The sequence below is a fragment of the Methylobacterium sp. D54C genome, from assembly GCF_053345595.1.
In genome coordinates, this window is sequence record NZ_JBKFAK010000015.1 from 1 (window position 1) to 54,481 (window position 54,481).

52 protein-coding genes, 1 tRNA gene and 4 pseudogenes (1 of these 57 cut by a window edge) are annotated in these 54,481 nt (G+C 70.7%); 25 read left to right on the forward strand and 32 right to left on the reverse strand.

Features of this window, described 5'->3' with window-relative positions; translation table 11 throughout:
- Positions 1-128, forward strand: a pseudogene (locus ACLBYB_RS22765) (IS481 family transposase); the annotation flags it as partial.
- Here ACLBYB_RS22765 and ACLBYB_RS22770 read toward each other — a convergent pair.
- The 3 genes from ACLBYB_RS22770 to ACLBYB_RS22780 all read right to left on the reverse strand — a co-directional run bounded on the left by ACLBYB_RS22770 (position 125) and on the right by ACLBYB_RS22780 (position 1,708).
- Positions 125-688, reverse strand: coding sequence for a hypothetical protein (locus ACLBYB_RS22770; RefSeq protein WP_447700140.1), 564 nt, complete (start codon positions 686-688; stop codon positions 125-127). The pseudogene ACLBYB_RS22765 and the gene ACLBYB_RS22770 overlap by 4 nt on opposite strands.
- A gap of 286 nt (positions 689-974) precedes the next feature.
- Positions 975-1,367: a hypothetical protein gene (locus ACLBYB_RS22775; protein WP_447700141.1), complete on the reverse strand. Its 393-nt coding sequence runs from the start codon at positions 1,365-1,367 to the stop codon at positions 975-977.
- Positions 1,364-1,708 carry a KilA-N domain-containing protein gene (locus ACLBYB_RS22780; RefSeq protein WP_447700142.1) on the reverse strand — a complete coding sequence of 115 codons (345 nt, stop codon included), beginning with the start codon at positions 1,706-1,708 and terminating at the stop codon, positions 1,364-1,366. Before ACLBYB_RS22780 ends, ACLBYB_RS22775 begins: the two co-directional genes overlap by 4 nt.
- A 66-nt stretch (positions 1,709-1,774) precedes the next feature.
- On the opposite strand from ACLBYB_RS22780, the pseudogene ACLBYB_RS22785 reads away from it, so the two are divergent.
- A pseudogene (locus ACLBYB_RS22785) lies at positions 1,775-2,042 on the forward strand (DUF4113 domain-containing protein); the annotation flags it as partial.
- A 10-nt stretch (positions 2,043-2,052) separates the two neighbouring features.
- Here the strand turns inward: ACLBYB_RS22785 and ACLBYB_RS22790 are convergent.
- Positions 2,053-2,295 carry a hypothetical protein gene (locus ACLBYB_RS22790; RefSeq protein WP_447700143.1) on the reverse strand — a complete coding sequence of 81 codons (243 nt, stop codon included), beginning with the start codon at positions 2,293-2,295 and terminating at the stop codon, positions 2,053-2,055.
- A gap of 60 nt (positions 2,296-2,355) precedes the next feature.
- The gene (locus tag ACLBYB_RS22795) at positions 2,356-2,505 is read right to left on the reverse strand and encodes a hypothetical protein (protein ID WP_447700144.1); all 150 of its coding nucleotides are present in this window, start codon (positions 2,503-2,505) and stop codon (positions 2,356-2,358) included.
- Positions 2,506-2,563: 58 nt separating this feature from the next.
- Between ACLBYB_RS22795 and ACLBYB_RS22800 the strand changes: the two genes are divergently transcribed.
- Positions 2,564-3,217: an ABC transporter ATP-binding protein gene (locus ACLBYB_RS22800; protein ID WP_447700145.1), complete on the forward strand. Its 654-nt coding sequence runs from the start codon at positions 2,564-2,566 to the stop codon at positions 3,215-3,217.
- A 44-nt stretch (positions 3,218-3,261) separates the two neighbouring features.
- Here the strand turns inward: ACLBYB_RS22800 and ACLBYB_RS22805 are convergent, their stop codons facing one another.
- On the reverse strand, positions 3,262-3,810 hold the full coding sequence (locus tag ACLBYB_RS22805) for a metal-dependent phosphohydrolase (RefSeq protein ID WP_447700205.1): 549 nt from the start codon (positions 3,808-3,810) through the stop codon (positions 3,262-3,264).
- A 29-nt stretch (positions 3,811-3,839) separates the two neighbouring features.
- Here ACLBYB_RS22805 and ACLBYB_RS22810 point away from each other — a divergent pair.
- A pseudogene (locus ACLBYB_RS22810) lies at positions 3,840-4,067 on the forward strand (IS66 family transposase); the annotation flags it as partial.
- Between the two features lie 247 nt (positions 4,068-4,314).
- Here the strand turns inward: ACLBYB_RS22810 and ACLBYB_RS22815 are convergent.
- The 8 genes from ACLBYB_RS22815 to pdxY form a co-directional block, all read right to left on the reverse strand.
- Positions 4,315-5,706 (reverse strand): discoidin domain-containing protein, encoded by a 1,392-nt coding sequence (locus ACLBYB_RS22815; protein ID WP_447700146.1) that lies wholly within the window; start codon positions 5,704-5,706, stop codon positions 4,315-4,317.
- Positions 5,707-5,811: 105 nt separating this feature from the next.
- Complete coding sequence (locus ACLBYB_RS22820; protein ID WP_447700147.1) at positions 5,812-6,072, reverse strand: hypothetical protein; 261 nt, start codon at positions 6,070-6,072, stop codon at positions 5,812-5,814.
- A 63-nt stretch (positions 6,073-6,135) separates the two neighbouring features.
- Positions 6,136-6,225, reverse strand: a tRNA-Ser gene (locus tag ACLBYB_RS22825).
- 154 nt (positions 6,226-6,379) lie between these two features.
- Entirely contained in the window at positions 6,380-8,650 is a 2,271-nt protein-coding gene (glgX, locus tag ACLBYB_RS22830; RefSeq protein ID WP_447700148.1) for a glycogen debranching protein GlgX, read from the reverse strand.
- 124 nt (positions 8,651-8,774) lie between these two features.
- Positions 8,775-9,758: an ABC transporter substrate-binding protein gene (locus tag ACLBYB_RS22835; protein WP_447700149.1), complete on the reverse strand. Its 984-nt coding sequence runs from the start codon at positions 9,756-9,758 to the stop codon at positions 8,775-8,777.
- Between the two features lie 180 nt (positions 9,759-9,938).
- On the reverse strand, positions 9,939-10,673 hold the full coding sequence (locus tag ACLBYB_RS22840) for an NUDIX hydrolase (RefSeq protein ID WP_447700150.1): 735 nt from the start codon (positions 10,671-10,673) through the stop codon (positions 9,939-9,941).
- A complete protein-coding gene (locus tag ACLBYB_RS22845) occupies positions 10,666-11,550 on the reverse strand; it encodes a PhzF family phenazine biosynthesis protein (RefSeq protein WP_447700151.1) in 885 nt (294 codons plus the stop codon). The genes ACLBYB_RS22840 and ACLBYB_RS22845 overlap by 8 nt, the downstream gene beginning before the upstream one ends.
- A 57-nt stretch (positions 11,551-11,607) precedes the next feature.
- Entirely contained in the window at positions 11,608-12,456 is an 849-nt protein-coding gene (gene pdxY, locus ACLBYB_RS22850; protein ID WP_012318146.1) for a pyridoxal kinase PdxY, read from the reverse strand.
- Between the two features lie 136 nt (positions 12,457-12,592).
- Here pdxY and ACLBYB_RS22855 point away from each other — a divergent pair, with 136 nt between their 5' ends.
- The 4 genes from ACLBYB_RS22855 to ACLBYB_RS22870 all read left to right on the forward strand — a co-directional run bounded on the left by ACLBYB_RS22855 (position 12,593) and on the right by ACLBYB_RS22870 (position 16,258).
- Complete coding sequence (locus ACLBYB_RS22855) at positions 12,593-13,114, forward strand: DedA family protein (RefSeq protein ID WP_447700152.1); 522 nt, start codon at positions 12,593-12,595, stop codon at positions 13,112-13,114.
- Between the two features lie 16 nt (positions 13,115-13,130).
- The gene (locus ACLBYB_RS22860; protein ID WP_234080966.1) at positions 13,131-13,907 is read left to right on the forward strand and encodes a cobalamin-binding protein; all 777 of its coding nucleotides are present in this window, start codon (positions 13,131-13,133) and stop codon (positions 13,905-13,907) included.
- Between the two features lie 115 nt (positions 13,908-14,022).
- Positions 14,023-14,535 (forward strand): MmcB family DNA repair protein, encoded by a 513-nt coding sequence (locus tag ACLBYB_RS22865; protein WP_056523543.1) that lies wholly within the window; start codon positions 14,023-14,025, stop codon positions 14,533-14,535.
- A gap of 118 nt (positions 14,536-14,653) precedes the next feature.
- Positions 14,654-16,258 (forward strand): Na+/H+ antiporter, encoded by a 1,605-nt coding sequence (locus tag ACLBYB_RS22870; protein WP_447700153.1) that lies wholly within the window; start codon positions 14,654-14,656, stop codon positions 16,256-16,258.
- A gap of 15 nt (positions 16,259-16,273) precedes the next feature.
- Here ACLBYB_RS22870 and ACLBYB_RS22875 read toward each other — a convergent pair whose 3' ends face one another.
- Both ACLBYB_RS22875 and ACLBYB_RS22880 read right to left on the reverse strand, forming a co-directional pair.
- Positions 16,274-16,552, reverse strand: a complete 279-nt coding sequence (locus tag ACLBYB_RS22875) for a hypothetical protein (protein WP_447700154.1) — start codon at positions 16,550-16,552, stop codon at positions 16,274-16,276.
- Between the two features lie 149 nt (positions 16,553-16,701).
- Entirely contained in the window at positions 16,702-17,151 is a 450-nt protein-coding gene (locus tag ACLBYB_RS22880) for a GNAT family N-acetyltransferase (protein ID WP_091979781.1), read from the reverse strand.
- A gap of 176 nt (positions 17,152-17,327) precedes the next feature.
- Between ACLBYB_RS22880 and ACLBYB_RS22885 the strand changes: the two genes are divergently transcribed.
- The 3 genes from ACLBYB_RS22885 (at position 17,328) to glyS (ending at position 21,085) form a co-directional block, all read left to right on the forward strand.
- Positions 17,328-18,236 (forward strand): glycine--tRNA ligase subunit alpha, encoded by a 909-nt coding sequence (locus ACLBYB_RS22885; RefSeq protein WP_042671539.1) that lies wholly within the window; start codon positions 17,328-17,330, stop codon positions 18,234-18,236.
- A 253-nt stretch (positions 18,237-18,489) separates the two neighbouring features.
- A complete protein-coding gene (locus ACLBYB_RS22890; protein ID WP_042671538.1) occupies positions 18,490-18,933 on the forward strand; it encodes a DUF3828 domain-containing protein in 444 nt (147 codons plus the stop codon).
- 52 nt (positions 18,934-18,985) lie between these two features.
- Complete coding sequence (glyS, locus tag ACLBYB_RS22895) at positions 18,986-21,085, forward strand: glycine--tRNA ligase subunit beta (RefSeq protein WP_447700155.1); 2,100 nt, start codon at positions 18,986-18,988, stop codon at positions 21,083-21,085.
- 178 nt (positions 21,086-21,263) lie between these two features.
- Here the strand turns inward: glyS and otnC are convergent, their stop codons facing one another.
- Together otnC and ACLBYB_RS22905 are read right to left on the reverse strand one after the other, a co-directional pair.
- The gene (gene otnC / locus ACLBYB_RS22900) at positions 21,264-21,944 is read right to left on the reverse strand and encodes a 3-oxo-tetronate 4-phosphate decarboxylase (protein WP_091927287.1); all 681 of its coding nucleotides are present in this window, start codon (positions 21,942-21,944) and stop codon (positions 21,264-21,266) included.
- Positions 21,941-22,948, reverse strand: coding sequence for a LacI family DNA-binding transcriptional regulator (locus tag ACLBYB_RS22905; protein ID WP_447700156.1), 1,008 nt, complete (start codon positions 22,946-22,948; stop codon positions 21,941-21,943). Before ACLBYB_RS22905 ends, otnC begins: the two co-directional genes overlap by 4 nt.
- Positions 22,949-23,255: 307 nt before the next feature.
- On the opposite strand from ACLBYB_RS22905, the gene ACLBYB_RS22910 reads away from it, so the two are divergent.
- The 5 genes from ACLBYB_RS22910 to denD all read left to right on the forward strand — a co-directional run bounded on the left by ACLBYB_RS22910 (position 23,256) and on the right by denD (position 28,663).
- The gene (locus ACLBYB_RS22910) at positions 23,256-24,578 is read left to right on the forward strand and encodes an MFS transporter (protein WP_082557765.1); all 1,323 of its coding nucleotides are present in this window, start codon (positions 23,256-23,258) and stop codon (positions 24,576-24,578) included.
- 106 nt (positions 24,579-24,684) lie between these two features.
- The gene (ltnD, locus tag ACLBYB_RS22915; protein ID WP_020092463.1) at positions 24,685-25,593 is read left to right on the forward strand and encodes an L-threonate dehydrogenase; all 909 of its coding nucleotides are present in this window, start codon (positions 24,685-24,687) and stop codon (positions 25,591-25,593) included.
- Between the two features lie 12 nt (positions 25,594-25,605).
- Complete coding sequence (gene otnI, locus ACLBYB_RS22920; RefSeq protein ID WP_447700157.1) at positions 25,606-26,388, forward strand: 2-oxo-tetronate isomerase; 783 nt, start codon at positions 25,606-25,608, stop codon at positions 26,386-26,388.
- Entirely contained in the window at positions 26,385-27,659 is a 1,275-nt protein-coding gene (gene otnK, locus ACLBYB_RS22925) for a 3-oxo-tetronate kinase (protein WP_447700158.1), read from the forward strand. The genes otnI and otnK overlap by 4 nt, the downstream gene beginning before the upstream one ends.
- A gap of 26 nt (positions 27,660-27,685) precedes the next feature.
- On the forward strand, positions 27,686-28,663 hold the full coding sequence (gene denD, locus ACLBYB_RS22930; protein WP_331297904.1) for a D-erythronate dehydrogenase: 978 nt from the start codon (positions 27,686-27,688) through the stop codon (positions 28,661-28,663).
- Positions 28,664-28,667: 4 nt separating this feature from the next.
- Here the strand turns inward: denD and ACLBYB_RS22935 are convergent, their stop codons facing one another.
- On the reverse strand, positions 28,668-29,069 hold the full coding sequence (locus ACLBYB_RS22935) for a type II toxin-antitoxin system VapC family toxin (protein WP_331297906.1): 402 nt from the start codon (positions 29,067-29,069) through the stop codon (positions 28,668-28,670).
- Entirely contained in the window at positions 29,069-29,308 is a 240-nt protein-coding gene (locus tag ACLBYB_RS22940) for a type II toxin-antitoxin system VapB family antitoxin (protein WP_331297908.1), read from the reverse strand. Before ACLBYB_RS22940 ends, ACLBYB_RS22935 begins: the two co-directional genes overlap by 1 nt.
- Positions 29,309-29,391: 83 nt before the next feature.
- On the opposite strand from ACLBYB_RS22940, the gene recQ reads away from it, so the two are divergent.
- The 5 genes from recQ (at position 29,392) to grxD (ending at position 34,772) form a co-directional block, all read left to right on the forward strand.
- Complete coding sequence (gene recQ / locus ACLBYB_RS22945; protein WP_447700159.1) at positions 29,392-31,233, forward strand: DNA helicase RecQ; 1,842 nt, start codon at positions 29,392-29,394, stop codon at positions 31,231-31,233.
- A 154-nt stretch (positions 31,234-31,387) separates the two neighbouring features.
- The gene (gene purL / locus ACLBYB_RS22950) at positions 31,388-33,613 is read left to right on the forward strand and encodes a phosphoribosylformylglycinamidine synthase subunit PurL (RefSeq protein WP_447700160.1); all 2,226 of its coding nucleotides are present in this window, start codon (positions 31,388-31,390) and stop codon (positions 33,611-33,613) included.
- 26 nt (positions 33,614-33,639) lie between these two features.
- Complete coding sequence (locus ACLBYB_RS22955) at positions 33,640-33,876, forward strand: BolA family protein (RefSeq protein WP_007568343.1); 237 nt, start codon at positions 33,640-33,642, stop codon at positions 33,874-33,876.
- Positions 33,877-33,899: 23 nt separating this feature from the next.
- Complete coding sequence (locus tag ACLBYB_RS22960; RefSeq protein WP_447700161.1) at positions 33,900-34,394, forward strand: DUF29 domain-containing protein; 495 nt, start codon at positions 33,900-33,902, stop codon at positions 34,392-34,394.
- Between the two features lie 39 nt (positions 34,395-34,433).
- Complete coding sequence (gene grxD, locus ACLBYB_RS22965; protein ID WP_012318124.1) at positions 34,434-34,772, forward strand: Grx4 family monothiol glutaredoxin; 339 nt, start codon at positions 34,434-34,436, stop codon at positions 34,770-34,772.
- Positions 34,773-34,930: 158 nt separating this feature from the next.
- Here the strand turns inward: grxD and ACLBYB_RS22970 are convergent, their stop codons facing one another.
- Positions 34,931-35,587 carry a class I SAM-dependent methyltransferase gene (locus tag ACLBYB_RS22970; RefSeq protein ID WP_447700162.1) on the reverse strand — a complete coding sequence of 219 codons (657 nt, stop codon included), beginning with the start codon at positions 35,585-35,587 and terminating at the stop codon, positions 34,931-34,933.
- A 98-nt stretch (positions 35,588-35,685) separates the two neighbouring features.
- Between ACLBYB_RS22970 and rlmN the strand changes: the two genes are divergently transcribed.
- Positions 35,686-36,960 carry a 23S rRNA (adenine(2503)-C(2))-methyltransferase RlmN gene (rlmN, locus tag ACLBYB_RS22975; protein WP_447700163.1) on the forward strand — a complete coding sequence of 425 codons (1,275 nt, stop codon included), beginning with the start codon at positions 35,686-35,688 and terminating at the stop codon, positions 36,958-36,960.
- Positions 36,961-37,063: 103 nt separating this feature from the next.
- On the opposite strand, the gene ACLBYB_RS22980 is transcribed toward rlmN, so the two are convergent.
- The 4 genes and pseudogenes from ACLBYB_RS22980 to ACLBYB_RS22995 all read right to left on the reverse strand — a co-directional run bounded on the left by ACLBYB_RS22980 (position 37,064) and on the right by ACLBYB_RS22995 (position 44,651).
- Positions 37,064-38,188: a mechanosensitive ion channel family protein gene (locus tag ACLBYB_RS22980; RefSeq protein WP_091979809.1), complete on the reverse strand. Its 1,125-nt coding sequence runs from the start codon at positions 38,186-38,188 to the stop codon at positions 37,064-37,066.
- 293 nt (positions 38,189-38,481) lie between these two features.
- Positions 38,482-43,788, reverse strand: a complete 5,307-nt coding sequence (locus ACLBYB_RS22985; protein WP_447700164.1) for an alpha-2-macroglobulin family protein — start codon at positions 43,786-43,788, stop codon at positions 38,482-38,484.
- Positions 43,789-43,914: 126 nt separating this feature from the next.
- Complete coding sequence (locus ACLBYB_RS22990) at positions 43,915-44,214, reverse strand: antibiotic biosynthesis monooxygenase family protein (RefSeq protein WP_010685588.1); 300 nt, start codon at positions 44,212-44,214, stop codon at positions 43,915-43,917.
- Between the two features lie 16 nt (positions 44,215-44,230).
- A pseudogene (locus tag ACLBYB_RS22995) lies at positions 44,231-44,651 on the reverse strand (Kdo hydroxylase family protein).
- A gap of 206 nt (positions 44,652-44,857) precedes the next feature.
- On the opposite strand from ACLBYB_RS22995, the gene ACLBYB_RS23000 reads away from it, so the two are divergent.
- A complete protein-coding gene (locus ACLBYB_RS23000) occupies positions 44,858-45,307 on the forward strand; it encodes a DNA-directed RNA polymerase sigma-70 factor (protein WP_026604809.1) in 450 nt (149 codons plus the stop codon).
- A 134-nt stretch (positions 45,308-45,441) separates the two neighbouring features.
- On the opposite strand, the gene ACLBYB_RS23005 is transcribed toward ACLBYB_RS23000, so the two are convergent.
- A complete protein-coding gene (locus ACLBYB_RS23005; protein WP_091682363.1) occupies positions 45,442-46,440 on the reverse strand; it encodes a GNAT family N-acetyltransferase in 999 nt (332 codons plus the stop codon).
- 172 nt (positions 46,441-46,612) lie between these two features.
- On the reverse strand, positions 46,613-47,095 hold the full coding sequence (locus ACLBYB_RS23010; RefSeq protein WP_042673074.1) for an Hsp20 family protein: 483 nt from the start codon (positions 47,093-47,095) through the stop codon (positions 46,613-46,615).
- A gap of 217 nt (positions 47,096-47,312) precedes the next feature.
- Between ACLBYB_RS23010 and ACLBYB_RS23015 the strand changes: the two genes are divergently transcribed.
- Positions 47,313-48,347: an alpha/beta fold hydrolase gene (locus ACLBYB_RS23015; protein WP_056523499.1), complete on the forward strand. Its 1,035-nt coding sequence runs from the start codon at positions 47,313-47,315 to the stop codon at positions 48,345-48,347.
- 4 nt (positions 48,348-48,351) lie between these two features.
- Here ACLBYB_RS23015 and ACLBYB_RS23020 read toward each other — a convergent pair whose 3' ends face one another.
- Entirely contained in the window at positions 48,352-48,876 is a 525-nt protein-coding gene (locus ACLBYB_RS23020) for a SixA phosphatase family protein (protein ID WP_447700165.1), read from the reverse strand.
- A gap of 212 nt (positions 48,877-49,088) precedes the next feature.
- Here ACLBYB_RS23020 and ACLBYB_RS23025 point away from each other — a divergent pair, with 212 nt between their 5' ends.
- Positions 49,089-50,012, forward strand: coding sequence for a class I fructose-bisphosphate aldolase (locus ACLBYB_RS23025; protein ID WP_020092444.1), 924 nt, complete (start codon positions 49,089-49,091; stop codon positions 50,010-50,012).
- Between the two features lie 13 nt (positions 50,013-50,025).
- On the opposite strand, the gene ACLBYB_RS23030 is transcribed toward ACLBYB_RS23025, so the two are convergent.
- From ACLBYB_RS23030 to ACLBYB_RS23045, 4 genes are all read right to left on the reverse strand, one after another.
- Positions 50,026-50,961, reverse strand: a complete 936-nt coding sequence (locus ACLBYB_RS23030) for an NAD-dependent epimerase/dehydratase family protein (protein ID WP_042674731.1) — start codon at positions 50,959-50,961, stop codon at positions 50,026-50,028.
- A gap of 16 nt (positions 50,962-50,977) precedes the next feature.
- A complete protein-coding gene (locus ACLBYB_RS23035) occupies positions 50,978-52,084 on the reverse strand; it encodes an MraY family glycosyltransferase (protein ID WP_447700166.1) in 1,107 nt (368 codons plus the stop codon).
- Positions 52,085-52,125: 41 nt separating this feature from the next.
- Entirely contained in the window at positions 52,126-53,811 is a 1,686-nt protein-coding gene (locus ACLBYB_RS23040; RefSeq protein ID WP_447700167.1) for a methyl-accepting chemotaxis protein, read from the reverse strand.
- Between the two features lie 110 nt (positions 53,812-53,921).
- A protein-coding gene (locus ACLBYB_RS23045; RefSeq protein WP_020092440.1) for a protein meaA crosses the window boundary here: on the reverse strand, positions 53,922-54,481 show its final stretch. 1,483 nt of this gene lie beyond the right edge of the window; the window shows 560 of its 2,043 coding nt (coding positions 1,484-2,043); its start codon lies beyond the right edge, outside the window; the stop codon is at positions 53,922-53,924.

Below are 54,481 nucleotides of genomic sequence, written 5' to 3' on the forward strand. Positions count from 1 at the left end.
ACTTCGCCCGCCGCCTCAAGACGCTACGCGGCCTCACGCCCTACGAAGCTATCTGCAAAGCCTGGGTGGACGAGCCCTCTAGATTCACTCAGAACCCGCACCACCAAATCCTGGGACCAAACATCTAAAGCACACCAGGGGGGACGGGCCGCAATCTTGGGCTGGTCGTAGGTATAAAATTTGCGCGAGCGGTGAGATCCGGGTGCATTCTTTTCATCATTTCTTCGACCTCCCATCCGATCTGATGAAGAGTGGCGTAGGCCGGTGCGTGCGGCTCTGCCATAACAGGAGGGGCGCCATTAAGCATCATATAAACATCGACATGCTCACCCTGCATAAGGCGGGCGAGCTTATCATCCGCGGTGCCCCGGCGATACTTACCAGCTACATGCGCGCCTGTCTCTTCATTGCGAATATATTTTAGAACTTCGCCGCGGAAAATCGACTCGCGGCCGGGAGCTTTCGCAATAATTCTCGACAGAACTTCGCCACACCACCACTCATCAAAAGATACATATTTTGGAGCAAATCGCCTACCGAGCCTGGCCTTATATTCAGGCCCACTAAACGTTATGTGCGCTTTGGTTGGCCTATAATCGTCACTCATCAATGTGGCATTTGGAGGCAGCCCCTCCATGGCAGAGGGAGACGCCAACTCAACGAAATCTTTCAATTGTTTGAGGCTCATATGCTCCAATAAAGAGATCGAGCTTGAGCCGTGATTTTGCTCTAACAACTCTTTAATAGGGCTCTATATAATATCTCTCGATCTGTTCCTTCGGCTTGTCTTCCCAATGATAGGCCACAGAGATCCCTACAATCTGCGAAAGGCTATGAATTAGCAAAAATCGGCGCAGACTCCGCCGCGCCGATCTTGATCAAGCTGTCTCAGCGCACCTGCCACGCCGTCGCGGATGGCGTACTTGTCGATCCCTGCCGTCAGGCATGTGCACGCCGGCGGAGATGTCGTGGTCTTACGCCTGGCGCATCTTCTTCGGGATCGGCCGCGGCGGCAGGCGCTTCGCGGGGGCGTGCAGCCCGGCGGCCGCGGCTTTCGCGAGCAGCCGAGGCAGGTACTCCAAAGCCTTGCTGTCGCGACCGGCGAAGTAGGCCTCGGACTTCAGCGGGAGCCACGCCGTCCAGAAGTGCCGACGAAACTCCGCGAGCATGTCGTCCGGGTACGCCTTGGGCCACACGACACGGCCGTCCTCGAAGTCATGCCGGTACTTGCGCAGCGCGTCCGTGTCGATGCCCCACTCCTCGCGGAGCCACTTGCAGAACATCTGACCCTGCGAGATGTCCGGCAGCAGGCGCTCGGGCAGCGTGTAGCCCATGTCCTCCATCGGGGCGATCAGCAGGATCGTCATCTCGGCCAGAATCGAGAAGTGGCTGCCGGGACGTTCGGGTGGTTCGCGAGGTGCCGGCGGAGGTGGTAGGGCAGCGTCGGCCGGACCGCGGAGTGACCGCGCATCCAGTCGTGGACCCACTTGCTCACCTGCACCGCGAAGATCGGCGAGCACCAAGTGGCCAAGTTGATGGCGACCTGCGGGTGCACCCAAGTGCCCTGCAACTCGGGCGTGCCGCCGCTAAGTGACTGAACTAACACCGAGGCCGGAATTCCGGTGTCGGCCGCGAGCGCCGCCATGAAGGCCTTCGTGCCCTCATTAGACGCATAGTGGTTCCGCCGCTTCCCGGTCGCCTGGCACATCGCCGTGGCGTTGCTGTAGCCGTCGCTCGGGAGCTGGCAGACGAGGCCGCCGGCCGTCTGGTGGGACGGCCGTGGCGGTACAGCAAGGCCGGGATCGTCACGAACGATCTCGTGCCGCTGTCGCACAGCCCGCGGGCGCTGATCGGCGCATTGGACCGCGAGCGGTCGGGTCCGCTGATGGCGGCGATGGACGCCTGCAACGCGCTGGGGCCGCGGCGCGGTGGTGCCGGCGCGGGCTGGGCTGGTGAGCCGGCGCGACTGGAACACGAAGTTCGAGATGCGCACGCCGCGGTACACGACGCAGGTCAGCGAGCTGCCGGTCGCCTACACCTAACTGGCATCTGTCACGGCTCGACGCTCTCGCGGATACCGAGCGCGATCAGCAGTTCGCGTCCGCCCGGGGTCAGGTGCCAAACGCGCCGGCCGGTGCTGCCGCGGGTCGTGCGCTCCTCGACATACCCGAGCTCTTCCAAGATCGGCATGACAGCCGGGTAGGCCTCATGCCGCAGGCCGCCGGGGTTCTCGGCGACGGCGCGCAGGGCCTCGAGGTGGCGGCCGCGAATCGGGCCTTTCGGTTCGGAAGGCATGGCGGCGCCGGCCTATCGCGAGTCGCCGCCCTCGACGAGTCCGCGGCTCGCGGCCAAACGCTACACGTCGGCATCCGAGCAGATCAGGTCGCTGATCTGCCAGCGTTCGAGCTCGTCGCAGGACGGCTCGACGGAGGCGCCGGCACTCCAATAGGCGACATGCTGCGGATGAAGCAGCTCCAGCCTTGCCGTTCCCAGTTTGGCCAACATCCAGTGCTGTACGTGCTAGCAGAACGCCAGCAGGCGATCATGCCAACAGAGCGGTCCCGTGATCCGTTTCGAGAACGTCACCAAAATCTACCGGACGAACGGTGCTTCACGCGTCGTCTTAGAACGAGCTTCATTCACTCTCAGGCCGGGTATCTGTTATGGCATCCTCGGCATCAACGGCGCTGGCAAATCGACCACAATGCGGATCCTTGCAGGGACCGAGGAACCGACCAAAGGTAGGGTCTATCGAGGCCGCCGTGTTTCGTGGCCGCTCGGCTTTGCCGGCGGCTTCCATCCGAAAATGACTGGACGCGACAACGTTATGTTCGTGGCGCGCATCTACGGGGAGGATCCGCGAAAGGTGCTGGATTTCGTGGAAGATTTCTCTGAACTCGGCAGCTATTTGGAGCAACCGATCTATACCTACTCGTCTGGCATGGGAGCGCGCCTCGCTTTTGGCATGAGTATGGCAATACCCTTTGAGACTTACTTGATCGATGAGCTCACTTCGGTTGGCGATGCTCGGTTTTCTAAGCGATGTGATGAGGTTTTCGCTGCGCGTCGCAAAAATGCAGACATCATTATGATTTCGCATTCGATGGAGCAGCTGCGCGAATGGTGCACTCAAGGGATCGTCTTGCTCAACGGGCGGGCGATCGTATATGAAGATATCAATGACGCCATCGAAGTTTACAGGCGCCTCAACGCTTAGATATTAGACTAAAGTAAGCCAATGCGAAGTCGTCACTTCCTGCATCAATGCATACGGGAAAGCACTTCACAATCGCCCTCCCAGCCCTTACGGCGGACCGCTTCGATCAGCCTGTTTGTCAATCGTTCTAGATCGATCACGGGGGCGTCATCGCTGCTGCTAGATCTCGCTGCAACCTGCGTCAGACTACGTTTGTCAATGACGTCTGCAAGTTTTACCAGAAGGGCCATTAGACCTGCGCGCTCCGCCGAATCGTCAATCCATTCGCTTAGACTTGACTCTTTCGGTGCCGATAAGACTTCTACTTCTTCTGCTACAATTCTCGAAAATCCTTCGCGCATCAGCATGCGTACTGTAATTTCTCCTCCCTCAATCGCGTGATGAAGCCAAGCCACCTGCACCGCGTCATCGCGATGCTCGCTGTTCCAAAAAGGACAACCTTCACCAAGGCGCGTAACAATGGCTGCAACACGTGCCAGATGAGCCATCAACGGCGTTTCAATTTGACCTTTCTGGCCTCTCTCGTGAAGGGCGGCGGCGAACAGGGCAGCATCTGCGGCTGTTCTGCGAAGAGGGGGTAGAACTAGCTGCATCTGCCACGCTCCTTAGCTCATTCCTTCACCGGGTGCGCCAGCAAGTGGTGTTCCTCGCCTATCCCGGACAGGTCGAGCCGACCAACAACGGCTCCGAGCGGCTGCTGCGTCCGGCTGTCGTGCAGCGGAAGGTCACTAACGTTTATCGCACGATGTGGGCGGCCAAGTGCGAGGCCGCCATCCGCACCGTTGTCGATACCGCGCGCATCACAGGCAGCACTCCCTTTGGCACCATCCTCGAAACCATCGGCGCTTGAACCCTGCCATCATAGGCCTGGGTAATTACGTCTGAGAGTTTGCCGCCAAAGCTCGCTGGAGGGTCCACCTCATCCTCGACCGCGTGCTGCTTCTTCGTGCCAATTAACAGGTTGGAGTAGCCGACGGCCCTCGTAGCTATCCCAAGCTTCGTGCCCAAGTTTCGTGCTGAGCAAATTTCTGGCTGATCTGCCAATAGTGCCACGAACGCAGTTCGGATAGAGCCCAACTGGTACCCCCGCTGCACAACTAAATCGGTCGCCCGTACACTTCGACTTCGTCAAGATGAAGTGCGGTGAACGCCGACAGCCGGAGGCGGATGAATCTCGCAGTGATGCCAGACATATCAAGTAGCAGTGGCGGTTCGCCATCGTAGGGCACGATACCGCCGAAGGTTGGTCGCCCACTATGCAAGTACCTCAAGGTCCAATCATTCCCATCTAATGATGTCAATACTTGCAACGTATCTGCGCGCGTCGACGCTCCATCCATGCGATTGAAAATAAGACAGCCGTCTATTTGATGGGGCTTACCCAGATCCACCATCCACCAAGGATCTTGTTCCTCGTCAGTATGGAAGCCGAACCGTCCACTTCGCGTGCCACTCACCCCACCGGCGGCCCCCTGCTCGGTAGAGTAAATTGATAAAGAGCTCTGCGTTGCTTGCTTTCCAAGAGCGACATTCGGACGGAGCAGGACATTGTTTATCAGAAAGGAGTTGGATTTTACTAGATTAGTAACGCGGGCTGTCAGCCATGTGACTGACTGTTCGAGGGCATTCAATCTTGATCGTACCTCGTCAGCCTCGGCCAGCCAAAGCCCACCTAGGTGAATAGGAGGATACCTGCCAACATTCAGTCGATCGAGGCTATGTGGAAGCACTAATGCATCTGGGTCAGTATGGACACGATCCTTGCGGAGGAATGTGGCCTCAACTGCGCAAGGCACCGTTTGCCCAGCATACAATTCCGCATAGCCGCAGCAATTGTTTGCATGCACATGAACGCTTATGTGACTGCGAGCAATTTTTTGCATCGCCGGGAGAAAAACGTTACAGAGAAAGTCGCGATTTTCGAGGTGTTGCAGGTTGTGGATTTCGACTATGATAATTCGAAATCGCTCTAAAGTCGCAGAAAGAGAGCCAATGAAATTCCTGTATTCTGCGCCTTCAATGTCCATCTGCAGCAACAGATCTCCTGTCCGCTGCGAGTTTTCTTGAACCCAGTCATCGAGACTCAGCGAGTTATCGGCTCCATCTACATCGAGCCATTTTTTCTGAAAAAACTGCATGCCATTGATCAACGGCGTTGCGAACTGCTCTTTATTGCTAGAATAGTCACACATAAAGGAAGTAATACCGTATTCAATCGCAAGTTGATCCTCAAATCTTTTGAAATTATTTGTACCTGGAGAAAAGCAGGCGCTAATTTCTGCGAGGTCATTTGGCAGAAGATAGCCGCCATCCAAGTCCCCACCCAATCGGATCAGTTTTGTTCCAGACCGTCTCGGCACGAGCAATTGAAGAGCATCTCGAATTTCTCGCTCAGAAGAGCGCTCTCCTTTGCTTGTCGCATCAGCATCGATGCCATTTGATTCTAAAAGTTCTTTTGTAACACCGTAGTGCTTCATAAAATCGATCATGTCATGTCACCTTTCGATTACTACATCTGCAGCTTTGCCGTGCGCCTACGACAGAGTCAGGACCGGCTCGCCAATCGCCCCCGGACGGAGGAGCGTGCTTGTTTTTCAGCTGTGCACCGGATGCGCCAGCAGGATCGCGGTCCTGACCATGTTGCGCTTCCAGGCCGGCTTGTCGGTGGTGAGCGCCTCGGCCGCGCGGGTGTTCGTGCGGAGCGTCTCGACGAGGTCGAGGATGCAGCCCTTCGCGAGCGGGTAGGCCTCGGTCGTCAGATCCGCGAGCACTGCGTCGACCGCGACATCGATCTCCTGATCGGTGACCTTGGCGGCCTTCCGGAGCTCGGAGAAGGTCGCGGGGTCCTTGGCCATCACACTCCGGCTGGTGGGGTAGAGGCGCCGGCCTCAAAAACTTTCAGAAAAATTAATGCTAGTTGGCGGAGGGAGCGGGATTCGAACCCGCGATACCGTTTCCGGTATACACACTTTCCAGGCGTGCGCCTTCAACCACTCGGCCACCCCTCCGTCCGCGAACCGGGCACCCGGGCGCGCACGCGGCGCGCCGGGCGTGGCCAGGGCCGCGCGGTGCCGTGCTGTTAGCCGGGTGCGCCGTCCGGCGCAAGGCGCAGACGGCCGGGCGATGCGAAAACCGCCCGGCCGCGTTTCTCACCCCCTCGCCTTACCCCTCCGCCTCGTCGAGGTGGAAGCGGACATGCTCCACGTTCGCCCGCTCGAAGGCCTGCATCACGTGCTGGTAGGAGCGCTCCATGGCGTTGTCCTCGACGCCCGGGCTATCCTCGGGCTTCAGCACGAACATCAGGAGCGAGCGCCCGGTCACGTCGTAGCCGGAGCCGAACTTGAAGCTCTCCACGTCCTGGCTGTCGGGCAGGTTGGTGTCGAGGAGCCGCGTCCAGGCCACGCCGCCGACCGATTCCGGCAGCGTGAACGTCACGAGGTCGTGGTAGGCGTTGAACATGATCAGCAGCGTCGCGTCGCCGCCGCGGCGGTGCAGGCCGGTGGCCTGGGCGCGCCCGTCGAGCTGGACCGCGAAGGCCCGGGCCTCGCCGTCCGACCAGTTCTCGCCGGCCATCTCGCTGCCGTCCGGCCGCAGCCACGTCACGTCCTTGACGCCGAACTCCTCGTCGTACTGACCGGTGAGGAACCGCCCGCGGCTCAGGATCGGCAGGGCGTTGCGCAGGATGATCAGGCGCTGGGTGAACTCGGCGAGATCCCGCTCCTCGTCGCCGATCGCCCCCCAGTCGAGCCACGAGACCTCGTTATCCTGGCAGTAGGCGTTGTTGTTGCCCTTCTGGGTCCGGGCGAACTCGTCGCCCGCGAGCAGCATCGGCGTGCCGCGGGACAGGAACAGGGTCGCAAGCATGTTGCGCATCTGGCGCAGGCGCACCGCCCGGATCTCGGGATCGTCCGTCGGGCCCTCTACTCCGTAATTGTACGAGAGGTTGTGCGAGTGGCCGTCGCGGTTGCCCTCGCCGTTCGCCTCGTTGTGCTTGTCGTTGTACGAGACCGTATCGTGCAGGGTGAAGCCGTCGTGGGCGGTGAGGAAGTTCACCGAGGCCCAGGGCTTGCGCCCGCGCTTGTTGAACTTGTCGGCCGAGCCCGAGACCCGCGCCGCCAGGTCCGGCAGCAGCCCACCGTCACCCTTCCAGTAGGCGCGGACATCGTCGCGGAACCGGTCGTTCCACTCGGCCCAGCCCGGCGGGAAGCCGCCGACCTGGTAGCCGCCCGGGCCGCAATCCCACGGCTCGGCGATCAGCTTGACGTTGTTGAGCACTGGGTCCTGCCGGCAGGTGTCAAGGAAGCCGCCACCCTCGTCGAAGCCGTAGGGCTCGCGGCCGAGGATCGTCGCGAGGTCGAAGCGGAACCCGTCGACTTGCATCTCCTGCGCCCAGTAGCGCAGCGAATCGGTCACGAGCTGCAGCACCCGCGGGTGCGACAGATTGAAGGTGTTCCCGGTGCCGGTGTCGTTGATGTAGTAGCGCGGCTCGTTCGGCAGCAGCCGGTAGTAGGAGGCGTTGTCGACGCCCTTGAATGACAGGGTCGGGCCCTTCTCGTTGCCCTCGGCGGTGTGGTTGTAGACCACGTCGAGGATCACCTCGAGGCCGGCGCCGTGGAAGCGCGAGACCATCTCCTTGAACTCGGAGAAGGCGAAATCCGGCACCGCGGCGTAGCGCCGTGCGGGGGTGAAGAACGAGATCGTATTGTAGCCCCAGTAATTCACCAGGTCCTTCTGCTGCAGGTAGTCGTCCTGCACGAAGGCGTGGACCGGCAGCAGCTCAACCGAGGTGACGCCGAGGCTCTTGATGTAGTCGAGCACGTCCCTTGTGCCGAGGCCGGCATAGGTGCCGCGCAGCTTCTCCGGCACCCGCGGGTCGAGCTTGGTCATGCCCTTCACGTGGGCCTCGTACACGATGGTCTTCTCCCAGGGGATCAGCGGCTTGCGGTGCCGTCCCCAGGTGAAGGCCGGGTCGATGACGCGGGAGCGGCGCGTGTAGGGGGCGCTGTCGCGCTCGTCGAAGGTCAGGTCGTCACCCGTCTCCATCTGGTAGCCGAACAGGGCCGGGTTCCAGGTGATCGAGCCGACGAGCCCCTTGGCGTAGGGGTCGATCAGCAGCTTGTTGGGGTTGAACCGGTGGCCGGCCTTCGGCTCGTAGGGGCCGTGGACGCGGTAGCCGTAGATCGTGCCGGGGCGCGCGTCGGGCAGGTAGCCGTGCCAGATCTCGTCCGTGTACTCGGGCAGCTCGATGCGCTCGATCTCTTGCTCGCCCTGGTCGTCGAACAGGCAGAGCTCGACCTTGGTGGCGTGGGCCGAGAACAGCGCGAAATTGACCCCGAGCCCGTCCCAGGTGGCGCCGAGGGGATAGGGTTGGCCTTCCTGGATGCGCGAGCGGGTCGCGCGGGCCTGCGATGCGGGACGACGGGAATCGGACATGGACACTCCGGAACGCGACCCGCCCGGCCACGTGCCGCTGCGGGGAGCCCCTGGTGAACGTGCCGGAAACAGCGAAGCTCCCGCAGTGCCGCAAAAATCGCGGGGCGTGACGACCGTGCACCGCTCAGTTCGAGGCCGCTTCCGTGAAGCTCCGGTCCAAGGCCCGGCCGACGTCGAGCGTCTTCGACAGGATGCCGTACCGCGTCGCCCGGTCCGAGGCGTCTTGCATCTCCTTCACGACGCCCTCGTCGAGCGCGATCGGGCGCGTCCGCTGCGCCGTGTAGGCCGCGCGCAGGACGTCCTCCGGTATCTTGGTCAGCGCGGCCGTGTTCCGGGCGTAGGCCTCCAGATGGTCCAGCGACCAGAGCCGCGCCCGGTTCAGGCGGCTCAGGAAGTCCTGCAGCACCGCCCGCTTGGTGGCGATGGCGCTGTCTGAGGCGACGATGAAGGTGATGGTCGGCGTGAGGCCCGCGCCGTCCGCGATCGGCCGTGCCTTGTCCTTGAGCGTCGCGAACGCGACGTAGGGCTCCCAGACCGCCCAGGCATCCACCGAGCCGGCCATCAGCGCGACCTTGGCGTCGACCGGGTTGAGCGGCGCGAAGGTGGCCTCGGACGGCGCGATCCCGGCCTTCTCCAGCGTCGCGCTGATCAGGAACTGGCCCCAGCCGCCGCGGGTGCCGGCGAGCCGCTTTCCCCTCAGATCCGCGGCCGAGCGGATCGGCGAATCCGCGCGGACCAGGATCGCCTGCGTCCGGGGATCGGACTTGGTGCCGCCGATCGCCTTGATCGGTGCCCCGGCCGCGACGACGGTGAGGAAGGAGAGGTCGCCGGTGTAGCCGACATCGAGGGCGCCGGCGTTGAGCGCCTCCAGGATCGGCGCGGCGGCGGGAAATTCCGACCACGCGATCCGGTAGGGCAGATCCTTCGCGTAGCCGGCGATCTCCAGGAGCGACCGGTTCCCACCCTTCTGGTCGCCGACCCGCAGGACGACCTCTTCCGCACGGGCGGCCACTGCGGCCAGCGTGACGGTGGCCAGCGTCAGTGCGGTCGCGAGCCGCGCCCCGGCGAGCCGGCGGCCACCGGGCCGCAAGTGAGATCGGATGAACATGGGGCCTGCCGGGATACGCTGCCCGCTTTGTGCGGGGCTGTTCGGTGGGAATTCGAGTTTATGCTTGCCGCAAGGGCGGTCAATGAAACGGAAATCTGTATTGCTCGCGGTCGGCAAACGATACGACATCCGGCCGACCTCCGCGGGGAGACGAATGTCTTTCCCCGCGCGCCGCGCCGGTCAGCGGGCGGGCGGGAACGCGTCCGCCAGGTAGGCCCGCACGAAGCCCGGCATCCGCGCGGGATCGATGTCCTCGCGGCCCCGCACCACGTGCATCCGGGCGAGTTCCGGCTCCGCCTCGGCGCCGAGATGGTCGGCGATGCGCGCCACGAGCTGCGCGGCCGGCTCGGGGAAGCGCACCGGCCGGAGGAAGGCGAGCTGGCCCTCTCCCTCCAGCAGCACCCATTCCGTTTCGGCCTCGTCCGGCAGCGCGAGGCCGGTCTCCTCGGCGAGTTCCCGGGCGGCGCTGCCGGTGAGATCGACCCGCGCGCCGCGCACGTCGTCCGGATCCGGGGTGCCGCAGGGGAAGTAGAGCTGGCCGGCATTGGCCGTGTGGGCGCCCATCTCGCCGAGCAGGACGGCACCGTCCGCCGTCCAGGGCACGATCGCCGCGAAGGCGTTGGCGATGCGGGCCTCTGCGTGAGGCCTGTCCCGGTAGTAGGTGAAGGTCGCGTAGCGCGTCGTGAACAGGTCGAGGCGGGCGACCCCGTCGGCGACGGTGTGGTCGCAGCACAGCAGGACGGTCCCGTCGAACATGCCGGGGCTGCGCTGCAGCCGGGCCTGCCAATGGGCCGCGATGGCGGCCGCGTGGGCCCGGGGGAAGGCCCAATCGTGCTCCACGAACCGCGCCGCCACGTCCGCGACGCGGGTGATCCGGAAACCGTCGGAGACGCCGTCAGAGTAACCGTCAGACATGCAGGGTGCCGTCCGACAGGATCACCGCGGCGCCGCCGATCTCGACGCCCTGCAGGGCGCCGGCCGAGACGGTGAGCTGGAGCGCGATGTCGCTCGGCCGACCCATCGCCTCGCCCTGGCGGATCGCCACGTCGTGGGTGCCGTCGCCCAGCGCCTCGAACTGCATCAGCACCCCCGAGAAGGCGGAGGCCGCCGAGCCGGTGGCGGGATCCTCCGGGACGCCGACATTCGGCGCGAACATGCGGACGCGCCAGCGCTGGCCGGTGCCCTCGGGATCTGGGGTGTAGAGGTAGAGCCCGTCGGCCGGATCGGGTGCCTGGGCCGTCCGGGCGGCGTCGAGGGCGGCCACCGACGCGACCGGCACGCAGGTGAAGGTCGGCCCCACGCCGTGGCGGCTCGGGGCGTGCCGGCCGGTGCCGATGTCCCCGGGCTCGAGGCCCAGCAGCGGTGCCAGCACCGCGGGCTCCGGCCCGGGACCGAGGTAGTCCGGCAGGACCGGGAGCCGGAACCGGGCCCGGCCGCCGGTCCCGTCCGCGAGGGTCTCGACCACGCAGGGGACGATGCCGATCCCCTCCTCCAGGCCGAAGGCGCGGGCGTTGCCCCGGGTCGGGTCCTGCAACGCCAGGAGCACGGCGGTGCCCACGGTCGGGTGGCCGGCGAAGGGAAGCTCCCGGGCGGGGGTGAAGATGCGCAGCGACGCCCGGTGCCGGGCCTCCGTCGGTGGGAGGACGAAGACCGTCTCCGACAGGTTGAACTCCCGCGCGATGGCCTGCATGGCGGCGGTGTCGAGCCCCTCCGCGTCGAGCACCACGGCCAGGGGATTGCCGGCGAGCCTGCGCTCGGTGAACACGTCCAGGGTGACGAAGCGGCGCGCCATCGTGTCGATCCTTGCTGCTCTATGCGGACTTGGACGGAGCGGTTTGCCAGGGGCGCCTCAGACCGCCTCGACCGGAAACCGCGCGCTCGGGTTCACGTACTCCTCCTGCGCGGCGACCGTCAGGATCTCCCGCGATCCCGCCTCGGCGGTGCGCTTGAGCAGCCCGTAGATCGAGGCCGCCGCCGCGCCCAGCGCCGCCTCGGCCGAGCCGGTCCGGGCGTAATGCACCAGGAACAGCGCCGCGATGCAGTCGCCGGCCCCGTTCACCGCGATGGCGAGCCGCGGCGTCCGGACCCGGAACACCCGCCCCTCCGCGCCCGCGAGCAGGTCGATGCTGTCGGCGGGCGTGTCGGCGCAGAGCGCCGAGGTGACCAGGACCACCCGCGGCCCGCGCGCCCGGAGCGCCGCGATCGCGGCCCCGGCCTCCGCCAGGGTGCCGCTCGGCAGGCCGGTGAGCAGGCCGAGCTCGAACTGGTTGGGGGTAAGGATGTCGGCGGCCGGGACAGCGCGCTCGCGCAGGAACGCCTCGATGCCGGGCCGCACGTAGACGCCCTCCTCGACGTCGCCGATCACCGGGTCGCAGCAGTAGAGCGCCCGCGGGTTCGCCGCGCGCACGGCGTCCACCGCCTCCAGGATCGCGGCGCCGATCTCCGCCGAGCCCATGTAGCCCGACAGGACCGCGTCGCAGCCGCCCAGGACGCCGCGCTCGCCGATGCCGCGCACCACCTCGCGGATCATCGCCGCGTCGAAGACGGGGCCGCGCCACGCGCCGTAGCCGGTGTGGTTTGAGAACTGCACCGTGTGCACCGGCCAGACCTCGACCCCGAGCCGCTGCATCGGGAACACCGCCGAGGCGTTGCCGACATGGCCGTAGGCGACGTGGGACTGGATCGACAGGACGTTCAACGCGGGACTCGCTCGTTGTCCCGCTACGGTTAGCCGGTTCCGGCGCCGGCCGCACCCCTGTCCCTTGCCGCCCTCCCCCGCGCGCCTCAGATGGGACCGACCCTTCTCCCATCCCCCGAGCCCCGTTCGGAGCCCCATGGACATCGAAGCCCTGCGCACCACGACCCTCGCCTTCGTGGAGGCGCACAAGGCCTGGACGCCCGTCATCGCCGGCGGCCTCGCCTTCTGCGAATCGATCGCGATCCTGTCGCTGTTCGTCCCGGCGACCGTGATCCTGGTCGGTATCGGGGCCCTCGTCGGCGGCGCCGACATCCCGTTCTGGCCGGTGGTGATCGCCGCGGCGCTGGGGGCCGCCCTCGGAGACTGGATCTCGTACGAGGCCGGGCGCTGGCTCGGGCCGGGGGCGAAGACCAAGTGGCCACTGCGGCGCTATCCCGAGCTCATGGCCAAGGCCGAGGCCTTCATCGGCCGCTGGGGCATCGCCGCGGTGGCTCTGGGGCGCTTCTTCGGGCCGGCCCGCGCCCTGGTCCCCCTCTTCGCCGGCATCCTCGGCCTGGCGCGGCTGCCGTTCCAGCTGGCCAACGTCGCCTCCGCCCTGGTCTGGGCCTTCGTGCTGCTGGCCCCCGGGGCCGGGCTGCTGACGTGGCTCGACCGATGATGCGGCGCGACCGCTGATGCGCCGCTTCCCGCCCGAGCGGATCGTCTGCCTCACCGAGGAGACGGTCGAGACCCTGTACCTCCTGGGCGCGGAGGACAGGATCGTCGGCGTCTCGGGCTACGCGGTGCGTCCGCCCCGGGTCCGCCGGGAGAAGCCGCGCGTCTCGGCCTTCACCAGTGCGGACATCCCGAAGATCCTGGCGCTGGCGCCGGACCTCGTCCTGGCCTTCTCGGACCTCCAGGCCGGCATCGTCGCCGACCTCGCCCGGGCGGGCGTGGCGGTCCACCTGTTCAACCAGCGCGACGTGGCGGGCTGCCTCGCGATGGTGCGCACGCTCGGGGCCCTCGTGGGCCTGCCGGAGCGGGCCGAGACCCTGGCGGCGGGCCTCGAAGCGCGGCTGGCCGCGGCCGCCGCCTCGGTCCGGGAGCGGCCGCCCCCGCGCGTCTACTTCGAGGAGTGGGACGCGCCGATGATCTCCGGCATCGGCTGGGTCTCGGACCTGATCGGCCTCGCGGGCGGGCGGGACGTCTTCCCGGAGCTGAGCCGCCAGCCGGCCGCGAAGGACCGGATCGTCACCGCCGAGCAGGTGATCGCGGCCGCGCCCGACGTGATCCTCGCCTCGTGGTGCGGCAAGCGGGTCAATGTCGAGCGCATCCGGTCCCGACCCGGCTGGGCGGCGATCCCGGCGGTGCGCGACGGGCGCATCCACGAGATCAAGTCGCCGCTGATCCTGCAGCCCGGCCCGGCCGCCCTCACCGACGGGTTCGACGCGATCCGGGCCTGCCTCGGGTGATCGCCCCGGGGTGATGCGTGGGGCGATGCCGCGCCGCAGGTGACGGACCGGGCGCGACTTGGCAGGATGTCCCGATTCGGTACAGACGCACCCGCAGACGCATCCCCCGAGCTCGATGTCCGCTTCCCTCGGCCTTCCCGATTCCGCGCCCCCGGCCGTCGAGGCGCTGCTGCCGCCCGACCGGCGGCAATCGCCCACGGCCCTGCGCATCCAGCGCGGCGTGCGCCGGCTGTTCTCCGAGATGGGCTGCGTCACCCTGCCGGAATTCTCCCTCGTCAACGGCCGCCGCGCCGACGTGATCGCGCTCTGCGGCGCCGGCAAGCTCACCATCGTGGAGATCAAGTCGAGCGTGGCCGATTTCCGCGCCGACCGGAAATGGCCGGATTACCGCGACTTCTGCGACCGGTTTTTCTTCGCCATCCCCGAGGACGTGCCCGAGTCGCTGATCCCGGAAGAGTGCGGCCTGATCGTCGCCGACGCCTACGGGGCCGGGATCCTGCGCGAGCCGCCCGAGCACCCGCTGAGCGGCGCCCGCCGCAAGGCCGTGACGCTGCGCTTCGCCCACAGCGCCGCGCGCATCCTGCACGCGCTGGCCGACCCGGGCGCCGTGCGGGAAGGGGCTCTCTAGGGCGCGGCCCGCACCGCGACCCTCGGCGAACCTTCGGCCGACGCGGTATTCATCCGACAGGGAAACGTCCTAGAACGGCCGCGCTTGCCGGGCCTCCGGCGCCGGGCCCGATCCACCGATGACATCCGTCGCCCTGTTCGAGCTGATCCTCGGTCTCCTCGGCGCGGCCCTGCTGCTGTCGCTGGCGGCCGGGCGCCTCGGTTTCCCGCCGGCCGCCGCCCTCGTCGTCGGCGGCATGACGCTGGCGGTGGTGCCGGGCCTGCCGGCCTTCGATCTCGATCCGGACCTGATCATGGTCCTGTTCCTGCCGCCGCTCCTGCTCGAATCCGCCTACTTCACCGTCTGGCGCGACTTCCGGGCGAGCCTCGGCCCGATCCTGTCCCTGTCCCTCGGTGCGGTCCTGTTCACGACCCTCGTGGTCGGGCTCGTCGCCCACGCGGTGGTGCCGTCCCTGCCCTGGGCCGCCTGCTTCGCCCTCGGCGCCATCGTCTCGCCGCCGGACGCGGTGGCCGCCAAGGCGGTGCTGGCCCGCGTCACCCTGCCCCGCCGGATGATCACGGTCTTGGAGGGCGAGAGCCTCGTGAACGATGCCTCGGGCCTCGTGCTCTACCGCTTCGCGGTGGCGGCGGCGCTCACCGGCACCTTCAGCGCCTGGGCGGCGGCCGGCAGCTTCGCGTGGCTCGCGGTGGCGGGTGTCGCGGTCGGGATCGCGTGCGGGGTGGCGGTGATCCTGGTGATGCGCCGGATGCACGACGCGAACGCCATCACGGTGCTGACCTTCCTCGCCGCCTACGTCGCCTACCTCGCGGCCGAGGAGATCCACGCCTCCGGCGTCCTGGCCGTGGTCGCTTGCGGCCTGATGATGGGCGGCCGGGAGCACGAGACCTTCGACGCGCATGCCCGCCGCCATTCCGTGGCGGTGTGGGAATTCGTGGTCTTCGTGCTGGAGGCCCTGGTCTTCGTGCTGATCGGCCTGGCGCTCCGCGGCGTGCTGGCCCGGACCGGTGGCCAGCTCGGCGCGCTCGCGGCGGAGCTGCCGCTGGCGCTCGCCGTCACGGCGACCTGCGTCGTCGCCCGTCTGTTCTGGGTGTTCCCGGCCGTCTACCTGCGGCGGCTCCTGTCGCCGCGGGTCCGCGCGCAGGAGCCCGCCCCGAACCCGGCCGTGCCGCTGATCGTCGGGTGGGCCGGCATGCGCGGGGTCGTGACCCTGGCGGCCGCCTTGGCTCTGCCGGTGGATTTCCCCGGCCGCGACGCGATCTTGGTCGCGGCCTTCGCGGTGATCCTGTTCACCGTGCTCGTGCAGGGCACGACCCTGGGGCCGCTGATCCGCAGCCTCCGCCTCGACCCCGCGGCGCACCTCCCCGAGGGCCACCTCGACGCGCCGATGGCCCGCGTCGTCGTGAACGAGGCCGGGCTCGCCGCCCTACAGGGCTTGGTGTTCGCCGAGACCGGGGCGCTGAAGCACCCGCGCCTCGTGGAGGAGTACCGCCGCCGGGTGCGGGCGGCCTCGCGGGACCGCGACGAGCGGGCGGCGCTGGAGGCCGAGAAGACCGAGCACTTCGCCGCCGCCCTGCTCGCCGTGCGCTCAGGCCGGTCGGCCCTGATCGACCTGCACCGGCAGAACCGGATCCACAGCTCGGTGCTGCGGCAGCTGGAGACGGAGATCGACCTGGAGGAGCTCCATCTCAAGCGTCTGGCCGGGACCGCGCCGGCCCACGGCTGACCTGAGGCGCGGCCGTCAGTGGGCCGCGCAGCCGTCCGCCGGCTGGCCGTAGCCGCTGTAGACCACCCGGACCTTGCGCAGGCAGCTTCCCTCAGCCTTCGGCGCGGCCGCCACGGGGGCGACCTCTACCGGCTCGACCCGCAGGGTGGCGGCCACCGGCTGGTCTTCGGAAGTGGCGAGCGCACGGCTGGCGCTCATCACGAAGGGCGTGGCGGCCAGCGACGAGATGGCGAGCGCGGCGAAGACGGCGATGTTCTTGCGGCCGAAGCTGGCGCGGGTGCGAGCATTGTACATGACGGGTCGTCCGACGTTCTGTATTCGGCAGCGCTGAGGTGCCGAGATCCCCTGTTGCGCTGATAACTTGGCCGTCAGCTCGGCGGTTCCGGTTTATTGCCCAAAAACCGCCACGCTTGGGTGTCCCGGCGCACGTCGGGCGCCGGCGCTCAGAAGATCCTGCGGTACTGAACGAAGCCCGACTTCTCGGCGATCCGGTCGTAGAGCTGCATCGCGTCCGCGTTGGTCTCGTGCGTCAGCCAGTGGACGCGGGAGCAGCCGGCGGCCTGCGCGGCCGCGTAGACGTGCTCGATCAGCCGACGGCCGATCCCGAGCCCGCGCGTGCCGTCCGCCACGAACAGGTCCTGGAGGTAGCAGTAGTCGCCGATCGTCCAGGCCGAGCGGTGGCGGATGTGGTGGACGAGGCCGACCGCCTCGGCACCGCGCCACGCCAGGGCACCGTCCACCGGTTCGGCCGGATCGTTGAGGCGCTGCCAGGTCGTGTCGGTGACCGTGTCCGACAGGTCGACCTTGTAGAAGGACTGGTAGCCCCGCCAGAGCGGCAGCCAGGCGTCCCGGTCGCCGGGGCCGATCGGGCGGATCGCGAGGTCAGGATCCATGATTCTCTCCGTGGGTGCGCAGCCAGCGGACCATCATCGGCACCGCAGAGGCAACCCGGGCTGCCGGCGCCGCGCCCCCTCGGTCGACACCCTTCGCCTTGCACCCCCGGCCGCCCGCACCTAAACCGGCCCGCCGGCGGCCCCAGCCGCCGCGCGATCCCGAGCCGCCGAGACCGATGTCCGAGAAAAAATCCTTCCAGGGTCTGATCCTGACGCTTCAGGAATTCTGGGCGGCGCAGGGCTGCGTGATCCTCCAGCCCTACGACATGGAGGTCGGTGCCGGTACGTTCCATCCGGCCACGACCCTGCGGGCACTCGGCCCGAAGCCCTGGAAGGCGGCCTACGTCCAGCCCTCGCGCCGGCCCAAGGACGGCCGCTACGGCGAGAACCCGAACCGGCTCCAGCACTATTACCAGTTCCAGGTCATCCTGAAGCCGAACCCGCCGAACCTGCAGGAGCTCTACCTCGCCTCGCTCGCCGCCATCGGCGTCGACCTGAAGCTCCACGACATCCGCTTCGTCGAGGACGACTGGGAGAGCCCGACCCTGGGCGCCTGGGGCCTTGGCTGGGAGTGCTGGTGCGACGGGATGGAGGTCAGCCAGTTCACCTATTTCCAGCAGGTGGCGGGCTTCGAGTGCGCGCCGGTGGCGGGCGAGCTGACCTACGGGCTGGAGCGGCTCGCCATGTACGTCCAGGGCGTCGAGAACGTCTACGACCTGGACTTCAACGGCGCCGAGGGCGCCGACCGGATCACCTACGGGGACGTGTTCCTGCAGGCCGAGCAGGAGTACTCCCGCCACAACTTCGAGGCGGCTGACACCGCGATGCTGTTCCGCCAGTTCACCGACGCGGAGGCCGCCTGCCGATCCTACCTCGCGGCCGGCGCGCCGGACGCGGAGGGTGAACGCCACCGCATGGCGCAGCCGGCCTACGACCAGTGCATCAAGGCGAGCCACGTGTTCAACCTGCTCGACGCGCGCGGCGTGATCTCGGTGACGGAGCGCCAGAGCTACATCCTCCGCGTGCGCGAACTGGCCAAGGCCTGCGGCGCGGCGTGGTTGAGGACCGCCGCCGGCGGGGCGTGAGGTCGGCGCTGGCGCTCGACCAGACGGCTGCGGAAGAGGCAGTCCGGAGTGCCCAGATGCGCCGCCGTCCTTGCGAGCGCAGCGAAGCAATCCAGGGTCGCGCCTCGCTGCCAGACGTCCCGACGCCCTGGGTCGCTTCGCTGCGCTCGCGATGACGGAGGGAGCCCCATCGCGGAGCCCCTTGAGCCCTCGCGCGTTGCAACCCCCGCCAACCGGCGCGCCTCGGCGCGTCCGCAGACGCGGGACATGCCCAATGAAGAAGACGATCCTCGCCCTCAGCCTCCTCGGATTCGGCCTCGCCCCCGCGCTGGCGGCCGATCCTGGGCCTGAGGCCACGGTGAAGAAGCTCTACGCCGAGCCGCACCCGAATCACTCCTCCGTGTACTCGAAGCGCCTGCAGGGCCTGTTCGACGCCGACGCGAAGCAGGCCAACGGCGCCACCGGCAACCTCGATTTCGACTACCGCCTGAACGGCGAGCCCCTGAAGCCCGACACGGTGAAGAACCTGACCTTCAAGGAGGCCACCGAGGGCAAGGACCAGGCGAAGGTCACGGTCGAGCGCAAGGGCGGCAACGGCGCCAACGTCATCGTGTACGACCTCGTGCGCGAGGACGGCGGCTGGAAGGTCTCCGACGCCCACGCGATCGGCGACCGGAAGTGGCAGCTCTCGACCATCCTCAAGGGCGAGTCGCGCTGAGCCCCGCGCGCCGACCCTCGACAGGGGTGCGGCGCGGCGATATGGCCGCCCCATGCCCGACCTCCTGCTCGAACTCCGCTCGGAAGAGATCCCCGCCCGCATGCAGCGGCGCGCGGCGGAGGATCTGAAGAAGCTCGTCACCGACGCCCTGGTGGCGCGCGGCTTTCTGTACGAGGGCGCCCGGGCGTTCTCGACGCCGCGCCGCTTGGCGCTCCACATCGCCGGCCTGCCCGCCCGGGGCGAGGCCGTGCGCGAGGAGCGCCGCGGCCCGCGGGTCGGCGCGCCCGAGGCGGCCGTCCAGGGCTTCCTGAAGGGCGCGGGCCTGACGAGCCTCGATCAGGCCACGACCGTCACCGACCCGAAGAAGGGCGAGTTCTACCTCGCGGTGATCGAGCGGCCCGGCCGCGAGACGCTGGACGTCCTGGCCGAGCTCCTGCCCGAGATCGTCAAGAGCTTCCCCTGGCCGAAATCCATGCGCTGGGGCGCGGCCTCGGCCGAGCCGGGCTCGCTGCGCTGGGTGCGCCCGCTGCAGTCGATCGTCGCGACCTTCGGGCCCGAGACGGAGACGCCGGAGGTGGTCCCCGTCTCGGTCGCCGGGATCGCGGCCGGCACCGTGACCTACGGCCACCGCTTCCTCGCCCCCGAGGCGATCGAGGTGCGCCGGTTCGACGACTACATCCAGGCGCTGGAGCGCGCGAAGGTCATCCTCGACGCCGACCGGCGCAAGGACGTGATCCTGCACGACGCCCGCGACCTCGCCTTCGCCCGCGGCCTCGACCTCGTGGAGGACGAGGGCCTGCTGGAGGAGGTGTCGGGCCTCGTGGAATGGCCGGTCGTGCTGATGGGCTCGTTCGACGCGTCCTTCCTCGACATCCCCGCTGAGGCGATCCGGGCGACCATCCGGGCGAACCAGAAGTGCTTCGTTCTGCGCAAGGGCGGCTCGGAGGATTTGGCGCCGGCATTCATCCTGGTCTCGAACCTCGTCGCCACCGACGGTGGTCAAGCGATCACCGCCGGCAACGAGCGGGTGGTCCGGGCGCGCCTGTCCGACGCGAAGTTCTTCTGGGAGACCGACAAGGCGACCCGCCTGGAGGACCGGCTGCCCAAGCTCGACAGCATCGTCTTCCATGAGAAGCTCGGGACGCAGGGCGAGCGGATCGCCCGCATCGCCGCCTTGGCGAAGGACCTCGCGCCGCTGGTGGGGGCCGACCCGGCGCTCGCCGAGCGCGCCGCGCGCCTCGCCAAGGCCGACCTCGTCACCGAGATGGTCGGCGAGTTCCCCGAGTTGCAGGGCCTGATGGGCCGGAAATACGCGGCGCTCCAGGGCGAGCACGACAGCGTCTGCGCGGCCCTCGAGGAGCACTACAAGCCGCTCGGCCCCTCCGACCGGGTGCCGACCGATCCGGTCTCGATCGCGGTGGCGCTCGCCGACAAGCTCGACACGCTGGCGGGCTTCTGGGCGATCGACGAGAAGCCTACGGGCAGCAAGGACCCGTTCGCACTGCGCCGAGCGGCGCTGGGCGTGATCCGACTGATCCTCGACCGCGGCCTGCGCCTGCGGCTGCTGGAGCAGGTCGGCGCTGCGGATCGCGGCCTCGCCGGGCGGGCCGGTGCCGACGCGCGGGATCTCCTCGGCTTCCTCGCCGACCGCCTGAAGGTCTATCTCCGCGACCAGGGCGCCCGCCACGACCTGATCGACGCCGTCTTCGCCCTCCCCGGCCAGGACGACCTGCTGATGGTCGTGCGCCGCGTCGAGGCGCTCGGCCAGTTCCTCGACACCGAGGACGGCAAGAACCTGCTCGCGGGTTACAAGCGCGCGGCCAACATCCTGCGGATCGAGGAGAAGAAGGACGGCCGCGCCTACGATTCCGCGCCGGACGCGGCGCTGGCCACCGCGGGCGAGCCGGCCGAGCGTGCCCTGGCCGAGGCCCTGGCGAAGGCGCGCGAGACCGCCTTGGCGGCCGTCGCCCGCGAGGATTTCGCCGGCGCCATGCAGGCGCTCTCGACGCTGCGCGCGCCGGTCGACGCGTTCTTCCAGGACGTGACCGTCAACGCCCCCGACCCGAAGCTCCGCGAGAACCGCTTGGCTCTGCTCAACGCGCTGCGCGCCGCGACGCGGGAAGTGGCGGAGTTCGCCAAGATCGAGGGGTGAGGCGGAACCACCGCAGCCCCATCCTATCATCCTCCCCCTCATCCTGAGGTGCCGGAGCGTCGCGGAGGCCTCGAAGGAGGGCTCAGGGATCGCGGCGGCGTCTGGAGGACTCCTTCGAGGCTCGCTGCGCTCGCACCTCAGGATGAGCGGGTCTGATGGGAGAGCGGACCCACCGCCCTCACCCGTGATCGTGGCCGGCATGGTCGTCCGGCTCCGGCAGGGTCAGGCCGAAATGGCTCACCAGATCGGCCACCTGCCCGGGGCTCAGCTGCCGCGGGTTGAGGTTGCGCAGGAGCAGGTAGAGCTTGGCGGTCTCTTCCAGCTCCTCGGTGGCGAAGACCGCGCCCTCCAGGCTGTCGCCAGCCACCACCGGGCCGTGATTGGCGAGCAGCACCGAGCTGTACTTTCCCGCCAAGCCCCGGATCGCGTCCGCCACGGCCGGGTCGCCCGGGCGATAGTAGGGCACGAGCGCCGTGCCGCCGGTCCGCATCAGGTAGTAGGGCGTCAGCGGCGGCAGCACCTGCCTGGGGTCGACCTCCGGCAGCATCGAGACCGCCACCGCGTGGGTCGAGTGCAGGTGGACGATGGCCTTCGCCTCGTTCCGGCTCTCGTAGAGTGCGCTGTGCAGCGGGATCTCCTTGGTGGGCTTGTCGCCGGAAACCAGCCGCCCCGCATCGTCCAGCCGCGAGATCCGCGCCGGGTCGAGGAACCCGAGCGACGCGTTGGTCGGCGTCACCAGCCAGCCGCCGTCGGGCAGGCGCAGCGAGATGTTGCCGGACGAGCCCGGCGTCAGGCCGCGCTCGAACAGCGAGCGGCCGTAGCGGCAGATCTCCTCGCGCAGCCGGCTCTCGTCGCTCATGCGGTCGCTCCCTCGATCAGCTCGAATCCGAGATCGATTTTTCTCGGGCCTGCGCCGGTCAGGCAGGCGGCGGCCTGCCGGCCGATCTCCAGGCGCGGCGTGCGCACCGTCGACAGGGGCTGCGGCATCGCCGCCGCGAAGTCGAGCCCGTTGAAGCCGAACAGTGCGATCCGTCCCGGCACCGCCAGCCCCGCCGACAGGCAGGCGAAGTAGCCGCCGAGCGCCATGTCGTCGTTGGAGAAGTAGACCGCGTCGAGATCGGGCACGCGCGCCAGCAGCGCCTCCAGCCCGGCCCGGCCCGAGGCCGGCGAGGACGGTCCCGTCCGGATCTCCTTGCCGTGGAGCGCCAAACCCGCCTGCCCGAGCGCGGTCTCGAACCCGGCGAGCCGCTTGCCCGCGCGCAGGTCGACCGCGAGGTCGTGGCCGAGATAGGCGATCCGCCGGTACCCGCGCGCCACGAGGTGGCGGGCGCTCGCCGCCCCGACGGCGCGGTTGGAGAAGCCGACCACGGCGTCGATCCCCTCCCCGTCCGTGTCGATCATCTCGACCACGCGCACGCCCCCGGCCTTCGCCAGGGCCACCGTCCCGGGATTGTGCTCCAGCCCGGTGAGCAGCAGCGCCGCCGGCCGCCAGGAGAGGAGCGCGGCGGCCAGCGCCTCCTCCCGGTCCGGGTCGTAGTCGCTCACTCCGATCACGCAGGGGATGCCGTCAGCGTCGAGGGCGGCGGTGAGGCCGCGCAGCAGGTCGGGGAAGACCACGTTGGCGAGCGACGGGATGACGATCCCCACGAGCCGCGCGCTCGCCCCCTGGCCGGCGAGGCTGCCGGCGAGGCGATTCGGAACGTAGCCGAGACGGGCGACCGCCTCCGCCACCCGCTCGCCGGCGCGCTTGGAGTAGGAGCCGTGGTTGCGCAGGACCCGCGAGACCGTGCTCTCGCCGACCCCGGCCTCGCGGGCGACGTCGGTGAGGGTGACGAGCCGCCCCGGCGGCTGGATGTCGTCCATGGCCCCGCTCTCCCGGCGCGGTTTTTTTTCACGACGCCCGTCGAACCTCCCGGCGTCCTTCCCTCATCCTGAGACGACCGCGAAGCGGGCCCCGAAGGAGGCCTCCGCCACGCTGCAGCGCCTCGGCATAAGGCAGGAATGGGAAGACCGTCCGCGTCGATCCACGACTGACATAGCGGCCTGCATTATCTCGCACAACCGGATTGGCAGCGCTGCCAAAAGGCGATATGGCACCGCCCCAGCGCCGCCCGACGAGCGGTGAAGAGCAATGTCCGGCAGCCGTGCGGCCCGGACCAGGGAGTACGCCATGTCGGTTCAAGCCGCCCCGCTGGGGGGCGCCACCGCACCCGCGGACGAGAAGTCCTTCGCCGACCGCACCTACGCGAAGGTGTTCTGGCGCCTCGTGCCGTTCCTGATGCTCTGCTACGTCGTGGCATATCTCGACCGGGTGAATGTCGGCTTCGCCAAGCTCCAGATGTCCCAGGAGCTGAAATTCTCCGAGACGGTCTACGGCCTCGGCGCCGGCATCTTCTTCCTCGGCTACTTCCTGTTCGAGGTGCCCTCGAACGTGATCCTGCACCGGGTCGGCGCCCGGGTGTGGATCGCCCGGATCATGATCACCTGGGGGGTAATCTCCGGGGCGTTCCTGTTCGTGAACTCCGAGTGGAGCTTCTACGGGATGCGCTTCCTCCTCGGTCTCGCCGAGGCCGGATTCTACCCGGGCGTCATCCTCTACACGACCTCGTGGTTCCCGGCCCATCGCCGGGCCCGGGTGATCGCCGTGTTCATGGCGGCGATCCCGATCTCCGGCATCTTCGGCAACCCGCTCTCCGGCTGGATCATGGACGCGTTCAACGGCGCCCACGGCCTGTCGGGCTGGCAGTGGATGTTCCTGATCGAGGCAGTGCCGGCGGTGCTGATCGGCCTCGCGGTGTTCTTCTACCTCGACAACCGCCCCGCCGAGGCCACGTGGCTGACCGACGCCGAGAAGCAGCTCCTCGAGCGCGACATCGCGGCCGACAACCAGGGCAAGGAATCGAGCCCGCACTCCATCGCCACCGTGTTCCGCAACGGCCGCGTGTGGTTCATGAGCCTGATCTACTTCGCCTTCGTCACCGGCCAGTACGGGCTGACCTTCTGGATGCCGACGATCGTCAAGGCGTCGGGCGTGCAGGGCAACTTCAACATCGGCCTGATCAGCGCGATCCCGTTCGTCTGCGCGGCGATCGTGATGATCCTGCTCGGCCGCTCCGCCGACCGGATGCGCGAGCGCCGCTGGCACCTGATCATCCCGGCGCTGATCGGCGCGGTCGCCTTCGTGGTCTCGGCCAATGCCGGCTCGACGACGCTCGCCATCGCGGCGCTGTCGGTGGCGGCGGCCGGCGTGCTGACCTGCTCGCCCCTGTTCTGGTCGCTGCCCACGGCGTTCCTCAGCGGCGCGGGCGCGGCGGCCGGCATCGCGCTGATCAACTCGGTTGGGAACCTCGCGGGCTTCGTCAGCCCCTACGTGATCGGTGCCCTGCGGGATGCCACCGGCAGCACCGCCACGGGCCTCTACGCGCTCGCCGCCATGCTGGTGGTCGGCGCGGTCTGCGTGTTCGTGACGCCCGCCCGGATGGTCAACCGCTGACCTCTGATCCAGGCGCGACCTGGCCCCTCTTCCGCACGGGAGAGGGGACCCGCGCTTCGAGCGGCGACGCCGAGGCGCCCTTTCCCAGCTTCAGGAGCCGTCCCCGATGACCAACGCAACACCCCGCGCCGCGGTGATCGGCCTGGGCTCCATGGGCTCCGGGATGGCCGGCTCGCTCCTGCGGGCGGGCTTCGCGGTCTCCGCCTGCGACGTGAACCCGGAGGCGGTGGCGCGCTTCGCGACCGCCGGCGGCCGGGGCGCCGCGAACCCCGCCGAAGCGGCGCGGGACGCCGACGTGGTGGTGAGCGTGGTGGTCAACGCCGCCCAGACCGAGGCGGTCCTGTTCGGCGAGGACGGCGCCGCCGCCGCGATGCCGGAGGGCGCGGTGTTCGTCTCCTCCGCCACCATGGATCCGGCCGTCGCCCGGGCGCTGGCGGCGCGGTTGGAGGCCACCGGCCGCCACTACCTCGACGCCCCGATGAGCGGCGGCGCCGCCCGCGCGGCGGAGGGCGGCCTGACCTTCCTGGCCTCGGGCTCGGCGGCGGCCTTCGCGAAGGCGCGGCCCGCTCTCGATGCCATGGCGGGCACGCTCTACGAGCTCGGCGACGCGGCTGGCCAGGGCGCGGCCTTCAAGATGATCAACCAGCTGCTCGCGGGCGTGCACATCGCCGCCGCCTCGGAGGCGATGGCCTTCGCGGCCAAGCAGGGGCTCGACCTTCGGCGCGTCTACGAGGTGATCACCAAGTCGGCCGGCAATTCCTGGATGTTCGAGAACCGGGTGCCGCACATCCTCGACGCCGACTACAGCCCGAAGAGCGCGGTCGACATCTTCGTCAAGGATCTCGGCATCGTGCAGGACATGGCCCGGGCCGAGAAGTACCCGGTCCCGGTGGCGGCGGCGGCCCTGCAGATGTTCCTGATGGCGTCGGGCGCCGGCATGGGTCGGGACGACGACGCCTCGGTGGCGCGGCTCTACGCCCAGGTCTCGGGGGCGAAGCTGCCCGAGAAAGCTTGAGGGGACAGAACCATGCCGCGTTTCGCCGCCAACCTGAGCCTCATGTTCAACGAGGTGCCGTTCCTCGACCGGTTCGAGGCCGCGGCCCGGGCCGGGTTCGACGCCGTCGAGTTCCTGTTCCCCTACGAGCACGCGCCGGACGACATCGGCGCGCGGCTCCGCGCGAACGGCCTGACCCAGGCCCTGTTCAACCTGCCGCCGGGCGACTTCGCCCAGGGCGAGCGCGGGATCGCGGCCTTTCCCGAGCGGTTCGACGAGCTGAAGGCGGGGGCCGACACGGCGCTCCGCTACGCCGAGGCGACCGGCGTCGGCCGGCTCCACCTCATGGCGGGCCTCGCCCCGTGGGACGATCCCAGGGCGGTCGAATCCTACCGCCGGGCCGTGACCTGGACGGCGGAGCGGCTGGCGCCGGCCGGCCTCGACCTCGTCCTGGAGCCGATCAACGGCCGCAACATGCCGGGCTACTTCCTCAACGATTTCGGCCGCGCGGCCGACCTTATCCGCGAGCTCGCCCTGCCGAACCTGAAGCTCCAGTTCGACCTCTACCACTGCCAGATCCTGCACGGCGACGTGACCGTGCGGCTGCGCGCCCTGATGCCGCTCATCGGCCACGTCCAGACTGCGAGCGTGCCTGAGCGGCACGAGCCCGGCACCGGCGAGATGGCCGACTTCTTCCTGTTCGACGAGCTGGACCGGCTCGGCTACCGCGGCTTCGTCGGCTGCGAGTACATTCCGGCCGCCGACACCGTCGCGGGCCTCGGCTGGCTCGCCGCCTACAAGGGGAGCGCCCGATGAGCCTCGCGCTGGGATGCGTCGCCGACGACTACACGGGCGCCTCGGACCTCGCCAACACGCTGACCAAGGCGGGTCTGCGCACGATCCAGACCATCGGCGTGCCTGAGGACGGCCGGTCGCTGCCGGTGGCCGACGCTGTGGTGGTGGCCCTCAAGAGCCGCTCGATCCCCGCCGACCAGGCCGTGGCGCGCTCCCGCGAGGCGGAAGCCTGGCTGCGGGCCCGGGGCGCGGCCCACGTGATGTTCAAGGTCTGCTCGACCTTCGACTCCACCGATGCGGGCAATATCGGTCCCGTGATGGACGCCTTGCGGGCGGAGGCGGGCGAGACCGTCGCCCTCGTCACCCCGGCCTTCCCCGAGACGGGGCGGAGCGTCTACCAGGGCAACCTGTTCGTCGGCTCGGTGCCGCTGAACGAGAGCCCGCTCAAGGACCATCCGCTGAACCCGATGCGCGACGCCAACCTCGTGCGCGTGCTCGGGCGCCAGAGCGGCAGTCCCGTCGGCCTGATCGACACCGCCACGGTGGCTAGGGGCGCGGAGGCCGTGGCCGCCCGCCTCGACGCCCTCGCGCAGGAGGGCAAGGGCGCCGCCATCGCGGACGCGATCTTCGACAGCGACCTCGAGGTGCTCGGCCGGGCGATCGTCGGCCGCAAGTTCTCGGTGGGCGCGTCCGGCCTCGGCCTCGGCCTCGCCCGGGCGCTCGCGGCCGACGGGCGGGGAACCAAGGACGCCGCCGGCGCGGCCGTGGGCGAGCCGGTGGGTGGCGCCTCCGCCTGCCTCGCCGGCAGCTGCTCGCAGGCGACCCTCCAGCAGGTCGCCGCCGCGGAAACGATCATGCCGGTGCTGCGCCTCGACCCGGCGCGGCTGCTCGCGGGCGACGACGTGGTCGCCGAGGCCCTGGCCTTCGCGGACAAGCACTTGGCCTCGGGCCCGGTACTGATCGCCACCTCGGCCCCGCCCGAGGCGGTGCGCGCGCTCCAGGCCGCCCACGGCGTCAACGCGGCCGGCCACGCCATCGAGGCGGCGCTGGCAGCGATCGCCGAGGGCCTCGTCGCCCGCGGGGTGCGCCGGCTCGTGGTCGCCGGCGGCGAGACCTCCGGCGCGGTGGTCGACCGGCTGGGCCTCACGGCCTTCCTGCTCGGCCCCGAGATCGCCGCGGGTGTGCCGGTGCTGCGCACGGCGGGCCGGCCCGAGCCGATGCTGCTCGCCCTCAAATCCGGCAATTTCGGCGGCGCCGACTTCTTCGGCCGCGCCCTCGACATGATGGCCTGACGCCACAACCCGACGGGAGGTTTTCCATGCACGCCCTGATTCTCGGCGCCGCCGGCATGATCGGCCGCCGCCTCGTGGACGCCCTGGTGAGGGATGGCCGGGTCGGCGGACAGCCGCTCACCGCCCTCACCCTCCTCGACGTGGTCCCGCCCGCAGCGCCCGAGGGCTTCTCCGGCCCGGTGCGGGCCGAGGCCGCCGACCTCACGGCGCCCGGCGCCGCCGAGGCCGCCATCGCCGAGCGGCCGGGGGTCATCTTCCACCTCGCCGCCGTGGTCTCCGGCGAGGCCGAGGCGAACCTCGAGCTGGGCTACCGGGTCAACCTCGACGGCACCCGCCTGCTCCTCGACGCGATCCGGGCGGCCAGCGCGGCGGACGGCTACCGGCCGAAGCTGGTCTTCACCTCCTCGCTCGCGGTGTTCGGGCCGCCCTTCCCCAAGGTCATCCCGGACGACCACATCCTGCGCCCGGCCTCCTCGTACGGGGTCCAGAAGGCCATGGGCGAGCTGATGCTCGCCGACTACGCCCGCCGCGGCTTCCTCGACGGGATCGGCCTGCGGCTGCCGACGATCTGCGTGCGGCCGGGCAAGCCCAACAAGGCGGCCTCGGGTTTCTTCTCGGGGATCATCCGCGAGCCGCTCGCCGGCCAGGAGGCGATCCTGCCGGTGCCCGACACGGTCCGGCACTGGTTCGCCAGCCCCGCGGCGGCGGTGGGCTTCCTGATCCACGCCGCCGGGCTCGACCTCGCGGCGATCGGCCCGCGGATCAGCCTGACCATGCCGGGCGTCTCGGCGACGGTGGCGGAGGAGATTGAGGCCCTGCGCCGCGCGGCGGGCGACAAGGCCGTGGCGCTGATCCGGCGCGAACCCGACGCCACCATCGCGCGGATCGTCGGCTCCTGGCCGGAGGCGTTCGAGCCGGAGGCCGCCCTGGCCCTGGGCTTCCGGGCGGATGAATCCTTCGACGCGATCGTGGCCCAGCACGTGGCCGAGTTCCACGGGGGCTGAAGCCTCAGGCGAGGGCGGAGCGGATGTCAGTCTGCGGGAAATCGTCGCCGACATAGAGCAGCGGCACGCCGTGCACCTGTGCGCAGGCATAGGCGAAGCAGTCGCCCAGGTTCAGGCGCGCCGGGTGGCGGCCCTTGCCGTAGCGGGCATGGGCCGCAACGGCGATGCGGATTTCTGCAAGGCCGAGGGAGGCCATCCCGATACCGACCGTCTCGCGGAAGCTGTTCACGAGTCTCTCGGCGGTCTCAGGCGGCAGCGACCGAATGCGAGCCACCGCCAAGACAGCCTCGAACTGGGCGAGGGCACTGGTCAGACGACGCGGAGCTTGGCGGAGACAATCTGCCACCCGTTCATATCCCTGCTCCTGGCACAGGATCGCCACCAGCGCCGACGCATCGATGAACATCAGTCCTCATAGAGGCTGTCGTAGAAGGTCTTGTCGGCCTTGAGGCCGGTCTCCTGGTAGGCGGCAAGGGCCTCCTGTATCGGGCGAATCTTCTCCAGAAATTCGGTCAGCGACTCTTCCCGCCGATCCAGCTCGTTCTGAAGCGCGATCCGCACCGCCTCGGTCTTGCTCACGCCGGCCCGCGATGCCAGCTTCTCGGCCAGCTGATTCACCACTTCGCTGCGGATGTTGAGCGGCACGATCGCCTCCGTGTAGACAGGTGAGGCTAGTGTCTACACATCCGCGCCGCAAGCCCGGTGCAGACACCCGATCAAGGATCCCGATGACCCGCCTCGACGAGGCCCGCGCCGCGCTGAAGAAGACGTTCGGCTACGAGGATTTCCGCCCCGGCCAGGACGAGGTGATCGGCGCGGTGCTCGACGGGACCGACGTGTTCGCCGTGATGCCCACGGGCTCGGGCAAGTCGATGACCTACCAGCTCCCGGCCCTGGTCGATCCGGGGCTCACCGTGGTGGTCTCGCCGCTGATCGCGCTGATGCACGATCAGGTGCAGCAGATGCGCAGCGTCGGCATCCGCGCCGCGACCCTGAACTCCACGGTCGGGGAATCCGAGTCCCGCGAGACGTGGCGCGCCCTGCGCTCCGGCGACCTGCGGCTGCTGTTCGTCTCCCCCGAGCGCCTGCTGATGGACGGCTGCATGGACGCCCTGCGCGGCGCCGGCGTCCGGCGGCTCGCCGTCGACGAGGCCCACTGTGTCTCGCAGTGGGGCCACGATTTCCGGCCGGAGTACCGCGAGATCGCCCGCGCCCGGACGGCGCTGGGCAACGTCCAGACCCTGGCGCTCACCGCCACCGCCGACGCCGCGACCCGCGCCGAGATCGCCGAGCGCCTGTTCCCGCAGGACCGGCCCCCGAAGATCTTCGTCCACTCCTTCGACCGGCCGAACATCCGGCTGACCTTCCAGCCCAAGGACAACCCGGCCCGGCAGATCGAGCGGTTCCTGAAGCACCGGCGATCGGAGAGCGGGATCATCTACTGCTCGTCGCGCAAGCGCACCGAGCAGCTGGCCGAGACCCTCCGGAAGGACGGGTTCGACGCCCTGCCCTACCATGCCGGCCTCGACCAAGCGACGCGGATGGCGAACCAGGACCGGTTCCTGCAGGAGGACGGGGTGGTGATGACCGCCACCGTCGCCTTCGGCATGGGTATCAACAAGCCGGACGTGCGCTTCGTCTGCCACGCCGACATGCCCAACAACGTCGAGGGCTACTATCAGGAGATCGGCCGCGCCGGTCGCGACGGGCTGCCCGCCGACACGCTGACTCTCTACGGCCTCGACGACATGGCGCTCCGGCGCCGCCAGATCGACGAGAAGGAGATCTCCGACGACCGCCGCCGGGTCGAGCGGCGCAAGCTCGAGGCGATGATCACCCTGTGCGAGGGCGCCACCTGCCGCCGCCAGTCGCTGCTCGCCTATTTCGGCGAGTCGAGCGGTGCCTGCGGCCGCTGCGACCTGTGCCGCGGCGGCGTCACCCTCGTGGACGGGACCGTCCCGGCCCAGAAGATCCTCTCGGCGATCGTGCGCACCGGCCAGCGCTTCGGCGCGGCCTATATCTGCGACGTGGTCCACGGGAAGGAGAGCGACCAGATCCGCCGCAACGGCCACGCGAGCCTCAAGACCTTCGGGGTCGGGGCGGACAAGCCGGTGGCGGCGTGGCGGGCGATCCTGCGCCAGCTCTTCGCCGCCGGGGCGATCGCCGAGAACGCCGACGGCTACGGCGGCCTGTCCATGACCGAGAAGGGCGAGGCGATCCTGTTCGGCCGGGAGCCGGTCCAGCTCCGCCCCGATCCGGAGCCGAAGGCCGAATCCCGCGAGCGCCGCCGGGCCGCCGCCCGCGAGGACGGCGAGATCGCCCTCTCGGAGACCGACGAGGCGCTGTTCCAGCACCTGCGCGGCCTGCGCGCCACGCTCGCCCGGGCCGAGGGCATCGCGGCCTTCATGGTCTTCCCGGACCGGACCCTCATCGAGATGGCCCGTCAGAAGCCCGTCGATCTCTGGGCGCTGCGCACCGTCCACGGGGTCGGCGAGCGCAAGCGCGAGGCCTACGGCGACAGGTTCGTGGCCGCGATCGCCGATTTTCTGGCCCATCCGCCGGCCGCGTGACCGGCACCCATACACGGCCAGCAGGGCCGGCGTATTGCAACGCGGTGGCGGAACGCACTAATCCGTCACCGTCGCCGCGCGCGGCCCGGTTCGGGTCGCGCATCGGGTCGAGGGCCCTGCCGGGGCTCCCGGACCGCCCTCGTCGAGACCGCCCATGTTCCGCAACGACGTTCCGATCACCCCCGAGCTCGTGGCCCAGCACGGCCTGACGCCGGACGAGTACGAGCGCTTCCGCGGCCTGATCGGGCGCGACCCGACGCTGACCGAGCTCGGTATCGTCTCGGCCATGTGGAACGAGCACTGTTCCTACAAGTCCTCCCGCAAGCATCTGCGCGGGCTGCCGACCTCGGCGCCGTGGGTGATCCAGGGACCGGGCGAGAACGCGGGCGTCATCGACATCGGCGACGGCCACGCCTGCGTCTTCAAGATGGAGAGCCACAACCACCCGAGCTACATCGAGCCCTACCAGGGCGCGGCGACCGGGGTCGGCGGCATCCTGCGCGACGTCTTCACCATGGGCGCGCGGCCGATCGCGGCGCTCAACGCCCTGCGCTTCGGCTCCCCCGACCACCCGCGCACCCGCAGCCTCGTCTCGGGCGTGGTCGCGGGCGTCGGCGGCTACGGCAACTCCTTCGGCGTGCCGACGGTCGGCGGCCTGACCGGCTTCCACAAGCGCTACGACGGCAACATCCTTGTCAACGCCATGGCGGTTGGCCTCGCCCGCACCGACGGGATCTTCTACGCGGCCGCCGCCGGCGTCGGGAACCCGATCGTCTATCTCGGCTCCAAGACCGGCCGCGACGGCATCCACGGCGCCACCATGGCGTCGGCCGAGTTCGACGAGGAATCCGAGTCGAAGCGCCCGACCGTGCAGGTCGGCGACCCCTTCGCCGAGAAGCTGCTGCTGGAGGCCTGCCTGGAGCTGATGGCCTCGGGCGCGGTCATCGCCATCCAGGACATGGGCGCGGCCGGCCTCACCTGCTCCGCGGTCGAGATGGGCGCCAAGGGCGACCTTGGCGTCGAGCTCGACATCGACAAGGTGCCGGCCCGCGAGGAGGGCATGACCCCCTACGAGATGATGCTCTCGGAGAGCCAGGAGCGCATGCTCATGGTGCTCAAGCCCGGCATGGAGGCCGAGGCCGAAGCCATCTTCGTGAAGTGGGGACTCGACTTCGCGGTGATCGGCCGGACCACCGACACGCTGCGCTTCGTGATCAAATGGCACGGTGAGATCGTGGCCGACCTGCCGATCAAGGAGCTCGGCGACGAGGCCCCGCTCTACGACCGGCCGCATCTGGCCAACACGCACCAGCCGGTGATCGCGGCCGCCGATGTGGCGGCCCCGGCCTCGCTCACCGACGCGCTGAAGCGCCTCGTCGGCTCCCCCGACCTCGCCTCGAAGCGCTGGGTCTTCGAGCAGTACGACCACTTCATCCTCGGCAACACCGTCCAGAAGCCCGGCGGCGACGCCGCCATCGTGCGGGTCGAGGACGGGCCGAAGGGCCTCGCGCTCACCTGCGACGTGACCCCGCGCTACTGCGAGGCCGACCCGGTCGAGGGCGGCCGGCAGGCCGTGGCCGAGGCGTGGCGCAACATCACGGCGGTCGGCGCCAAGCCGCTCGCCATCACCGACAACCTGAACTTCGGCAACCCCGAGAAGCCCGAGGTGATGGGCCAGCTCGTCGGCTGCCTCCAGGGCATCGGCGAGGCCTGTCGGGCGCTCGACTTCCCGGTCGTGTCGGGCAACGTCTCGCTCTACAACGAGACCAACGGCGTCGGCATCCTGCCGACCCCGACCATCGGCGGCGTCGGCGTGCTGGACGACGTGGCGCGCCACGCGACCATCGCCCTGAAGCGCGAAGGCGACGTGCTGGTGCTGATCGGGGACAGCGAGGGCTGGCTCGGTCAGTCGGCCTACCTGTCGGTGATCGAGGGTCGCGAGGAGGGGGCGCCGCCGCCCGTCGACCTCGCCCTGGAGCGCCGCAACGGCGACTTCGTCCGCGGCCTGATCCAGGCCGGTACCGTCGACACGGTCCACGACCTCGCGGATGGCGGCCTCGCCGTCGCGCTCTCCGAGATGGCCATGGCGGGCCGGATCGGCGCGGCGCTCTCCGACGTGCCGGTGGACCTGCCGGCCCACGCCTACCTCTTCGGCGAGGACCAGGGCCGCTACCTGCTGGCGGTGCGGCCGGAGGCGGCCACCGATCTCCTCGCGGCTGCCGCGGCCCAGGGCGTGGCCGCGGCCTCGGTCGGCGTCGCCGGCTCCGACCGTTTGACCCTGCCGGGCGGCGAGACCATATCGCTCGCCGACCTGAATGCGGCGCACGAGGGCTGGCTGCCCGACTACATGGCGAGCCAGCCGGCCGCGCCGGCCGCCTGAGCCCCGTTCTGACGAGGAGTTTCCCGATGCCGATGGATGCGGGCGAGATCGAGCGCATGATCCGCGAGGCCCTGCCGGACGCGCAGGTGGAGATCCGCGACCTCGCGGGCGACGGCGACCACTACGCCGCCACCGTCCTGTCGGCGGCCTTCAAGGGCAAGACCCGGGTGGCGCAGCACCAGATGGTCTACGGCGCCCTCCAGGGCCGGATGGGCGGCGTGCTCCACGCCCTTGCGCTGACCACGGGCGTCCCGCAGGATTGAGCCTTCTCGCGGGAGCGCTCCCGATGGACCGACCGAGTCTCTACGACGACGACATCGTGACCTGGGCCGAGGAGCAGGCGGCGGCCCTGCGCGCGCTGGCCGAACGGCCTGAGCTGTCGAACGCAGTCGATTGGGAGAACGTTGCCGAGGAGATCGAGAGCGTGGGGCGTTCGCATCTGCGGGCCGTCGAAGGTCTGCTGATCCAGACGCTCGCCCACCTCCTCAAGCGCGCATCCGCCCCGCTCGCGCCGGCCAGCCTGCATTGGCGGGAGGAGGTCGCGACCTTCCAGATCACCGCCTGGAACGCCTACGAAGCGTCGATGCGGCAAAGGCTGAACTGGAGCAGGATCTGGAAATCGGCCGTCACGGCTGCCGAGGCTGGTCTTAGCGCCTATGGGAACGCGCTGCTCCCGGGGCTGCCGGAAGCCTGCCCGATCCGTCCTGAGGATCTGCTGACCGAGACTTTCGATATCGAGCGCGCACTTCGTACGATCGCCGCTTCGGTTGCGCGCCGCTGACTCAGACCTCACATACGACCGACGAACAAGGACAGAGCGATGACCGACGTCAACACGACCATCCAGAACGAGATCGCCTCCCAGGACGTGGTGGTGTTCATGAAGGGCACGCCGCAGATGCCGCAATGCGGCTTCTCGGGGCAGGTGGTGCAGATCCTCAACTACCTCGGCGTGCCGTTCAAGGGCGTGAATGTCCTGGCCGATCAGGAGATCCGGGAGGGCATCAAGGCCTTCTCGAACTGGCCGACCATCCCGCAGATCTACGTGAAGGGCGAGTTCGTCGGCGGCTGCGACATCACCCGCGAGATGTTCCAGTCGGGCGAGCTGCAGACTTTCCTGTCCGAGAAGGGCGTGCCGGTGAAGACCGCCGCCGCTTGATTTTTTTCGGGGCTTTTGAGGGACGGATCAGGGCGCCCGCGGGCGCCCTTTTTCGTGCCCGTCTTTGCGAGCGCAGCGAAGCAACCCAGGGCAGCGCGAGCTCGGCGGGCGTGGCGCCGCTGGATTGCTTCGCTCCGCTCGCAAGGACGGCAACCGGCTCAGCGCGGCTCGCGCGCCACGAACAGGGCGACACAGCCGACGACCGTAATATCGACCGACCGGAACCGCTGCTCCAGCGCCGCGCGCAGGTCCGGCAGCGTGTCGGCGGCGTTCGAGAACACCCCCTTGCGGTTGTAGATCCGCATCAGCGCCCGCGCCGCGCCCGTGGTCGGGACGCCGCCCGCGAGGATCGTGGCACCGAACACCACGCCGTCATCGGCCAGGCACGGTCGCACCGTGTCGAAGGCCCTCGCCTTCGCGGCGATGTCGCCCGGCAGGCAGTGCAGCAGGTAGGTCATCCCGATCGAGTCGAACGGCGCGATGCCGCTGGCCGGCGCGCCGAGAACGTCGACCCGGTAGGTCTCGGGCCGGTAGCGCGCGATCCGGTCGGCCGCGAAGGCGAGGCTGTCGGCGTTGAGGTCCATCAGGCCGACCCGCGGCGCGGGCGCCGGGAACCGGCATCGGTCGAGGTACCAGCCGGTCCCGACCCCGACGTCGAGATGCGCGAGGCCCGCGTGCCGGTCGTAGAGATCCAGGATCCGCGCCGTGGGGCAGCGCCAGATCAGGGGGTTCGACAGGCGCAGCACCACGAGGTCGTAGATCTGTAGCGTCCGCGGATTGTAGATCGCCTGCCCGGCTCGGGTGTCGGTCGCCATGGCTCTCCGTCAGGCCCCCTGTGGGCGGCGCGCATTCGCCTTCGCCGCCGCGATCGCGTATATCAGACCCTTTCCAACGTATGGATCGTTTGAACGCCATGGCGACGCCGTCGCTCGACAGCGCCCGCGCGGCCGATGCCGCGATCGAGAAGGCGCCGGATCTCCTCCCCGAGGCGCTGCCCGGCCGCCGCCCCTCGCTGGTCGGCCTGACCCGCGACGCCCTCAAGGCGCAGCTCGTCGGCATGGGCGTGCCCGAGCGCGAGAGCCGGATGCGCGCCGGCCAGGTCTGGCACTGGGTCAATTTCCGCGGGGCGTCCGACTTCGCCGAGATGACCAATGTCGGCAAGGCGCTGAAGGCGCAGCTCGCCGAGCACTTCACCCTGGAGCGGCCGGAGGTGGCGAGCCGGCAGGTCTCGCGCGACGGCACCCGCAAGTGGCTGCTGCGCATGGCGCCGACCAACCGGCAGGAGCACAATCGCGGCGCCGAGATCGAGTGCGTCTACATTCCGGGGCCCGACCGCGGCACGCTGTGCGTGTCCTCCCAGGTCGGCTGCACGCTGACCTGCTCGTTCTGCCACACCGGCACGCAGCGCCTCGTGCGCAACCTCTCGGCGGCCGAGATCGTGCAGCAGCTCGTCACCGCCCGGGATGAGCTCGGCGACTGGCCCGGCCAGATGCCGAGCCGCGACGCCGGCGGCTCCGGCGAGGTCGGCCGGCTCGTGACCAACATCGTGTTCATGGGCATGGGCGAGCCCCTCTACAACCTCGACGCCGTGGTCGACGCTGTCGGGGTGATGTCGGACCAGGAGGGGCTCGCCCTGTCCCGCCGCCGGATCACGGTCTCGACGTCGGGGGTCGTGCCGCAGATCCCGCGGCTCGGCGAGCAGGCCAACGCCATGCTGGCGATCTCGCTCCACGCCGTGCGCGACGACCTGCGCGACGAGCTGGTGCCGCTCAACCGGAAATACCCGATCGCCGAGCTGCTCGCGGCCTGCCGGGCCTATCCGGGCCTGAGCAACGCCCGCCGGATCACCTTCGAGTACGTGATGCTGAAGGGCGTCAACGATTCGGACGCGGACGCGCGGGAGCTGGTGCGCCTGCTCAAGGGCATACCGGCCAAGATCAACCTGATCCCGTTCAACCCCTGGCCGGGCAGCCGCTACGAGTGCTCGGACTGGGACCGGATCGAGCGCTTCTCCGAGATCGTGTTCAACGCCGGCTACGCCTCGCCGGTGCGTACGCCCCGCGGCCGGGATATCCTGGCGGCCTGCGGCCAGCTCAAGAGCGAGACCGAGAAGCTGCGCGCCCGCGCCCGGCTGATGCAGGAGGAGGGCATCGGCGTGGAGAGTTTCTACGCTGGCGCCGACGACTGACACCCGTCTTTGCGAGCGCAGCGAAGCAATCCAGAGTAGCGCCACGCGCACAGATGGCGCGCGGCCCTGGGTCGCTTCGCTGCGCTCGCGATGACGAGGTGGCTCACGCCGCAAACCGCCGCTCCTCCGCACGGCGAAGCGGCATCTCCGCGGCCCCGACCCATTCCGTGCGGTGCCGCGGCAGGGCCTCCGGGTGCTCGGCCTGGAGCCACGTGATCATCGCCTCGCGGACCACGCAGCGCAGGTCCCAGGCCTGGGGCGCGTTGCGGGCGCTCACCAGCATTCGGATCTCGATCGTCGATTCCTTCGCGTCCGAGACCTGGAGGTTCACCACCTTGCCGTCCCACAGGGGCGTGGCCCCGGCGATCTCGGCGAGCTTCTCGCGCATCGCTGCCACCGGCGCCCGGTGGTCGACGTAGACGAACACGCTGCCGATCAGCGAGGCGCCGTCGCGGGTCCAGTTCTGGAACGGCTTCTGGATGAAGTAGGTCAGCGGCAGGACCAGCCGGCGCCAGTCCCAGAGGCGGACCACCACGTAGGTCGCGGTGATCTCCTCGACCCAGCCCCACTCGTTCTCGACGATGATCGCGTCCTCGATCCGGATCGGCTGCGTGATGGCGATCTGGATACCGGCCACGAGATTCGACAGGACCGGCTGCATGGCGAGACCGAGGACGAGGCCCGCCGCGCCCGCCGAGGCGAGCAGGCTGACGCCGTACTGGCGCACCGGCTCGAAGGTCATCAGCGCCACCGACAGGGTGACGAGCGCAACCAGCGTCACGCCGGCCCGCTCCAGGATGCGCATCTGCGTGAAGTGCTTGCGCGCCAGGAGGTTGTCCTCGGCGTCGAGCTTGAACCGCCGCAGGTAGATCACCGTGGCGATGTGGAGCGCGGTGGCGCAGCACCAGCCGGTCAGCGTCACGAAGGCCACCAGCAGGATCTGGTTGAGGGCGATCCGCACCTCCCAGGACAGGTGCACGGTGGTCGAAGCGAGGCTGATCGCCACCACGATCAGACCGAGGCGGCTCGGCCCGCGGGTACGCGACACCAGCGAGCGCCAGAACAGGCTCTTGGTCGCGACCGCCCGCTTCATCGCCCGGTAGACGATCCCGTGCAGGGGCATCACCACGGCGCAGCAGGCGACGATGAGGATCAGGCTCTCGGCCCACCACGGCAGGTAGGCCAGCGCGCGAGCTGCGGAGCCGGCGAGCGCGTCGAGGTCCGGCATCGGGCATCGCTCCACGGGTTCCGAACGGCACCTGTGGGAATGGGTGGGCGCTCGCGGCGGTTCCGCAGCGCACCATGTGCCTGCCGCAACGCAGCAGCCCGGCCCGGCGGGTTGCGCCTCCGTGCTCGAGGCCGAGGCCGGACGATGCCCTCAGCACCACCGTCCTTGCGAGCGGAGCGAAGCAATCCAGGGAAGCGCCACGCTCACCGACGGCGCGCTGGCCCTGGGTCGCTTCGCTGCGCTGGCGATGACGGGAGGTTGAAGTCGAGCGGAGCGCGCGAACGCCGGCCGCCCTACTTGGCCGCCCCCACCGTCACGCTGCCCGAGGCGGTCCGGCCGAACCGCGCCGGCCGGTACATGTCTTCCACGGTGGCGCCCGGATGGACGTAGGTCCCCGGCGAGACCGCACGCACCGTGTAGGCCACCGTGAAGAAGGCCGACTGGCTCGGGTCGCGGTCGTAGGCGGCCACGAACCGGTCGTCCCGGAACTCGGTGTGGACCGGCTGCACGTCGGACTTGGCGAAGGCGAGCCCCTGGAGTGCGTCGGCGTCGAGGAGCTTCGGATTGTCGATCTCCAGCCCCGCCGGCAGCGGATCGACCAGCAGGAGCCGCGCCGCCTCCGCCTTGGCCTCGGTGACCTTGAGCACCACCACCAGCCTGTCGTTCTGGCGCAGGCCGCTCGCCGGATCGACGACGCTGCCGTCGAGGCGGCGGAAGCTGCGCTCGATCGTGTAGCCCTGCTGCGCCGCCGGCTCCGGCACCAGGGGGCTGCCGTTGACGGTCACGGCCACCTGCACAGGCGCGCGGCCGGTATTGGTGAGCTGAACGCCTCGGTCGGCCAGGGCCGCCTCCCGATAGACCCGGGCCAGCAGGCCGGTCTGCGAGGCGCCGTCCAGGGTGAACGAGAGGGTGCCCGCCTCGTTCGACAGGCTCTCGGCGGCGAGCACCAGCCAAGCATTCTCCTGCGTGCTCGTCGAGCGCTCGGATTGCTGCTCCTCGCCGAGCACGGAAGCCGCGGGGCCCAGCGCCCCCTGCGCCAGCCCGCTCTCGGCGGCGAGCGTCATCAGCCCGGCTCCGTCGCGCAGGCGGGAGCCGTAATCGGCGCGGTAGACACCCTTGTCGCGCTCGGCGCGCAGGACCGTGAGCGCCGATTCCATGGTCTTGGCGGCGCGGCCGCGGTCGCCGAGCAGCGCCAGGGCGGCGGCGAGCTGCGCGCGCCCGAGGGCGGAGGAGAAGTCGCCGATCTTGGTGTCGGCGAGGTAGCGCAGGTCGCCCATCACCGGCCGCCCGTTCCGGGCGAGCACGTACGCCGCGTAGGCGAGGTCGGCGCCGCCGTTGCGCACCTCGGTGGCGTTGGCCACCGCGTTGCGCAGGTAGTCGAGGGCCTGGGCGAAGGCCTTCTGCGGCACCGCGAAGTTGCGCTCGCGGGCGCGGGTCAGGAAGTCGGTCACGTAGGCGTCGAGCCAGAGGTCGCTCGATCCCTGCGCCGACCACAGGCCGAAATCCCCGCTCGAATCCTGGCGGGCGAGCAGGCGCTCGATCGACTCGCGCACCCTTTCGTCGGCGCCGTTGTCGAGGGCGAGCTTCTCCAGCGCCGCGAGCTTGTTGACGTAGAGCAGCGGCATCGCCCGGCTCACCACCTGCTCGGAGCAGCCGTAGGGGTAGCGGTCGAGCGCCCGGAGCAGGGCCGCCACGTCGACCCCCGGCAGGGCCGTGGCCGAGAGCGAGACGCTGCCGGTGCCCGGCTGCAGGTCGGCGAGGAGGTCCGAGGTCAGCGTCAGGTTCGCCCCCGGGGCGAGGCTGCGCACCGAGCGGCGCAGCAGGGCGCCCGTCCCCGGCGAGATCCCGAGGGCGAAGCTCTGGTTGAGGGCGGCCGGGAGGCCGGGCCCCGACAGGGCGAGGTCGAGCCGGGCCGTGCCGGGTCCGGCGGCGGTGAGGGGGATCGCGAACTGGCCCTTCGCGCCGGCCTCCAGCCGCAGCGTCTGGCGCAGCGCGCTGGCGCCGACCACGACCGGGCCGGTCGGGCTCAGGTCGACCGTGTACTCGCCCGCCTGCCCCTCGACGTTGTCGAGGGCCACGAACAGGCGCGAGCGGTCGCCGGTGTCGAGGAAGCGCGGCAGCGTGGCGCTGAGCACGACCGGGTCGCGGATGATCACGTCGGCCTGGGCCTGCCCGACCCGGTCGCCGCTCCAGGCGGTGACCATGACGCGGCCGGTGCCGTTGAAGGCCGGGATCGGGAAGGTGACGCTGGCCGCGCTGTCCGGCCCCACGGTCACGACGCCGGAATAGAGCGCCAGCGGCGCCTGGGTCGGCGGGGAATCGGCGAGCTCGCCGCCGCCCGCGTCGCCGCCGGAGCGGATCGCCCCGGCCGAGCCCTGCATGCCGTCGATCAGGTAGCCGTAGAGGTCGCGGACCTCCGGCCCGAGTGCCCGCTGGCCGAGGAAGTACTGGGTCGGGTCCGGCGCCGCGTAGCGGGTCAGGTTGAGGATGCCGACATCGACGAGGGCCACGGTGATCCGCGCCGGCTCGCCGGCCTTCAGCCCGGTGAGCTGGACCGGCAGGGTCAGGTCCTGGCGCGGGCGCGCCCGCTCTGGCGCCTTCAGGGCGACCCCGAGGCTGCGGCGCTCCCGGTCCACCGAGAACCACGCCAGACCCAGCGCCCGGCCGGGCAGGCGCTTGGCCGCTTGGTCGAGGGGCCGGTAGGCGGTGGCCACCAAGTAGGCGCCGGCGCCCCACTCGGCCTTCACCGGGATGCTGACCGTGGTGCCGCCCTCCGGCACGCTGACCTCCAGGGTCTGGTGCACGCGGTCGCTGACGACCATCAAGCTGGCCTGACCCTTGAACTTCGGGCTGAGCTTGGCCCGCAGCGTGTCGCCGGCGGCGTAGGCGGCCTTGTCGAGGGTCAGGTCGAGCAGGTCGGGCGCCTCCGCGGTCTCGGAGCCGCCCCAGCCCACCTCGAAGCCGAGGCTCGCACCCGCCTCCGGAGCGCCCGCGGTCGAGACCTCCAGCCGGTAGCGGCCGAGGCCGACCGGCGCCTCGATCCGGCTCGGGCCGGCGGCCGTGAGGTCGACGGTGCCGCTGGCGACGCGCCGGGCGGACTTCACCGCCTCGAACGACCAGCGCCCGTCCGCCCGGTACCACTGGTAGGAGGAGTCGATCCGCGACAGGGTCCAGCTCACGCCCGGCCGGGCAACGAGCGCCCCGTCGGGGCGCGCGAACACCACGTCGAAGCCGGCGATCCCGCCCTCCTTGAGGTCGGTGAAGCCCTTGCGCAGGGCGAGGACCGGGCTCGCCGGGAGGATCGGCAGGGTCAGGCTGCGCGACAGCGCCCGGCCTCCGGGCTCGCCGACCGCCAGCGTGATCTTCGCCTCCAGCGCCCGCGGCGCCGCGACCTGGGGCACCGGCACCGTGACGGTGGCGGCGCCCTGCGCGTTCGTGGTGGCGTGGTCCTGCAACTCCTGGGTCGTCGGCTCCACGGCCTCGTCGTCGAGACCGATGGAATAAGTCTCCAGTCCCTTGATGCCGCTGGTGGCCGCCGCCTGCACGGTCACGCTGCCCGACACGTCGAGATCGGAGCCCGGGGCGCCGTAGAGGTAGCGGGCGGCGACGTCGACCTGCGCGGCCTCGCCCCGGTTCAGGGCCGCCTGCCGGGCCTTGAGGGTCACCTCCAGCCGCTCGGGGACGTAATCCTCCACGAGGAAGCTGGTCTCGCCGATCGCGGGCGCCTTCGGGTCCGTGTAGGCGGAGACCCGCCACGTGCCGTGCATCGCCCCCGACAGGAGCGGCAGCGGCAGGGCCCGGCCGCCGAGCCCCTGGTCGGGCACCGAGACGCGCCGGTACTCGACGCCGTCCGGCCGCTTCACCACCAGGGTCAGCGGCAGGTCCGGCACGGCGGCGCCGCGGGGGTCGCGCAGCAGGGCGGTGAGCTGGACGGTCTCGCCCGTGCGGTAGACCCCGCGCTCCGGGAACAGGTAGGCGTCGAGGCCGCCGGTCTCGGGCCGTCCCTTCACGCCGCGGTCGGTGAGGTCGAAGGCGCCGAGGTTGAGGTCGAGGAAGCCGTAATCGCCGCCCGCCTGGGCGACCACGAGGCTCGGCGCCAGACCGCCCTCCCCGCGGGCGAGCCCGGGATCGAAGGCGACGTGGCCCTGCGCGTCCGTGGTCCGGGTGCCCAGCACCTCGTTGTTGCGGGCGACAAGCCGGATCTCGGCGCCCGGCATCACCTGCGCGGAGGCGAGCGAGCGCAGGACCACGGTGACCCCGTCCCGGCCCTTGGTGGCGGTGAGCCCCAGGTCGGAGACCACGAACCACTGGGTCGCCTGGGTGTCGTACTCCTCGTCGGAGGCGGCCGTGCCGGAGGGGCGGGCCAGCATCACGTAGAGGCCGGGCTCGAGCTTGCCCACGGCCTGAAGGACCGGGAAGGCGGTGACGGCCTCCTGGTTCAGCTCGGCCTTGGCGGTGTCGAGGGTGCCCTTCCAGACGCGCTGACCCTTCTCAGACGCGATCGTCCGGGCGGTGGACCCGCTGAGCTGGCCCAGGAAGTCCTCCGACCGCAGGGTCGGCAGCAGGCCGCGATCGCCGATCCGCAGAACCTCGACGTCGAGCTTCGGTGCGTTCACCGAGACCAGGGGCACGCCCGCTTGGCCCGTCCGGGGCAGGACGTAGTTGCGCCCGGTGAAGCGCACCTGCGGGGCGCGGTCGCGGACGTAGATCTCGTAATCGGCGGCCTTGAGCAGGCTCTCGCCGACCGCGGAGGGCAGGCCCTGGCGGACCACGATGGCGTAGCGGCCGCCGTGCTTGAGTCCGTCGACGCAGACCTGAGAGCCCTCCCCGGTCACGGCGGCCGCGCTGCTGCCGGAGACGGCCACGAAGGGGGCGTAGTCGGTCTTGGGGCGGATCGCCTCCGAGAAGGTGAAGCAGGCCCGGGGAGCGGCCGCGTCGGAATCGACCTTGTAGTCGAGGATGCGGAAGCCGTGCTGCGCCCGCACGGTCTCGTAGGTCTCCCGGACCGAACCGGTCTCGGCCAGGGCGAGGCTCGCCGCGTAGGCGTCGAGCGCCGGGCGCCACGATTCCTGCTCGGCCTCGGCGGCGCCGAGCGCCGCCAGCGCGGCTGCGGCGTCGGCCGCCGTGCCGGCGCGCTCGTAGGCGCGGTAGGCGGCGGCCGTCACCCGCCCGCGCAGACGCGACCGGCCCTGGTAGTCGTTGTCCTCGAGGGCACCCAGGGCCGCCGCGGCCCCCCGGGCATAGGCCTGCCAGTTGCGCGCGTCGGCGGGATCGGCCGCCACCGCGGCGGTCAAAGGCGCCAGCGCCTCGTCGGGCTTGTCGGCGGCGAGCAGGGCCAGCCCGGCCGCGCGGGACTGGCCGGCGGGCCGCAGCGGGCCCCCGGCCTCCGCCTTCAGCGCGGTCTCCAGGCGGACCGCCGCGCTGGCGAGGTCGGCCCGGACGAAGGTCCTGGCGAACGGCGCGGCGACAGCCGTCGCCGGGCGGGGCGCGGTGCGGGCCGCAGGTGGGGACAGGGCTGGCGAGGTCTGGGCGAGGGCCGGATTGCCGGCGATTCCTCCGAGGAGCGCCAGGGCACCCGCGAGCCGTCCGAGCCGCGCCATCAGCCTGTTCCCCACCCGCAATCCCGATGATTCGTTCCGGGTCCCGTCGCGCGGGAGCCTAGCACCGGCGGTCGGGCTCGCAACGCTTCGGATCGCTGTAGGCCCCGCCCGGCCTCGCGCCGAGGCTCAGAACGCCTTCAGCACCTGCTCGGCGTGCTCGACGGCGACCGGGCCGGCGAAGCAGTGGGAGACCAGGGCGCGGTAATCCTGCCAGGGCTGCGAGCCGGTGAAGTCCTTGGTGTGGGCCTCCAGCGTGTCCCAGTGGATCAGCAGGCGGTAGCGCTGCGGATGCTCGATCGAGCGCCGAACCTCGAAGTGCCGGCAGCCCTTGGCCTGCTTGAAGATCGCCGAGGCCTCGGTGATGCCCTTCTCGAACTCGGCCTCGAGGCCGGGCTTGATCTCGATCTGCGCGATTTCGAGGATCATCGGTGCGGTTCCTGTCTCAGGTGCGACGGGCGCGGCCGAGCTTGGCCGCGAGGATGCGCTGCGGGCTTAAGGTGGGGTCGGCCTGGGCGGCGACCGGCAGGTAGGCGGTCTGCTCCAGCATGTAGCGGCCGCCCATGGCACCGTGCATCACGAGGTCCGAGAGGGTCCCGGGTGAAGGCGGGGACGCGGATCAGCAGCCGGCGCAGGAACTCCTGCACCTCCGGCGTGCCGGCCGCGCCGCGCAGCTCGGCGGCCGCGCCGCGGATGCTGACGTTCTCGGCCCTGCCGTCCGCGAAGGGTCGCTCGGTGAACCGGCGCTCGAACGCGCTGAACGGGAAGGGCAGATCGGGGAACAGCAGCACCGCCGCGGCCTCCAGCCCCCGCGCCCGGGAGCCGGACGCCTCGCCGGGGACAATTCTGCGGATCGGGGTGATCATCGTCTGCGCGCCCGCGGCCGTCACGGTCCGGCCCCCTCTAGCGGAGCCGCCGGGGGGAGGCCAGGGCCGCGCATTTCCGGTGGACGGCGGGTGTCATCCACCGGCGCGGCGGTGGGCACCCGCCGGATCGGCTTGCGCAACCGCTTCGTTCCCGGCACGTTCCCCGGCCAGCACCCGGCCCGAGAGCCCGGCGGAGGATGGCGCCGATGGCGACCCTGAAGGAATTCGAGGAGGCCCTGCGCGAGCACGGCATGAACATGGCGCTGGCGCTGCTGGAGCGCCTGCGCGAGCGCGACCGCGCCACCCGGACGGTGAAGCCCGCCCGGCGGCTGACCGGACAGAAGATGACCCCGGAACTCGCGCGGGCGATCCTGGACCTGCACGCCACGACGGGCATGACCCAGCAGGAGATCGCCTTCAAGGTCGGGGTCAACCAGGGCCGCGTGAACGAGGTGATCAAGCGCGGCAAGTGGCTGAGCGACGACCCGAACGCCCCGGAGGCCGTGGCCCGCGACAAGGCGGTGGCCCGGATGCGCGGCGACCCGAAGCCCAGGAAGGCGGCCGCCGCGCGCCCCGCCTCCGGGCGGGCCAAGGAGCGCAAGGCCGCGCCGCCGAAGGCGCGCAACCAGGGTCAGCTGGCGCTGGGGGATCTCTGAGGGGCGGCCGCCGTCGTCCTCGCGCGGATCGGAGCAACCCAGGGCAGCGCGACCCTGCGAAGCGCGGCGACGCTGGATCGCTCCGCTCTGCTCGCGAGGACGGTACGGGCTCCCGCCTCCGATGCCCCGCGCTCTCACCCGGCCGGCGCGAAATGGCCCCGGTAGCGCGCCCCGATCACCTCGACCGGCAGCGCGACGAACACGTCCGTCGTTCCGAACTGGCGGTCGATCACCGCGCCGTCGCCGAAGGTGGCGCCGAGGCGCAGGTAGCCCTTGATCAGTGGCGGCAGCGCCTGCAGGGCCGCCTTGGCGTCCACCGCCTCGCGCGGCATCCGGTCCATCGCCACCGCCCGCTCCGGCAGCGCCCGGGCCCGCCAGCCCTCCGGCGCGCGGGCGTGGTGGTGCAGGAAGGCGAGCGGCAGGGCCAGCCGGTCCGGGTCGGTGCCCTCCAGGCTCGCGCAGCCGATCAGCGCGTCGATCCGGTGGTGCAGGACGTAGGCGTAGATCCCCTGCCACAGCAGCTCGACGGTCCGCTTGCTCCGGTAGGGCTTGAGCACGCAGGAGCGGCCGAGCTCTAGGAGCCGCCGGTGCCCCTGCGCGGCGAGAAGCGGCGCGAGGTCGTACTCGCTCTCCGAGTAGAAGCCGGTATGCCGCTCGGCCACCTCGCCGCGCAACAGCCGGTAGGTGCCGACGACCTTCGGGCGCGGCTCGACGAAGGGCTTCTTCCGCCGCGGCGCCGCGTGGTCGAGGACGAGGAGGTGGTCGCAGACCGCGTCGTAACCGTCGACGTCGCGGCGGGACAGGGCGGCGAGCCCGGAGGGCACCGCCGACATCTCCTCGTAGAAGACCTTGTAGCGCAGCCGCTGGGCCCGCCGGATCTCCGATTTCCGCGTCGCCAGCCGGACCTCGAGGCTGCCGATGCGGCCGAGGCTGCGGCCCTCGAACGGCTCGGGCAGGCGGATCGCCCGCTCGGCCGAGAGCACGTCGTCGATTCCGCCCACGCCCGCGACGCCCGGCAGCGGGACCGACCGGCGGCGCAGCTTGGCGATCGGCGCGCCGACGCCCCATTGCACGCCCCTGTGCCAGCCGGCTCCGAGCGCGCTGTAGGCTCCGCGGGCGAGATTGGCGACCATCGTCGGGTTCACTCCGGGTGCGCGTCCGTGCACCGTCGAATCCGACAGAGAGCACGACGGCCACACGCCATTATGACAGCCGCCACGAGAAAGCGCCCCGGCCGGGGCCGGGGCGCTCCAAGAACCTCATCGGTACCTGATATGGACCTGACGGTTCCCCCGCGGGGCGGGGTCAGGCGGCCTGCTGGACCGCGTCCTTGCGGACGTCGCCCTCGATCACCGGGGCGCTGGGGCGCGCCGCCGAGGCGATCTCGATGCGACGGGGCTTCTTCGCCTCCGGAACCTCGCGGACGAGGTCGATGTGGAGGAGGCCGTTCTCGAGCGCCGCACCCGTCACCTGGACGTGGTCGGCGAGCTGGAACCGCCGCTCGAAGGCGCGGGCCGCGATGCCCTGGTGCAGGAACTCCGCCCTGCCCTCGGCCTTGCGCTCGCCCTTCAGCGTGAGGGCGTTCTCCCGCACCTCGATCGACAGGTCTGACTCGGTGAAGCCGGCGACCGCGACGGTGATGCGGTAGGCGTTCTCGCCGGTCCGCTCGATGTTGTAGGGCGGGTAGGTCGGGGCCGCCTCGGCGCTCGCGAACTGGTCGAGGGCGGAGAACAGGCGGTCGAAGCCGACGGTGGAGCGGTACAGGGGAGCGAGATCGAACTGACGCATGACATATCCTCGTCTGAGCAACATGCAATTCCGGTCCGCCCGATGGGCCGGACCCGTCTCTCGTGCCGCCTGACGGCCGGCACAGACGAGATATCGGAGGGGGAAAATCGCGCTTCAAGACCCCCGGTGAGGGTCGGAAACGAGATTTTTTCGCTACGGTCGCAGAGTGCATCCGGGCGTGTATCGGACGATGCGCGGAGGCGCTGAGGTGAGGCCAGTGAGACGCTTCGACGGTGACACCGGGCGCGAGCCGCCGCTCCTGACCCTGCGCAGCACGCCCGACAACCCGGTCCCGCCGGGCGGCACGCTGATCGCCGTCGGCACGCGCGACGACTGCACCCTGCGGGCGGCCTACTGGCAGACCACGGCGCGCACCTGCCGGGGCACGGTCTGCCTGCTCCAGGGCCGGGCCGAGTTCATCGAGAAGTACTACGAGACGATCCACGAGCTGCGCGCCCGGGGCTTCGCGGTCGTGGCGTTCGACTGGCGCGGCCAGGGCGAATCGGACCGCCGGGTCGACGACCCCCACAAGGGCCACGTCGCCCGGTTCGACGATTACCGGCTCGACCTGCGGGCGGTGGCCGAGACTATCCTGGTGCCGCTGATGCCCGAGCCCCATGTCGGCCTCGCGCATTCCATGGGCGGATGCGTCGCCCTCCTCGCGGCCCTCGACGGGGCGCTGCCGTTCCGGCGGTTGGTGACCCTGGCGCCGATGCTGTCGATCCGGATGGTCCGCTGGCCGGCCGGCGCCGCGATCCTGTCGCGGGGCCTGCAGAGGCTCGGCCTCGGGAGCCGCTACATCCCGTTCGGCAAGCCGGTCTCGATCGCCACCAACCCGTACGCCGGCAACCGCCTGTCGCGCGATCCCATCCGCTACGCCCGCAACGCCGCGGCGGCGCGGCAGGTCGGCGCCGGCGCGGTCGGCGACCCGACGATCGCGTGGCTCGCCGAGGCGTTCCGCGCGATGGCGCGGCTGCGCGACCCGCGGGCGGCGCCGCGGATCGGGCTGCCGACCCTGATCGTCGCGGCGGGCGCCGACCCCGTCTGCGGCACGGCGGAGACCGAACGCTTCGCCGCCCGGCTGAAGGCCGGCCATATCCTGGTCCTGCCAGATTCCCGGCACGAGATCCTGACCGAGCGCGACGCGATCCGGCAGGATTTCTGGGCGGCCTTCGAGGCCTTCGTGCCGGGCTCGCCCCTGCCGACCCACGCGGAGGTCGAGGCGCACGCCGTGGCGGTGCCGGTCGCCTGAGGCGTCAGCCGCCGAGATCCGGGTCGATGTCCCGCGGGCGCACGTACCGGTCGAGGTGCCCGCGGTCCGGCGCGATCTCCGCCCAGCGGTCGCCGTCGAAGTCGATCACCACGAAGGCCGCGGTCGGGAATTCCAGGGCCAGCCGGTCCCGGGCCGCCCGCGGTCCCGAGCCCGCGAGGATTGCGGCGAGGTCGCCGAGGCCCGGATTGTGGCCGACGACGATCAGCGTGGCGGCCGCGTCGGGCGCCTGCCGGATCACGCCGAGGATCCGGTCCGCCGGCGCCTCGTAGATCTCGGAATGCCAGCGCGTCTCGGGGCTGCCGAGGGCCGCCTCCATCGCGGCCCAGGTCTCGCGGGTCCGCGCGGCGGTGGAGACCAGGGCGAGGTCCGGGCACAGGCCCTCCCGCGCGAGGTGGGCGCCCACCGCCGGGGCGGCCCGGTCCCCGCGCGCGTTGAGCGGGCGCTCGTGGTCCGCCACGCCCGGCGGACGGTCGGACTTGGCGTGCCGCAGCAGGATCAGCCTGCGCATGAGCGAACCTCTGACGGTCTCGTGGGCCGGTCTCGGGCTGCCGGTTCGGGCGCGCGCGGCCGGACCGGGCGGCGCCCGCTCCCGCCCGGTTAGCCGAAAGCGCCGCGTGCGGGAACCGCGGCTTTGCCCGCACCGTTCCGACCGGGAGCCGTCCGCAGCACGGCCCGCGGCCCGATCCGCGGCGCGACGGTCTCTGGCCAGGAGGCTGCCCGATGGACCGATCCGCCCGCGTCACCGAGATCCTGTCGTGGTACGGGGCCGACAGCCCCGGGACCCTCACCAACCTCGCCCGGATGCTGGAGCACGGCAAGCTCGGCGGCACCGGCAAGATGCTGATCCTGCCCGTCGACCAGGGCTTCGAGCACGGGCCCGCCCGCAGCTTCGGCCCGAACCCGCCGGCCTACGACCCGCACTACCATTTCGAGCTGGCCCTGGCGGCGGGGTGCAACGCCTACGCGGCGCCGCTCGGCTTCCTGGAGGCGGGCGCGCGCGACTATGCCGGGCGCATCCCGCTGATCCTGAAGCTCAACGATCACGACCTCCTGGCCGACGAGGAGGATCCCGAGCAGGCGATCACCGGCTCGGTGGCCGACGCCCTGCGGCTCGGCGCCTGCGCCATCGGCTTCACGATCTACCCGGGCTCCGCCCACCGCAACGCCATGTACGGGCAGATCCGCGCGATCGCCGAGGAGGCCAAGAGCGTCGGCCTCGCCGTGGTGATCTGGTCCTACGCCCGCGGCTCGGCCCTGTCGAAGGAGGGCGAGACCGCCATCGACGTGATCGGCTACGCGGCCCAGATCGCCGCGCAGCTCGGCGCCCACATCATCAAGGTGAAGCTGCCCTCGGCCCATATCGAGCAGCCGGCGGCGAAGAAGGTCTACGAATCGACCGGCATCCCGATCGGCACGGCGGCCGAGCGCGTCCGCCACGTGGTGCAGTGCGCCTTCAACGGCCGGCGGATCGTGATCTTCTCCGGCGGCGCCCAAGCCGAGGAGGCCAGCTTCCTCGACGAGATCCGCGCCATCCAGGCGGGCGGCGGATTCGGCTCGATCGTGGGCCGCAACGCGTTCCAGCGCTCGAAGGCGGACGCCCTGTCGCTGCTCGGCAAGATCACCGACATCTACGCGGGCCGCTGAGGCAGCCTCGCGTTCAGCCGCCGTCGCGGGCCAGCCGGGCAAGCCCGTCGCGGGTCGGCCCGGCCGGCCGCCAGCCGAGGGACGCGAGCCCGTCGGCGCGGGCGACGAGACCCTCGGCGACGCGGGCGAACTGCGCGTCCCGGCCGGTCAGCCGGCAGGCCAGCCGGAGGAGCCCGGCCGGGACCGGGACGAGGCCCGGGCCGCGGCCGAGGCCCTGTCGGAGGGCCGCGATCATCTCGGGCAGGCTGAGCGGGTCCGGGTCGGCCGCGACGAGGGCGCGGTTCAGGGGGGCGGGCGCCGCCAGCACCGCGTCCACGGCACCCGACAGGCTCTCCAGCGAGATCAGCGAGCGTCGCGCCGCGAGGCCGCCCAGCGGCAGCGGGTAGGGACTGCGCGCCAGCCGCAGGAGCGCGGCCATGTTGCCCTTCACGCCGGCCCCGTAGACGAGGACCGGGCGCAGCGCGACCCAGTCCAGCCCGGTCTCGGCGAGCGCCGCCTCGGCCTCCAGCTTGGAGCGGCCGTAGGCGTCGGTGGGCCGGGGCGGATCGCCCTCCCCGACCACGCCCGGCGCGCTCGCCCCGACCTGCGCGCGGATCGACGACAGGAACACGAAGCGGCGCACCTTCGCGCGCGCCGCGGCCTCCGCCAGCCGGCGCGTCGCCTCGGTGTTGAGCGTGCGGTAATCGTCCTCCGGTGCCCCCGACGCCGCCGGTCCGAGATTGGCGTGGGCGAGGCCAGCCGAGTGCACCACCGCGTCGACGCCGCTGAGGGCCGCCGCCATGTTGATCGGGCGGGTCAGGTCGCCGACGACCGCGCTCGCCGCGCCCTCCGGCACGGTCGTGGGCCGGCGCAGCAGCACGCGGACCCGGTAGCCGCGCGCGGTGAGGTCGGCGAGCAGGTGGCGGCCGATGAAGCCGGTCGCCCCGGTGAGCGCGATGAGTCCGGTCACGGCTGGGCGGCTCCTGTCACGGCTGGGCGGCACCTTCGGCGGGGGCCGGCGCCGGGGCGCGGGCGAAGCGGCGGAGCAGGGCGGCGACCAGGGCGAGCCCGGCGGCCGATGCGGCGAGCGTGACCGGCCAGGACGGCCAAAACAAGGTCGCGGCGGCGAGCGCCGCCAGGGCGAGATTGGCCGCGAACACCCGTCCGACCACGCCGGGCACGGACAGCCCGTTGACGGTGGCCCGCTGGTAATAGTGCCCGCGATGGGCCTCCCAGACCCGCTCGCCCCGCGCCGCCCGCGCGGCGAGGGTCAGGCTGGCATCGGCGAGGTAGACGAGCGGCAGCAGCAGGGCGGCGGCGAGCCCGCCCGCCAGGGCGAGCTGGCACAGCAGCCACGCGGTGACGAGCCCGACCGGCAGCGAGCCGACATCCCCGAGGAAGAGCCGCGCGACCGGCCGGTTGAACGGCGCGAAGCCCAGCACCGCGCCCAGCAGGCTCGCCGCCACCAGGGTCGGCAGCGGCGGCAGGTGCCCGGCGAGGCCGATGAGCAGGAGCGCGCCCGCCACTGGGACGATCTCCGCGACCGTCATCCAGTCGAGCCCGTCCATGAAGTTCGTCAGGTTGACGAACCACAGGCCCGCCAGCAGCGCGAGGCCGCGCTCCAGCCAGAGCGGCAGGCCGGGCAGCAGGCGTCCGTCCAGGTGCCAGACCAGCAGGCCGACCACGACGGCCTGCACGGCGAGCCGCAGGGCGGCTGGCAGCGGCCGGACGTCGTCCACGGCGCCGAGGACCGCCAGGGCCAGGGCTCCGCCGGCGAGCCAGATCCAGTCCGGCCGGCCGCCGATCTCCGGCGCCGCGATCAGCAGGCCCGAGATCGTGACCAGCGCCGTCACCACGGCGATCCCGCCCCCCTGGGGGGTCGGCACGGTGTGGCTGGAGCGGGCGTTCGGCCGGGCCAGAGCGTAGCGCTGCAGCAGCGGGCGCAGGCGCAGGATCAGGCCCGCCGAGAGCGCGGCGGCGAGGGGCACCGCCAGGAGCAGGATCGCGGTCAGGGCGGACGGCAAGGCGGACGGGAGGACGGACAGGGCGGGCGGCGCGTCGGGCGGCAAGTTGGGCGGCAAGTTGGGCGGCATGGCGCCGTCCTACGCGATCCGCCGCCCGACCGTGAGGGGGGCTACGCCGCCCGCACCGTGTCGAGGAAGCGCGCGACCTCGGCCCCGAGATGCTCGGACTGACGCGACATCTCGCTCGCGGCCCCGAGCACCTGGGCGGCGGCGGCGCCGGTCTCCTCGGCGGACTGGGCGAGGCTCGCGATGGTGCCGGTGACCGCGCCGGTGCCGGCGGCCGCCTCGGCGACGTTGCGGACGATCTCCTGCGTGGCCGCGCCCTGCTGCTCCACGGCGGCCGCGATGCTGGAGGCCACGCCGTCGATCTCGCGGATGCGCCGGCCGATCCCGTCGATCGCCGACGCCGCCTGCCCGGTGGAGGACTGGATCCGGCCGATCTGGCCGGTGATCTCCTCGGTGGCCCGGGCGGTCTGCTCGGCGAGCGCCTTGACCTCCGAGGCCACCACCGCGAAGCCGCGGCCCGCGGCGCCGGCGCGCGCCGCCTCGATCGTGGCGTTGAGCGCCAGGAGGTTGGTCTGGGCGGCGATCCCGGAGATCAGCGCCACCACGTCGCCGACCTTCGCGGCCGCGCCGCTCAGGTCCTGGACCAGCGCCACCGTGTTGGTCGCCTCGGCGACCGCGACCCGCGCGAGCTCCGCCGAGCTGCTGACCTGCCGGCCGATCTCCTGCACCGAGGAGCCGAGCTCCTCGGCGGCGGCCGCGACGGTGTTGACGTTGGCGGCGGCGTCGCTCGCGGCGCCCGCGACGGTGCCGGACTGCCCGGCGGCCTCGGTCGCGCTGCCGGTCAGGGTCCGGGCGGTGGCCTCCAGCTCGGTCGCGGCCGCCGACACCCCGCCGACGATGCCGCCCACCGCCTGCTCGAAGGCGTCGGCCATGGCCCGGGTCGCGGCCCGGCGCTGCGTCTCGGCATCGGCGCGGGCCAGCGCCGTCTCGGCCTCCAGGGCGCGCGCGCGGACGAGGTTGTCGCGGAACACCACCACGGAGCCCGCGAGCGCCCCGATCTCGTCGCGGCGCTCCTGCCCGGAGATCGCCACCTCGGCGTCGCCCGCCGCGAGGCGCTGCGTGACGGCGGCGATCTTGCGGAGCGGCCCGCTGACGCCGCGGGTCACCAGCACGAAGGCCCCGAGGGCAACCAGCAGGGCGAGGCCGGCGAGCGCCAGCACGTTCCGCTTGGCGGCGTCGTAGGTCTGCGCGATCAGCGTGCCGCTCGCCTGCGAGCCGTCGCCGTTCAGGGCGACGAGCTTCTCCCAGTCGGCCATGATGGCGCGGATGCTGTCCGACATCACCGTGTTGTAGATGCGCTGCCCGCCGGCGACGTCGCCCGCCTCGGCCTTGGCCACCGCCTCCCGCTGCTGCTCGGCGTAGGTGGCCACGTGCTGGCGGAAGGCCGCGTAGGCCTCGCGCTCGGGCTGGGTCAGCGGCAGGGCCTCGTACCGGGCGTACTGGGCCGCGAGCAGCGCGTCGCGCTTGGCGATCTGGTCGGCGACCTCGGCGCGCAGCGCGGGCGTGTCGGCGGTGATCAGGCGGACGGCGTTGACCCGCTGCCGCATGAAGTTGATGCCGATCCGGCCGAGGGCGTCGGTGGCCGGGATGCGCGTGTCGCGCAGCTGCGCGGCGGCGGACTCGATGCGGCCGAGCTCGGCCAGCGAGAGGCCGCTCGTCGCGGCGATCAGCAGCACCAGGGCCGCGAGACACAGGCCGAGCTTGGCCGCGATGGAGATACCGGCGCGCATAGGATTCGTCCCCGGTCCCGCACGTGGGACCGGGGCCTATGCTTGTCGGAGAAATATTAAGGTTGTTTGGTCCTGCCCGGACCGCGCGCGGTCCGGGCAGGCTCGGTCCGCTAGTAGACCTGGGCCTCGGCGCGCGGCGGATCCGCCGGGCCGTCCCGTCGATCCAGACCCTTCTCCACGACCTTGGCGAGCCCGACCATGATCTGGTCGATGGCGTAGTCCTTCGGCGTGTAGACGGCGCGCACGCCCATGTTCTTGAGGACCAGCTCGTCCTCCGGCGAGATGATGCCGCCGACCACCACCGGGATGTGGTCGAGCCCCGCCTCGCGCATCTTGGCGCGGACCTCCCGTACCAGCGGCACGTGGGAGCCGGACAGGATCGACAGGCCGACCACGTGGGCGCCGGTCTCCTTGGCCTTCGCGACGATCTCGGCCGGCGTCTGGCGGATGCCGTCGTAGGTGACGTCGAAGCCGACGTCGCGGGCACGGAGCGCGATCTGCTCGGCGCCGTTGGAGTGGCCGTCGAGGCCGGGCTTGCCGACCACGAGCTTCGGCGTCTCGCCGAGCCGCTCGCCGAGATCGGCGATCAGGAGCTTGGCCTCCTCGGCCGCGCCGCTGGAGACGGTCTCCACGGTGACGCCGGTGGGCGCCCGGTACTCGCCGAAGACCG

What these genes read in the sequence shown, in the direction of transcription:
- ACLBYB_RS22770 (WP_447700140.1), bottom strand. Translation starts at nt 688, where the DNA reads ATGAGCCTCAAACAATTGAAAGATTTCGTTGAGTTGGCGTCTCCCTCT.
- ACLBYB_RS22775 (WP_447700141.1), bottom strand. Translation starts at nt 1,367, where the DNA reads ATGACGATCCTGCTGATCGCCCCGATGGAGGACATGGGCTACACGCTG.
- ACLBYB_RS22780 (WP_447700142.1), bottom strand. Translation starts at nt 1,708, where the DNA reads ATGTGCCAGGCGACCGGGAAGCGGCGGAACCACTATGCGTCTAATGAG.
- ACLBYB_RS22790 (WP_447700143.1), bottom strand. Translation starts at nt 2,295, where the DNA reads ATGCCTTCCGAACCGAAAGGCCCGATTCGCGGCCGCCACCTCGAGGCC.
- ACLBYB_RS22795 (WP_447700144.1), bottom strand. Translation starts at nt 2,505, where the DNA reads ATGTTGGCCAAACTGGGAACGGCAAGGCTGGAGCTGCTTCATCCGCAG.
- ACLBYB_RS22805 (WP_447700205.1), bottom strand. Translation starts at nt 3,810, where the DNA reads ATGCAGCTAGTTCTACCCCCTCTTCGCAGAACAGCCGCAGATGCTGCC.
- ACLBYB_RS22815 (WP_447700146.1), bottom strand. Translation starts at nt 5,706, where the DNA reads ATGATCGATTTTATGAAGCACTACGGTGTTACAAAAGAACTTTTAGAA.
- ACLBYB_RS22820 (WP_447700147.1), bottom strand. Translation starts at nt 6,072, where the DNA reads ATGGCCAAGGACCCCGCGACCTTCTCCGAGCTCCGGAAGGCCGCCAAG.
- glgX (WP_447700148.1), bottom strand. Translation starts at nt 8,650, where the DNA reads ATGTCCGATTCCCGTCGTCCCGCATCGCAGGCCCGCGCGACCCGCTCG.
- ACLBYB_RS22835 (WP_447700149.1), bottom strand. Translation starts at nt 9,758, where the DNA reads ATGTTCATCCGATCTCACTTGCGGCCCGGTGGCCGCCGGCTCGCCGGG.
- ACLBYB_RS22840 (WP_447700150.1), bottom strand. Translation starts at nt 10,673, where the DNA reads ATGTCTGACGGTTACTCTGACGGCGTCTCCGACGGTTTCCGGATCACC.
- ACLBYB_RS22845 (WP_447700151.1), bottom strand. Translation starts at nt 11,550, where the DNA reads ATGGCGCGCCGCTTCGTCACCCTGGACGTGTTCACCGAGCGCAGGCTC.
- ACLBYB_RS22855 (WP_447700152.1), top strand. Translation starts at nt 12,593, where the DNA reads ATGGACATCGAAGCCCTGCGCACCACGACCCTCGCCTTCGTGGAGGCG.
- ACLBYB_RS22860 (WP_234080966.1), top strand. Translation starts at nt 13,131, where the DNA reads ATGCGCCGCTTCCCGCCCGAGCGGATCGTCTGCCTCACCGAGGAGACG.
- ACLBYB_RS22865 (WP_056523543.1), top strand. Translation starts at nt 14,023, where the DNA reads ATGTCCGCTTCCCTCGGCCTTCCCGATTCCGCGCCCCCGGCCGTCGAG.
- ACLBYB_RS22870 (WP_447700153.1), top strand. Translation starts at nt 14,654, where the DNA reads ATGACATCCGTCGCCCTGTTCGAGCTGATCCTCGGTCTCCTCGGCGCG.
- ACLBYB_RS22875 (WP_447700154.1), bottom strand. Translation starts at nt 16,552, where the DNA reads ATGTACAATGCTCGCACCCGCGCCAGCTTCGGCCGCAAGAACATCGCC.
- ACLBYB_RS22880 (WP_091979781.1), bottom strand. Translation starts at nt 17,151, where the DNA reads ATGGATCCTGACCTCGCGATCCGCCCGATCGGCCCCGGCGACCGGGAC.
- ACLBYB_RS22885 (WP_042671539.1), top strand. Translation starts at nt 17,328, where the DNA reads ATGTCCGAGAAAAAATCCTTCCAGGGTCTGATCCTGACGCTTCAGGAA.
- ACLBYB_RS22890 (WP_042671538.1), top strand. Translation starts at nt 18,490, where the DNA reads ATGAAGAAGACGATCCTCGCCCTCAGCCTCCTCGGATTCGGCCTCGCC.
- glyS (WP_447700155.1), top strand. Translation starts at nt 18,986, where the DNA reads ATGCCCGACCTCCTGCTCGAACTCCGCTCGGAAGAGATCCCCGCCCGC.
- otnC (WP_091927287.1), bottom strand. Translation starts at nt 21,944, where the DNA reads ATGAGCGACGAGAGCCGGCTGCGCGAGGAGATCTGCCGCTACGGCCGC.
- ACLBYB_RS22905 (WP_447700156.1), bottom strand. Translation starts at nt 22,948, where the DNA reads ATGGACGACATCCAGCCGCCGGGGCGGCTCGTCACCCTCACCGACGTC.
- ACLBYB_RS22910 (WP_082557765.1), top strand. Translation starts at nt 23,256, where the DNA reads ATGTCGGTTCAAGCCGCCCCGCTGGGGGGCGCCACCGCACCCGCGGAC.
- ltnD (WP_020092463.1), top strand. Translation starts at nt 24,685, where the DNA reads ATGACCAACGCAACACCCCGCGCCGCGGTGATCGGCCTGGGCTCCATG.
- otnI (WP_447700157.1), top strand. Translation starts at nt 25,606, where the DNA reads ATGCCGCGTTTCGCCGCCAACCTGAGCCTCATGTTCAACGAGGTGCCG.
- otnK (WP_447700158.1), top strand. Translation starts at nt 26,385, where the DNA reads ATGAGCCTCGCGCTGGGATGCGTCGCCGACGACTACACGGGCGCCTCG.
- denD (WP_331297904.1), top strand. Translation starts at nt 27,686, where the DNA reads ATGCACGCCCTGATTCTCGGCGCCGCCGGCATGATCGGCCGCCGCCTC.
- ACLBYB_RS22935 (WP_331297906.1), bottom strand. Translation starts at nt 29,069, where the DNA reads ATGTTCATCGATGCGTCGGCGCTGGTGGCGATCCTGTGCCAGGAGCAG.
- recQ (WP_447700159.1), top strand. Translation starts at nt 29,392, where the DNA reads ATGACCCGCCTCGACGAGGCCCGCGCCGCGCTGAAGAAGACGTTCGGC.
- purL (WP_447700160.1), top strand. Translation starts at nt 31,388, where the DNA reads ATGTTCCGCAACGACGTTCCGATCACCCCCGAGCTCGTGGCCCAGCAC.
- ACLBYB_RS22955 (WP_007568343.1), top strand. Translation starts at nt 33,640, where the DNA reads ATGCCGATGGATGCGGGCGAGATCGAGCGCATGATCCGCGAGGCCCTG.
- ACLBYB_RS22960 (WP_447700161.1), top strand. Translation starts at nt 33,900, where the DNA reads ATGGACCGACCGAGTCTCTACGACGACGACATCGTGACCTGGGCCGAG.
- grxD (WP_012318124.1), top strand. Translation starts at nt 34,434, where the DNA reads ATGACCGACGTCAACACGACCATCCAGAACGAGATCGCCTCCCAGGAC.
- ACLBYB_RS22970 (WP_447700162.1), bottom strand. Translation starts at nt 35,587, where the DNA reads ATGGCGACCGACACCCGAGCCGGGCAGGCGATCTACAATCCGCGGACG.
- rlmN (WP_447700163.1), top strand. Translation starts at nt 35,686, where the DNA reads ATGGCGACGCCGTCGCTCGACAGCGCCCGCGCGGCCGATGCCGCGATC.
- ACLBYB_RS22980 (WP_091979809.1), bottom strand. Translation starts at nt 38,188, where the DNA reads ATGCCGGACCTCGACGCGCTCGCCGGCTCCGCAGCTCGCGCGCTGGCC.
- ACLBYB_RS22985 (WP_447700164.1), bottom strand. Translation starts at nt 43,788, where the DNA reads ATGGCGCGGCTCGGACGGCTCGCGGGTGCCCTGGCGCTCCTCGGAGGA.
- ACLBYB_RS22990 (WP_010685588.1), bottom strand. Translation starts at nt 44,214, where the DNA reads ATGATCCTCGAAATCGCGCAGATCGAGATCAAGCCCGGCCTCGAGGCC.
- ACLBYB_RS23000 (WP_026604809.1), top strand. Translation starts at nt 44,858, where the DNA reads ATGGCGACCCTGAAGGAATTCGAGGAGGCCCTGCGCGAGCACGGCATG.
- ACLBYB_RS23005 (WP_091682363.1), bottom strand. Translation starts at nt 46,440, where the DNA reads ATGGTCGCCAATCTCGCCCGCGGAGCCTACAGCGCGCTCGGAGCCGGC.
- ACLBYB_RS23010 (WP_042673074.1), bottom strand. Translation starts at nt 47,095, where the DNA reads ATGCGTCAGTTCGATCTCGCTCCCCTGTACCGCTCCACCGTCGGCTTC.
- ACLBYB_RS23020 (WP_447700165.1), bottom strand. Translation starts at nt 48,876, where the DNA reads ATGCGCAGGCTGATCCTGCTGCGGCACGCCAAGTCCGACCGTCCGCCG.
- ACLBYB_RS23025 (WP_020092444.1), top strand. Translation starts at nt 49,089, where the DNA reads ATGGACCGATCCGCCCGCGTCACCGAGATCCTGTCGTGGTACGGGGCC.
- ACLBYB_RS23035 (WP_447700166.1), bottom strand. Translation starts at nt 52,084, where the DNA reads ATGCCGCCCAACTTGCCGCCCAACTTGCCGCCCGACGCGCCGCCCGCC.
- ACLBYB_RS23040 (WP_447700167.1), bottom strand. Translation starts at nt 53,811, where the DNA reads ATGCGCGCCGGTATCTCCATCGCGGCCAAGCTCGGCCTGTGTCTCGCG.